The 57,671-nt window shown below is 37.7% G+C and carries 51 protein-coding genes (2 of these 51 cut by a window edge); 12 read left to right on the forward strand and 39 right to left on the reverse strand.

Annotated elements, in window-relative coordinates:
• Positions 1 to 321 carry the 3' portion of an endonuclease V gene (locus AC5P2S_RS10840; RefSeq protein ID WP_494554833.1) on the forward strand. It extends 183 nt beyond the left edge of the window, so 321 of the gene's 504 nt are visible here — the last part of the coding sequence; its start codon lies off the left edge, out of view; the stop codon is at positions 319 to 321.
• A gap of 31 nt (positions 322 to 352) precedes the next feature.
• Here the strand turns inward: AC5P2S_RS10840 and AC5P2S_RS10845 are convergent, their stop codons facing one another.
• The 14 genes from AC5P2S_RS10845 to AC5P2S_RS10910 all read right to left on the reverse strand — a co-directional run bounded on the left by AC5P2S_RS10845 (position 353) and on the right by AC5P2S_RS10910 (position 17,194).
• Positions 353 to 1,516, reverse strand: a complete 1,164-nt coding sequence (locus tag AC5P2S_RS10845) for a proline dehydrogenase family protein (protein WP_283418130.1) — start codon at positions 1,514 to 1,516, stop codon at positions 353 to 355.
• Positions 1,517 to 1,826: 310 nt separating this feature from the next.
• Positions 1,827 to 3,344, reverse strand: a complete 1,518-nt coding sequence (gene purH, locus AC5P2S_RS10850) for a bifunctional phosphoribosylaminoimidazolecarboxamide formyltransferase/IMP cyclohydrolase (protein ID WP_494554834.1) — start codon at positions 3,342 to 3,344, stop codon at positions 1,827 to 1,829.
• Between the two features lie 207 nt (positions 3,345 to 3,551).
• A complete protein-coding gene (gene purN / locus AC5P2S_RS10855) occupies positions 3,552 to 4,115 on the reverse strand; it encodes a phosphoribosylglycinamide formyltransferase (RefSeq protein WP_494554835.1) in 564 nt (187 codons plus the stop codon).
• A gap of 80 nt (positions 4,116 to 4,195) precedes the next feature.
• Positions 4,196 to 5,185, reverse strand: coding sequence for a phosphoribosylformylglycinamidine cyclo-ligase (purM, locus tag AC5P2S_RS10860; RefSeq protein WP_494557022.1), 990 nt, complete (start codon positions 5,183 to 5,185; stop codon positions 4,196 to 4,198).
• Between the two features lie 283 nt (positions 5,186 to 5,468).
• A complete protein-coding gene (locus AC5P2S_RS10865; RefSeq protein WP_494554836.1) occupies positions 5,469 to 6,005 on the reverse strand; it encodes an NADPH-dependent FMN reductase in 537 nt (178 codons plus the stop codon).
• A 63-nt stretch (positions 6,006 to 6,068) separates the two neighbouring features.
• The gene (locus AC5P2S_RS10870) at positions 6,069 to 7,313 is read right to left on the reverse strand and encodes a M20 family metallo-hydrolase (RefSeq protein ID WP_494554837.1); all 1,245 of its coding nucleotides are present in this window, start codon (positions 7,311 to 7,313) and stop codon (positions 6,069 to 6,071) included.
• A 9-nt stretch (positions 7,314 to 7,322) separates the two neighbouring features.
• On the reverse strand, positions 7,323 to 7,721 hold the full coding sequence (locus AC5P2S_RS10875; protein WP_494554838.1) for a hypothetical protein: 399 nt from the start codon (positions 7,719 to 7,721) through the stop codon (positions 7,323 to 7,325).
• Between the two features lie 15 nt (positions 7,722 to 7,736).
• A complete protein-coding gene (gene preA, locus AC5P2S_RS10880; protein ID WP_283418124.1) occupies positions 7,737 to 9,005 on the reverse strand; it encodes an NAD-dependent dihydropyrimidine dehydrogenase subunit PreA in 1,269 nt (422 codons plus the stop codon).
• A 33-nt stretch (positions 9,006 to 9,038) separates the two neighbouring features.
• Positions 9,039 to 10,376: an NAD(P)-dependent oxidoreductase gene (locus AC5P2S_RS10885; RefSeq protein ID WP_494554839.1), complete on the reverse strand. Its 1,338-nt coding sequence runs from the start codon at positions 10,374 to 10,376 to the stop codon at positions 9,039 to 9,041.
• Positions 10,377 to 10,537: 161 nt separating this feature from the next.
• Positions 10,538 to 11,404, reverse strand: a complete 867-nt coding sequence (locus AC5P2S_RS10890) for a nitrilase-related carbon-nitrogen hydrolase (protein ID WP_494554840.1) — start codon at positions 11,402 to 11,404, stop codon at positions 10,538 to 10,540.
• 33 nt (positions 11,405 to 11,437) lie between these two features.
• Entirely contained in the window at positions 11,438 to 12,820 is a 1,383-nt protein-coding gene (gene hydA, locus AC5P2S_RS10895) for a dihydropyrimidinase (RefSeq protein WP_494554841.1), read from the reverse strand.
• A gap of 32 nt (positions 12,821 to 12,852) precedes the next feature.
• Positions 12,853 to 14,325 (reverse strand): NCS1 family nucleobase:cation symporter-1, encoded by a 1,473-nt coding sequence (locus tag AC5P2S_RS10900; protein WP_494554842.1) that lies wholly within the window; start codon positions 14,323 to 14,325, stop codon positions 12,853 to 12,855.
• Positions 14,326 to 14,342: 17 nt separating this feature from the next.
• Positions 14,343 to 15,695, reverse strand: coding sequence for an aminotransferase class III-fold pyridoxal phosphate-dependent enzyme (locus tag AC5P2S_RS10905; RefSeq protein WP_494554843.1), 1,353 nt, complete (start codon positions 15,693 to 15,695; stop codon positions 14,343 to 14,345).
• Between the two features lie 35 nt (positions 15,696 to 15,730).
• Entirely contained in the window at positions 15,731 to 17,194 is a 1,464-nt protein-coding gene (locus AC5P2S_RS10910) for a CoA-acylating methylmalonate-semialdehyde dehydrogenase (RefSeq protein ID WP_494554844.1), read from the reverse strand.
• 140 nt (positions 17,195 to 17,334) lie between these two features.
• On the opposite strand from AC5P2S_RS10910, the gene AC5P2S_RS10915 reads away from it, so the two are divergent.
• The gene (locus AC5P2S_RS10915) at positions 17,335 to 17,799 is read left to right on the forward strand and encodes an Lrp/AsnC family transcriptional regulator (RefSeq protein ID WP_283418117.1); all 465 of its coding nucleotides are present in this window, start codon (positions 17,335 to 17,337) and stop codon (positions 17,797 to 17,799) included.
• Positions 17,800 to 17,889: 90 nt separating this feature from the next.
• Here AC5P2S_RS10915 and AC5P2S_RS10920 read toward each other — a convergent pair whose 3' ends face one another.
• Complete coding sequence (locus tag AC5P2S_RS10920) at positions 17,890 to 18,522, reverse strand: DUF4142 domain-containing protein (protein ID WP_494554845.1); 633 nt, start codon at positions 18,520 to 18,522, stop codon at positions 17,890 to 17,892.
• Between the two features lie 485 nt (positions 18,523 to 19,007).
• On the opposite strand from AC5P2S_RS10920, the gene AC5P2S_RS10925 reads away from it, so the two are divergent.
• Positions 19,008 to 19,379 (forward strand): hypothetical protein, encoded by a 372-nt coding sequence (locus tag AC5P2S_RS10925; protein WP_494554846.1) that lies wholly within the window; start codon positions 19,008 to 19,010, stop codon positions 19,377 to 19,379.
• Between the two features lie 80 nt (positions 19,380 to 19,459).
• On the opposite strand, the gene AC5P2S_RS10930 is transcribed toward AC5P2S_RS10925, so the two are convergent.
• The 22 genes from AC5P2S_RS10930 to AC5P2S_RS11035 form a co-directional block, all read right to left on the reverse strand.
• The gene (locus tag AC5P2S_RS10930; RefSeq protein ID WP_494554847.1) at positions 19,460 to 20,008 is read right to left on the reverse strand and encodes a type 1 glutamine amidotransferase domain-containing protein; all 549 of its coding nucleotides are present in this window, start codon (positions 20,006 to 20,008) and stop codon (positions 19,460 to 19,462) included.
• A 304-nt stretch (positions 20,009 to 20,312) separates the two neighbouring features.
• Positions 20,313 to 20,465: a hypothetical protein gene (locus AC5P2S_RS10935; RefSeq protein ID WP_494554848.1), complete on the reverse strand. Its 153-nt coding sequence runs from the start codon at positions 20,463 to 20,465 to the stop codon at positions 20,313 to 20,315.
• Between the two features lie 177 nt (positions 20,466 to 20,642).
• Positions 20,643 to 21,284, reverse strand: a complete 642-nt coding sequence (locus AC5P2S_RS10940; RefSeq protein ID WP_494554849.1) for a DUF6266 family protein — start codon at positions 21,282 to 21,284, stop codon at positions 20,643 to 20,645.
• Between the two features lie 469 nt (positions 21,285 to 21,753).
• The gene (locus AC5P2S_RS10945; RefSeq protein WP_494554850.1) at positions 21,754 to 22,014 is read right to left on the reverse strand and encodes a helix-turn-helix domain-containing protein; all 261 of its coding nucleotides are present in this window, start codon (positions 22,012 to 22,014) and stop codon (positions 21,754 to 21,756) included.
• A gap of 91 nt (positions 22,015 to 22,105) precedes the next feature.
• Complete coding sequence (locus AC5P2S_RS10950) at positions 22,106 to 23,062, reverse strand: transporter (protein ID WP_494554851.1); 957 nt, start codon at positions 23,060 to 23,062, stop codon at positions 22,106 to 22,108.
• A gap of 257 nt (positions 23,063 to 23,319) precedes the next feature.
• Positions 23,320 to 24,402: a cytochrome-c peroxidase gene (locus AC5P2S_RS10955; RefSeq protein ID WP_494557023.1), complete on the reverse strand. Its 1,083-nt coding sequence runs from the start codon at positions 24,400 to 24,402 to the stop codon at positions 23,320 to 23,322.
• Positions 24,386 to 25,207 (reverse strand): MbnP family protein, encoded by an 822-nt coding sequence (locus tag AC5P2S_RS10960; protein WP_494554852.1) that lies wholly within the window; start codon positions 25,205 to 25,207, stop codon positions 24,386 to 24,388. Before AC5P2S_RS10960 ends, AC5P2S_RS10955 begins: the two co-directional genes overlap by 17 nt.
• A 311-nt stretch (positions 25,208 to 25,518) precedes the next feature.
• Complete coding sequence (locus AC5P2S_RS10965; RefSeq protein WP_494554853.1) at positions 25,519 to 25,875, reverse strand: hypothetical protein; 357 nt, start codon at positions 25,873 to 25,875, stop codon at positions 25,519 to 25,521.
• A 66-nt stretch (positions 25,876 to 25,941) separates the two neighbouring features.
• Entirely contained in the window at positions 25,942 to 26,610 is a 669-nt protein-coding gene (locus AC5P2S_RS10970; RefSeq protein WP_283418007.1) for a superoxide dismutase, read from the reverse strand.
• Between the two features lie 114 nt (positions 26,611 to 26,724).
• Positions 26,725 to 27,408, reverse strand: coding sequence for an SCO family protein (locus AC5P2S_RS10975; protein WP_494554854.1), 684 nt, complete (start codon positions 27,406 to 27,408; stop codon positions 26,725 to 26,727).
• Complete coding sequence (locus AC5P2S_RS10980) at positions 27,405 to 27,674, reverse strand: YHS domain-containing protein (RefSeq protein ID WP_283418005.1); 270 nt, start codon at positions 27,672 to 27,674, stop codon at positions 27,405 to 27,407. The genes AC5P2S_RS10975 and AC5P2S_RS10980 overlap by 4 nt, the downstream gene beginning before the upstream one ends.
• Positions 27,675 to 27,928: 254 nt before the next feature.
• Positions 27,929 to 28,294: a hypothetical protein gene (locus AC5P2S_RS10985; protein ID WP_283418004.1), complete on the reverse strand. Its 366-nt coding sequence runs from the start codon at positions 28,292 to 28,294 to the stop codon at positions 27,929 to 27,931.
• 122 nt (positions 28,295 to 28,416) lie between these two features.
• Positions 28,417 to 30,171 (reverse strand): endonuclease, encoded by a 1,755-nt coding sequence (locus AC5P2S_RS10990; RefSeq protein ID WP_494554855.1) that lies wholly within the window; start codon positions 30,169 to 30,171, stop codon positions 28,417 to 28,419.
• A gap of 19 nt (positions 30,172 to 30,190) precedes the next feature.
• Positions 30,191 to 30,724, reverse strand: a complete 534-nt coding sequence (locus AC5P2S_RS10995) for a tRNA methyl transferase PRC-barrel domain-containing protein (protein WP_494554856.1) — start codon at positions 30,722 to 30,724, stop codon at positions 30,191 to 30,193.
• 225 nt (positions 30,725 to 30,949) lie between these two features.
• Positions 30,950 to 32,563, reverse strand: coding sequence for a RagB/SusD family nutrient uptake outer membrane protein (locus AC5P2S_RS11000; protein WP_494554857.1), 1,614 nt, complete (start codon positions 32,561 to 32,563; stop codon positions 30,950 to 30,952).
• Positions 32,564 to 32,570: 7 nt separating this feature from the next.
• Positions 32,571 to 34,409 (reverse strand): TonB-dependent receptor domain-containing protein, encoded by a 1,839-nt coding sequence (locus tag AC5P2S_RS11005; RefSeq protein ID WP_494557024.1) that lies wholly within the window; start codon positions 34,407 to 34,409, stop codon positions 32,571 to 32,573.
• Positions 34,393 to 35,565 (reverse strand): TonB-dependent receptor plug domain-containing protein, encoded by a 1,173-nt coding sequence (locus AC5P2S_RS11010; RefSeq protein ID WP_494554858.1) that lies wholly within the window; start codon positions 35,563 to 35,565, stop codon positions 34,393 to 34,395. Before AC5P2S_RS11010 ends, AC5P2S_RS11005 begins: the two co-directional genes overlap by 17 nt.
• Before the next feature lie 79 nt (positions 35,566 to 35,644).
• Positions 35,645 to 36,472: a FecR family protein gene (locus AC5P2S_RS11015; protein WP_494554859.1), complete on the reverse strand. Its 828-nt coding sequence runs from the start codon at positions 36,470 to 36,472 to the stop codon at positions 35,645 to 35,647.
• A gap of 81 nt (positions 36,473 to 36,553) precedes the next feature.
• Positions 36,554 to 37,816, reverse strand: coding sequence for a histidine-type phosphatase (locus tag AC5P2S_RS11020; RefSeq protein WP_494554860.1), 1,263 nt, complete (start codon positions 37,814 to 37,816; stop codon positions 36,554 to 36,556).
• 74 nt (positions 37,817 to 37,890) lie between these two features.
• On the reverse strand, positions 37,891 to 38,406 hold the full coding sequence (locus AC5P2S_RS11025) for an RNA polymerase sigma factor (protein WP_283417997.1): 516 nt from the start codon (positions 38,404 to 38,406) through the stop codon (positions 37,891 to 37,893).
• 157 nt (positions 38,407 to 38,563) lie between these two features.
• Positions 38,564 to 39,241, reverse strand: coding sequence for a response regulator transcription factor (locus tag AC5P2S_RS11030; RefSeq protein ID WP_494554861.1), 678 nt, complete (start codon positions 39,239 to 39,241; stop codon positions 38,564 to 38,566).
• A complete protein-coding gene (locus AC5P2S_RS11035) occupies positions 39,231 to 40,535 on the reverse strand; it encodes a sensor histidine kinase (protein ID WP_494554862.1) in 1,305 nt (434 codons plus the stop codon). The genes AC5P2S_RS11030 and AC5P2S_RS11035 overlap by 11 nt, the downstream gene beginning before the upstream one ends.
• Before the next feature lie 288 nt (positions 40,536 to 40,823).
• On the opposite strand from AC5P2S_RS11035, the gene AC5P2S_RS11040 reads away from it, so the two are divergent.
• The 6 genes from AC5P2S_RS11040 (at position 40,824) to AC5P2S_RS11065 (ending at position 50,108) form a co-directional block, all read left to right on the forward strand.
• Positions 40,824 to 43,175: an outer membrane beta-barrel family protein gene (locus AC5P2S_RS11040; RefSeq protein WP_494554863.1), complete on the forward strand. Its 2,352-nt coding sequence runs from the start codon at positions 40,824 to 40,826 to the stop codon at positions 43,173 to 43,175.
• Between the two features lie 232 nt (positions 43,176 to 43,407).
• Positions 43,408 to 43,689, forward strand: coding sequence for a cation:proton antiporter domain-containing protein (locus AC5P2S_RS11045; RefSeq protein WP_494557025.1), 282 nt, complete (start codon positions 43,408 to 43,410; stop codon positions 43,687 to 43,689).
• A 230-nt stretch (positions 43,690 to 43,919) separates the two neighbouring features.
• Positions 43,920 to 45,542, forward strand: coding sequence for a helix-turn-helix domain-containing protein (locus tag AC5P2S_RS11050; RefSeq protein WP_494554864.1), 1,623 nt, complete (start codon positions 43,920 to 43,922; stop codon positions 45,540 to 45,542).
• Positions 45,543 to 46,055: 513 nt separating this feature from the next.
• A complete protein-coding gene (locus AC5P2S_RS11055) occupies positions 46,056 to 48,950 on the forward strand; it encodes a phage tail-like protein (protein WP_494554865.1) in 2,895 nt (964 codons plus the stop codon).
• 29 nt (positions 48,951 to 48,979) lie between these two features.
• The gene (locus tag AC5P2S_RS11060) at positions 48,980 to 49,561 is read left to right on the forward strand and encodes a phage tail-like protein (RefSeq protein ID WP_494554866.1); all 582 of its coding nucleotides are present in this window, start codon (positions 48,980 to 48,982) and stop codon (positions 49,559 to 49,561) included.
• 145 nt (positions 49,562 to 49,706) lie between these two features.
• Positions 49,707 to 50,108, forward strand: coding sequence for a hypothetical protein (locus tag AC5P2S_RS11065; RefSeq protein ID WP_494554867.1), 402 nt, complete (start codon positions 49,707 to 49,709; stop codon positions 50,106 to 50,108).
• A 222-nt stretch (positions 50,109 to 50,330) separates the two neighbouring features.
• Here AC5P2S_RS11065 and AC5P2S_RS11070 read toward each other — a convergent pair whose 3' ends face one another.
• Entirely contained in the window at positions 50,331 to 52,646 is a 2,316-nt protein-coding gene (locus AC5P2S_RS11070) for a TonB-dependent receptor domain-containing protein (protein ID WP_494554868.1), read from the reverse strand.
• Between the two features lie 192 nt (positions 52,647 to 52,838).
• Between AC5P2S_RS11070 and AC5P2S_RS11075 the strand changes: the two genes are divergently transcribed.
• On the forward strand, positions 52,839 to 54,527 hold the full coding sequence (locus AC5P2S_RS11075) for a helix-turn-helix domain-containing protein (protein ID WP_494554869.1): 1,689 nt from the start codon (positions 52,839 to 52,841) through the stop codon (positions 54,525 to 54,527).
• A 10-nt stretch (positions 54,528 to 54,537) separates the two neighbouring features.
• Here AC5P2S_RS11075 and AC5P2S_RS11080 read toward each other — a convergent pair whose 3' ends face one another.
• Positions 54,538 to 56,880 carry a TonB-dependent receptor domain-containing protein gene (locus tag AC5P2S_RS11080; protein WP_494554870.1) on the reverse strand — a complete coding sequence of 781 codons (2,343 nt, stop codon included), beginning with the start codon at positions 56,878 to 56,880 and terminating at the stop codon, positions 54,538 to 54,540.
• 148 nt (positions 56,881 to 57,028) lie between these two features.
• Here AC5P2S_RS11080 and AC5P2S_RS11085 point away from each other — a divergent pair, with 148 nt between their 5' ends.
• Positions 57,029 to 57,616 (forward strand): Crp/Fnr family transcriptional regulator, encoded by a 588-nt coding sequence (locus tag AC5P2S_RS11085; protein WP_494554871.1) that lies wholly within the window; start codon positions 57,029 to 57,031, stop codon positions 57,614 to 57,616.
• A 54-nt stretch (positions 57,617 to 57,670) separates the two neighbouring features.
• Position 57,671, forward strand: partial view of an MBL fold metallo-hydrolase gene (locus AC5P2S_RS11090; RefSeq protein ID WP_494554872.1) — a 1-nt sliver only. 683 nt of this gene lie beyond the right edge of the window; just 1 of its 684 coding nucleotides falls inside the window; its start codon straddles the right edge of the window (only 1 of its three bases is visible, at position 57,671); the stop codon falls past the right edge of the window.

Here is a 57,671-nt window from a genome sequence, read left to right on the forward strand (position 1 = left end):
AAGATAGAATTAGAAAAGATTACTGCAATTATTATTGACGGTTTTGTATTTTTAAATGATGAGAATAAGTTTGGTCTTGGTGCATATCTTTACGAAAAACTTGATAAAAAAATTCCAATCATAGGTGTTGCCAAAAAAGACTTTGCAACAATTGACGAAAATAGAATAGAATTGTTTCGGGGAAAAAGCAAAAATCCTTTATTTATAACTTCGGTCGGAATTGACTTAGTTCAAGCTTCTGAAAAAATCAAAGAAATGAGTGGTGAACATAGAATCCCAACATTATTAAAAGAACTTGATAGATTAACTAGAGAAAATTAAAAAATCCGCTGTGAGGCGGATTTTCTAATTTCTATTTTCTTCTCTTCAATTCTTTTTGTATCAATCCTAATTCCCTTCCGGTTTGTCCGGCAACAGAGGTATTTTCCTGCGCACGTCTTGTAAGATAAGGAACAACATCTTTTACAGGTCCATATGGAAGATACTTAGCAACATTATAATGTTTGTCGGCAAGATAATAAGTAATATTATCACTCATTCCATAAAGCTGCCCGAAATAAATATGCGGATTATCGTGTTCCAACCCTTTAGTTTTCATTTTATCCATCACCAGCTCAGTTGACTTCTCATTATGCGTCCCGAAAAATGCTGAAACTTTATCCAGATGCGCCATTACAAAATCGATTCCGGCATTGTAATTATCATCAGTTGCCTGTTTGGTTGGCTGGATCGGATCCGGATAATTTTGCTCTTCGGCTCTTTTTCTTTCCTTCTCCATATATGCACCGCGAACAATCTTATAACCAATGAAATAACCTTTTTCTCTGGCTCTTTCCAGATGAGCGTTCATATATTCCAGACGACCGGTTCTGTACATTTGGATTGTGTTCCAGACAATGGCTTTTTCCTTATTGTATTTCTCCATCATTTCTTCGCAAAGTTGATCAGCCGCATCCTGCATCCAGGTTTCTTCCGCATCTACCATTACTTTTTTATCGCTTTCGAAACAAAGTTGACAAACTTCATCAAAACGCTGAACTACTCTATTCCATTCTTCTTTCTGGCTTGTTGTTAATTCTTTCCCTTTTCCAACTTCTTCATAAATATCAATTCTCCCAAAAGCTGTTGGCTTGAAAACAATAAACGGAATCGCTGGATTTCCTACAGAAAATCTGACAATATCTTTAATCTCTTTACAAACCGCATCAAAAACCTCTTCCTCTTCTTTACCTTCAATCGAATAATCGAAGATACTTCCAACGCCACGTTTGAACATCTGCTTCACAACCTTCATACTTTCTTCACGGGTTTCGCCACCGCAAAACTGTTCGAATAAAGTCTGCTTCACAATCCCATCCACAAACGGAAAATTGTTCTTAACGGTAAAATTGAGAAGAGAAACACCAATATTGGTCAATGCAGGCTGTTCAATCGCTTTGAACATCCAGTAGGCTTTTTTGAGCTGAGCATCCGTTTTATCAGCAAATGCGAGCTTTGTATCATTGAAAATACTCATATCCAGAATTTGGTCTCAAATGTAAATATTATTTCGATTTTTGAATGACTTTTGAAGCTAAATTTTATCAGAAATATAAAATTAATTAAACAAAAAATCGATACTTCATCATAATCAGAAATCCACCGAATGAATGATAATTTTTACAGTTGATTTTATTAATTATCAAACAAACCCTTTCAGAGTTTGAAACTCTGAAAGGGTTTAAATTTATATTTCAAGACTTCGACTACGCTCAACCCGACACTCACATAGAATAAAAAACTTTGTGTTTGTGTTAAAATCTTTGTGATTTTGTGGTTAAGCTTAATCAATGCAAAAAATGTCTCATTCCCGTGAACAACATCGGAATCTTGTGCTCATTCGCTGCTTCGATAGAATCATTGTCTTTCATACTTCCACCCGGCTGAATAATCGCTTTGATACCTTCCTGAGCACAGAAATCCACTACATCTCTGAACGGGAAAAACGCATCCGAAGCCAGAACCAATTCGCCATCGAATTTCTTTTTTGCTCTTTCAATGGCCTGTTGTGTTGCCCAGATTCTGTTCGCCTGTCCTCCGCCAATTCCGATTGCCTGAACACCGTTTGAGACCACAATTGCATTGGATTTCACATATTTAACAACTCTTTGAGAGAATAACAAAGCTTTTCTCTGCTCTTCTGTTGGAGCCGTTTGTGTCATTAATTTGATATCGTCTGAAAATTGATCATCAGCATTCTGAACAAGCATTCCGCCATCGATTTTTACCCAAACCTGTTTATCGGTAACTGAATTTTTGATTTTGATGATTCTAAGGTTTTTCTTTTTTCTAAGAATTTCCAAAGCTTCATCATCAAAGTCAGTCGCCATTACAATCTCAAGGAAGGTTTTGTTTAATTCCTCTGCTGTTGCAGCGTCTACTTTATAATTCATTCCAATGATGCCACCAAAAATAGAAATCGGGTCACATTCAAAAGTTTTTGTGTAAGTTTCCAAAGCTGAAGTTCCAACCGCAACACCGCAAGGCGTAGAATGTTTAACGGCACAACAAGCCATTTCTTCTTTGAACTCGTTGACGACTTTCCAGCACAAATCCATATCACGAAGATTATTGAAAGACAATTCTTTACCGCCCAAAATCTCAAAATCTCTCATTGCACCATTTTCGAAAGTCGAAGTATAATAAGCTGCAGACTGATGAGGATTTTCACCATATCTAAGGTCAGAAACCTTTTTGTAAGAAGCATTCAAATAAGTAGGATATTCTTCATCCAAAAGCATACTGGAAATCGCTGCATCATAAGCAGAGGTCAGGTTGAATACTTTTCCGGCCAGTTTTTTTCTGGTTTCGATGGCTGAATCACCGTTTTCTGACATTTCATTTTGAACAATTTTGTAGTCATTAACATCTGTCAAAACTGTTACTGAATTGAAATTCTTAGCCGCAGAACGCAACATAGAAGGTCCGCCAATATCGATGAATTCTACTTTTTCGTCAAGAGAAATATTCTTATTAACGTTTTCAAAAAACGGATAAAGATTTACAATAACCATATCAATCAGTCCAATTTCGTACTCCTGAACTGTTTTCATATGCTCCTCGTTGGAACGAACCGCCAACAATCCGCCGTGAACTTTTGGATGAAGCGTTTTCACTCTTCCGTCCAGCATCTCTGGAAAATCGGTCACTTCATCAATCTGGATTGGATTAAGTCCAGCGTCTTTCAAATGTTTGAAAGTACCGCCTGTGGAAATCAGTTCGTAATTGTTAGCTTCCAAAAATCTGGCAAAATCTACCAAACCGCTTTTATCAGAAACACTGATCAATGCTCTTTTTTTACTCATTCTTTCTTTCAATTTTACTTTTTACAGCTTTATTCAAACTGTGATTTACCGGTTCTTTCACCTCCGGATTTCTATTATTAGATTGCTCCAACGGAGCTGTTAGTTTCGTTTTTAAAAATTAAAGTTAATTTGAATTAAAATTCATAAACTACTATATCAAAATATTTTATGAATCAAAATATAATTTTTACTTTAACTTAATAAAGTCTATTTATTAAGAACCAAATCAATGGCTATTGGGAAAATATCATATTCAATCTGATGAACTTTTTGAGCTAATGTTTCAGCTGTATCATGCTCATCAATATCAAATTTTCCCTGCAGAATAACTTTGCCTTCATCGATTCCCGAAGTCACAAAATGAACAGTTGCACCACTTTCTTTTTCGCCAGCTTCAATCACAGCATTGTGAACATGATGGCCCCACATTCCTTTTCCACCAAATTTGGGCAACAACGCCGGATGAATATTAATAATCTTTCCGCTCCATTTTTCGCAGAATTCTGGTTTTAAAATCGATAGAAAACCTGCCAGAACAATCAAATCTGTATTTTCGGGAATTGCTTTTTCTAAATTCTCAGAAAAGTCCTTTCCTCGCTTGATTAATTGATTCGGAATGTTATGTTTTTCTGCTCTTTCCAATCCGAAACATTCTCTGTCAGCAATGACTTGATTGATTTTCGCATTCCGGATTTTACCATTGTCAATGCAGTCAATAATTCTTTGCAAATTAGTTCCTGAACCTGAAATTAAAATAGTTATATTCTTCATAATCTAACCACAAAGACACAAAAGGATTCACAAGGTTCGCAAATTTGAGCTCTTTGTGCAAAGGCTTTGTGACTTTGTGTTTAATACAATTTAATTTTCTCAGAATCTTCTGTTATTTCCCCAATTTCGTAAGCATCTTCCAAAAGGTCAAGAATTTTTTCAGAATGTTCGGCATCGGTTACCAAAACCATACCTACACCCATATTGAACGTCCCGTGCATTTCTTTTCTGTCGATGTTTCCTCGTTTTTCCAGTTCTAACATCACTGTTGGAACTTTAATTTTAGATTCATCAATACTTGCGCAAAGCCCTTCCGGAATGATTCTCGGAACATTCTCGTATAATCCGCCTCCTGTGATATGTGCAATCCCGTAAAGTGGCGCTTCTTCTAAAACTTTGTGAATGTCTTTGTAATATAATCGTGTAGGAACAAGTAATGTCTCATACAAAGGTTTCCCTTCGAATTCTTCTTCGAAATCGGAGAAAATCTTTCTTACCAAAGAAAATCCGTTGGAATGAAATCCAGAACTTGGAATCGCAATGATTTTGTTACCTTTTCTGATTTTGGAACCATCTATAATCTGATCCTTTTCAACAATACCTACGCAAAATCCAGCCACATCGTAATCGCCCGGCTGATACATCCCCGGCATTTCAGCAGTTTCTCCGCCAATCAAAGCACAATTGTTATCCTTGCATGCATTGACCATCCCCAAAACAATTTCTGCTGCAATGTCAGAATCCAGCTTTCCGCAAGCCAGATAATCCAGAAAAAACAATGGTTTTGCGCCATGGCAAAGGATATCATTCGCACACATTGCGAAACAGTCGATACCGATAGAGTCGTACTTTTTAGAATCAAGAGCGACCTTTAGTTTGGTTCCAACACCGTCTGTTCCGGAAACCAGAACCGGATTCTTGTAACCTGCGATTTCGTAAAACGCACCAAAGCTTCCAAGATTGTTAAGAACATTTTTGTTATGGGTTTCAGCAACGGCAGATTTGATTTTATCAACAGTCTTGTAACCTTCTTCTTTATCTACACCGGCTGATTTATAGGTATTGCTCATTTTTACTTTCAGAATTGTGATTCTTTCGATTCTTTCAGGTTTTGACACCCGAAAGAATCTTGGAATTCATTAGATTTATTTCAAACTTACTTTTTCAATTTTGGACAATAAAAAAGCCGACAATCTTAGAGATTATCGGCCGTTATTCTTGTTGACAAGTTCAGAGGCGCTTGTGTAATTCTTTTGACAAGAATTAGGTTGCGGCTGGAAATGAACTTGTATGATTTTCATTTTCTTTCTTTGATGACAAAGTTAAGCAATCTTAACATTAATATCCAAAATCTTATCCAAAAAAGTTTTTAACAGCAGATAATTTCTCCTGAAATTCAGCATACTTTTCTTCATCTATAATACCTTTTTCAGAATCAAACGTCTCTTTAAACTTAGGAAGATAGAAGCTTTGAAGGATATTAGCGCCACTGGATTTAGATCTTTGCTCGAAAGCAGCCACCACGTGTCTTCCACCGCCAGGACCTGTTGCTGTTGCCAAAAGAAATACCGGTTTTTCTCCAAAATGTTTTCTGTCTTTGATTCTGGAAACCCAGTCGAATACATTTTTAAAAGCAACTGTATAAGAGCTGTTATGTTCTGCTAAAGCGATAATCAACAAATCGGATGAATCTATTTTCTCTGCAAATCTCAATGCCAAAGTCGGGATTCCATCGTGCTTTTCCCTGTCCACGCTAAACATTGGCATCTCGTAATCGTTCAAGTCCAGAACTTCTACTTCTGCACCTGTGAATTGTTTTGCTGCGTATTCTGCTAATTGCTTATTAATGGATTCTCGGGAATTACTTCCGGCAAATGCTACTATTTTCATTATATTCAAAATTAAAGTCCCAAATTTAGGGACTTTAGAAATTAAAAAGATTGATACAGGATATTATTTTTCGATTTTTAAAATATCCAGAATAGTTCCGTACAAAACTTCTGCTCCTAAAGCCAAATCTTCTGGCGAAGAATACTCCAATGGATTGTGACTAATGCCATCTTTGCAGCGGACAAAAATCATCCCGTAATCGCAGGCATAAGAAATTGCCATTGCGTCGTGAAAAGGACCGCTCATTAGTTCCGGTGTATCTTGTAAGCCGATTTTTTCACAATTATTCCGGATGATATCTTTAATCCAATCCGCACAATATCGCGGTTCTGATTTCCAGTCTTCGGATATTTCATAAGATAATCCATGTTTTTTGGAAATCTCATCAATTTTATCTAATAATTGTTTTTCGTAATGGTTTCTTCTTTCCAGATCGATGTCTCTCAAATCCAACGTAAATTCTACTTCTTCGGGAATAATATTTCTGGAAGCAGGAAAAACCTTGATTGTTCCGCATGTTCCAACTGTCGGATTTCCCGGGACTTGATTGGCAATTTCGTTAAGGGCAATAATGATTTCCGATGCGCCAACCAAAGCATCTTTTCTCATTGGCATCGGAACAGAACCGGCGTGACCAGCCATTCCTTTCAGTTTTACGGTCAGCCAAATCGGACCGGAAATACCCGAAACCACAGCAATCGGTTTTTCCTGAATATCCAAAACAGGACCTTGCTCAATGTGAAGTTCAAGGTAGCAATAGATGCTTCCAGCTCTATATTCCGATTCTTTGAATTTTGTTATGTCACAGCCAAATTCTTTCAGAGCCTGTTCTCTTGTGATTCCATTGGCGTCTGTTCTCTGTAATTCGCCTTCTTCAAGTCTTCCTAGAATTCCTCGCGAGCCGAACAAACCTTTGTTAAAGCGCCAGCCTTCTTCATCTGCAAAAGAAATGATTTCTAAAGTTCTTTCGGATTTCAATCCTTTCTCTTGCATTGTAATAGCCGCTTCAATCGCACAAAGAACGCCGGCAACACCGTCATATCTTCCGCCATAAGGCTGAGAATCGAGATGTGAACCAACCATCAGAACCGGCAAATCAGGATTAGTTCCTTCTAACCTTCCGATGAGATTCCCAAAGTTGTCAATTCTGGTTGTCATTCCAGCAAATTTCATCCACGATGAAGCGAGTTCAAATGCTTTTTTTTCGTCAGGAGAATGCGCAGGTCTATTAGTTCCTGTTTCACCGATTTTCCCGATTTTGGACATTTCGGTGAAGAAGTTTTCGAGGCGTAAATGATTAATATTCATAAATAAATTCTAAATTAATGATATTAAATTTAAAGCATCCGTCATATTTAGAGTATTATAATCAGCCTTAATCATTGTAGTTGATTTGTAGTAAATATTATTTGGGAATGTGCTTATTAGCTTTATAGGATTCTTAAATTTATTATTACAAGCACATACAAAAGTGTCTATACCTAAAGAATTATATTTATTAATCTTCTCAATAGTAGCTTTAGAATAATCTCCCATAGAGAAAAGAGCAACTTTTCTTCCTAATGGAAAATTTAATATATCTTCAAAATCCCTCTTACCAAAAGCTGTTTTACCTGTACTGGTAACTCCTGCTATTTTTAATAATTCATCATATAAAATATTAAAAGTATGGGTTTTTCCAACGCTATTATCTCCAAATAGTGCAATTATATTCATCTTAATAAATCCTAATTAATGATCATTCAGCGGCAAACCCTGTTCCTGGAACTGAACCCAGTTGAGATAGTCCGGAGCAACACGTTTTTCTTCCATTGTAATGCAGTTGTCTACCGGGCAAACCAGCTTACAAAGGTTGCAGCCAACACATTCCGGTTCGTTGATGGTGTAAGTATTGTAAGGCATTCCGTCACCTTTGAAAATGGCCTGATGTGATGTGTCTTCGCAGGCAATGTGACATAATCCGCAATGGATACATTTGTCCTGATTGATATTAGCAACAATGTGAAAATTGAGGTCAAGTTTTTCCCATTCGGTCATTGTAGGAACTGATTTGCCTACGAAATCTGTGATTTTTTCAAAACCTTTTTCGTCCATCCAGTTATTGAGACCCTCGCATAAATCTTCCACAATTCTGAATCCATATTTCATCGCAGCTGTACACACCTGAACGGAAGTAGAACCCAACAACATAAATTCTACCGCATCCTGCCAGGTTGAAACACCGCCGATTCCTGAAATCGGAACTTGGGAAGTAACAGGATCTTTCGAAATGGTTGTCAGCATTTTAAGTGCAATCGGTTTAACTGCCGGTCCGCAATAGCCACCAAAAACAGATTGTCCGCCAACATTCGGATTCGGAACAAACGTATCCAAATCGATTCCTGTAACAGATTGGATGGTATTGATCAAAGATAATGCATTGGTTCCGGCATTGACTGCCGCTCTTCCTGTCGGAACCACGGAATGAACATTAGGCGTCAGTTTTGTAATGACCGGCAATGTGGCGACCTCCATTACCCATTCCACAATCATTCCTGCAATTTCCGGGTCTTGCCCGACAGCTGCACCCATTCCGCGCTCGGTCATCCCGTGAGGACAACCAAAATTGAGCTCGAAGCCGTGAGCGCCTGTCTGTTCACAGCGTTTTACCATTTCGTGCCACGCTTCTCTTGTGTTATCTGCCATTAACGAAATAATCATCGCTCTGTCCGGAAATTCCCTTACCACTTCTTCGATTTCCCTGAGATTGATATCCAAAGGTCTGTCAGAAATTAACTCAATATTATTAAAACCTGCAACACGCTGTCCATTGAAATTGATTGCAGAATAACGGGAAGAAACGTTCTTTACCTGGGAACCCAATGTTTTCCAAACAACGCCGCCCCAGCCTGCTTCAAACGCACGCATTACATTTACTTTTTTATCTGTTGGCGGTGCTGAAGCCAGCCAAAAAGGATTAGGAGATTTTATACCTAAAAAGTCACAAGAAATATCAGCCATTGATTTAATTTTAAATTTTAAATTGTGAATTAATTAATTCATCATGTATTCTAAAATGGAACGTGCTGCCAATTTTCCATCCTGAGCAGCGTTCACAACTTCTTTTCCGCCATTGATGCAGTCTCCGCCAGCAAAGACACCTTTCCAGTTGGTTTCATAAGCGGAATTAACGGAAACTTTCCCATAAGAATTCTGTAATTCGTAACTGGAAATTAATCCTTCGAATGGTGTTTGCCCGGCTGCCTTGATGATCATATCGCATTCGATCTCAAAGGTTTCGCCGGTTTCCACAGGACTTCTCCTTCCGGAAGCATCAGCATCACCTAATTTCATCCTGCTGCAAACCAAAGATTTTACATTTCCGTTATCAGCATAAACTTCTTTCGGTGCTGCAAGATATTCCATATTACAACCGTCCAGTTTGGCAATATCTAATTCTACATCGGTGCAAGGTTTTTCGTTTTCGGTTCTTCTGTAAACAATCGTCACATCTTTTGCACCCAATCTTTTTGCCTGAGTTGCCGCATCTATCGCTGTCATTCCCAAACCAATCACAACAACTTTATCACCAACAGGGACAGTTGAAAAATCATTGGTTCTAAGATTATAGATATAAGAAATCGCATCTTCAACTCCTTCAGAATCTTCGCCGGAAATATCTAGTCTTCTCGCAACTCCGACACCGATACCAAGGAAGACTGCATCAAAATTGTCCTGCAATTCTTTCAAATGAATATCCTTTCCTAATTCCTGGTTGTATCTGATATCGATTCCGCCAATGGATGTGATATATTTCACTTCGTCTTCGCAGAATTCCGGTGTCACTTTGTAGGCTGCGATTCCGTAAGTCATAAGACCACCGCCTTTTGATTCTTTCTCGAAAATGGTAACATCAACACCTTCCTTCGCCAAATAGAAAGCACAAGCCAATCCTGCAGGACCAGCTCCTACAACCGCTACTTTTTTTCCAAGAGAAGGTCTTCTCTCGAACAATTGCCAGTTGTTATACATTGCTTTTTCAGTAGAATATCTCTGTAGACGTGCTATCTGAATCGGTTCTTCGTGAAGAAGGTTATAAACACAAGAGCCTTCACATAATTTCTCCACAGGACAAACTTTGGAACAGCTTGCGCCCATAATATTATCTGTAAAAATGGTACGAGCCGAGCCTTTCACATTATCTGTCGCTATCTGCTTTATAAACTTCGGAATGTTAATATGCGTCGGACACATCTTTATACAAGGTGCGTCATAGCACATTATGCAACGATTGGCCTCTATTATAGCTCCTTCGCGATTATCAAACGGTGGGTGAATGTCTGCAAAATTTTCCTGATATTGTTCAGTAGTTAAGCGTCTGTTTGCTATCATAATTTTCTTAGTTGTCAGTTGTTGTTTTTTTAATAACTAATGTTTAATTGATTGTCAAATCGTTATTTTATCTACAAAGTGCAGCCCGGCTTGAACGGACTCTTCGAGAGCCTCAGAGTGACAAAGCGGGAGTGGAAGGCGGATATAGCTGCCATAAAAATTTATAATCGAGTTAAGTCATCGTAAGTCTCTGGTCGTCTGTCTCTGTAAAACTGCCATTTGGAGCGCACCTGGTCTATCAGATCCAAATCAAATTCGGCAATGAGAAGCTCATCATTATCTTCGGATGCTGTTGCAAAGATTTCACCTAAAGGATTGACAAAATAAGAAGTTCCGTAGAATTTCCCGAGGTTCCAGGGTTTTTCTGTCCCAACACGGTTGATGCAGCCCATAAAATAACCATTGGCTACAGCGTGAGCCGGCTGCTCCAGCTTCCAAAGGTATTGAGACTGTCCGACTGTTGTTGCAGAAGGATTGTAAACGATTTCTGCTCCGTTGACTCCCAAAGCTCTTGCTCCTTCCGGAAAATGTCTGTCGTAACAGATATAAACCCCGACTTTAGCATATCTTGTCTGGAAAACAGGATAGCCCATATTTCCGGGTTTGAAGAAGTATTTTTCCCAGAATCCACCCGTTTGCGGAATGTGATTTTTGCGATATTTCCCGAGATATTTCCCGTCTGCATCTATGACAGCCGCTGTGTTGTAAAGAATTCCAGCACCATCTTTTTCATAAACCGGAACGATGATGACCATTTGGTATTTTCTGGCATATTCCGACATCAAATCCGTTGTAGGACCGGGAACCGTTTCTGCCGACTCATACCATTTCGAATCCTGACCAGGACAAAAATAAGGTGTGTTGAAAATCTCCTGAAAGCATAAAATCTGTACGCCTTTTTCACCAGCTTCCTCGATATAAGGCAGATGTTTTTCCAACATGGCCTGTTTTATTTCTTCAATGGTTCCTTCGCCTTCTGTTTTTGCCAGAGACATCTGGATTAATCCTGATTTTATGATTCGAGACATAGTTTTCAGTTATAAGTTATGAATTATTAGTTTTTATATTTTGTCTGAAACTTTGCTTCTTTTAATGAATTGACCATAGCCTTTTGGAATAAGGCATTCATTATTATCAATAGCAACTTTTCCACGCAGTAAGACTGTTTTTACTTTCCCGGTCACTTCCCAGCCTTCGTAACCGCTGTAATCCACATTCATATGATGGGTTTTTGCAGAAATCGTATGCTTTTCATTCGGGTCGAAAATGACTAAATCAGCATCAGAGCCAATAGAAATTGTTCCTTTTTTAGGATACATCCCGAAAATCTTTGCAGGATTGGTACAAGCTACTTCCACGAATTTACTTAATGTGATTCTACCTTTATCGACACCTTCAGAATACAAAAGCTCCATCCGGTTTTCTACGGCCGGATGACCATTTGGGATTTTGGAAAAATCATCAATTCCCATTAGTTTCTGTTCCCAAAAAAACGGACAATGGTCTGTTGCCACGACATTGACCAATCCTTGGTTAATTCCTGCCCAAAGCGTTTCCTGGTCTTTTTTCTCTCGTAATGGTGGCGACATTACCCATTTTGCACCTTCAAAATCCTGCTCATACAAACTTGCATCAAGAATCAAATACTGGATACAGGTTTCCACAAAAACGTGCTGATTTCTTCTGGTTGCATTTCTCACTGCATTAAGAGCACCTTCACAGGTCAGATGAACAATATAGCCGGGACAACCTGTGAAATTCGTCATATCTACAAAACGTTCACTGGCTTCTGCTTCGGTTACTTCCGGTTGTGACAAATAATGGTAAATCGGTGCCCGATTCCCTTCATTTCTATTTTTCTGAACCAGATAATCAATCATATCACCATTGGTTGCATGAACATTGATAAGTCCGCCGTGTTGTTTTACTTCTTCCATCAAGCCAACCATCTGACGATCATCAACCATCAATGCACCTTTGTAAGCCATAAACGTTTTGAAAGAAGTAATACCTTCCTCTTCAATCATTTCACGGATTTCCGGTTTTGTATTCTCATTATAATCGGTAACAGCCATATGAAAACTGTAATCGCCAACAGCATTTCCGTCGCTTCTTCCCTTCCATTCTTCCAAAGCAGAACGAAGTGATTTTCCCTGAGTCTGCAAAATAAAATCGATAACCATAGTCGTTCCGCCAAATAACGCAGCACGGGTTCCGGTTTCATAAGAATCGCTGGAAAAAGTTCCCATAAACGGCATATCCAGATGAACATGCGGGTCTATTCCTCCAGGAAAAATCAATTTTCCGGAAGCTTCAATGACTTTATCCGCTTCATAATTCAAATTCTTTCCGATGGCCGAAATCGTTTCACCTTCGATAAAAATATCGCCAATGAAATTTTCTGAAGCTGTGGCTATATTTCCGTTTTTGATTAAAATACTCATACGTGATTATAAAAATGATGAATGATAAATTATTAATGATGCTTTTTTGGTTCTTTAATTTTGTTTTTCATTAAGATAAAATAAACCAATCCGCTGATGAAGAATCCGACAAACCAACCATAGTGATAAAGGTTTGTCAGCCATTCCGGAACCAAATCTGCAGAAATTAATTTAACAGTAACTAAAAATCCAGGAATATTAGGGAGAATTCCAAGAATCAGTGCCATAATGGCTTTGGAATTGAATCCGTTTTTGTAAGAATAAGTTTTTCCTTCCTGATATAATTCTTCAAGAATCAACTTTTGCTTTCGGACAAAAAAGTAGTCTGAAATCATAATGCCACCAATCGGTCCAAGCAAACTTGAGTAACCGACCAGCCAGGTAAAAATATACCCGGAAGGATCTGCAATCAGCTTCCAGGGACATATTAATATCCCAATAATACCCGTGATATAACCACCCGTTCTGAAAGTAATTTTAGTTGGATTGAGATTGGCAAAATCATTGGCAGGACTTACAATATTCGCCGCAATATTAGTTGCTAAAGTAGAAATGGCGATTGCTAACATCGCTAAAGTCACCAGGATTTTATTTTCAAATTTTCCTGCAAGAATTACCGGATCCCAAATTGTGGTTCCATATATAATCGTAGTCGCAGAAGTCACTACCACGCCAATGAATGAGAAAACTGCCATAGACGGAGGCAAACCAATCATTTGTCCATTGATTTGAGCCTTCTGGGAAGTGGCATACCTTGTAAAATCCGGGATATTCAATGATAATGTTGCCCAGAATCCAACCATTCCCGTCAGAGCAGGGAAAAAAAACTTCCAGAATTCTGAAGATGTTTGAAACTTAGAGGGTTGATCTAGTATTCTGCCCAGACCATCTGTTGAGTATATTGCCCAAAATAAAAGAGCAAAAGCTGCAGCCGGAAGGAATACTGCTTTAAAAACTAATAATTTACGAATGCTGTCTACTCCAAAATAAACCACAATCATATTGATTGCCAGAAAAATCAGAAAGCAGACCATTTCCAAGGCTGGAGGGAAAAATCCCGTGACCATTGGCTCCGAAAATGAAGGCATCCAGACTCTCAAAATCTGATAAAATGAAACCCCACCAATCCACGTCTGAATCCCAAACCATCCACATGCGACAATTGCTCTTAGTAATGCAGGAATATTAGCGCCCGCAGTTCCAAAACTGGCTCTTGCAAATACCGGAAAAGGAATTCCATATTTTGTCCCAGCGTGACCGTTAAGAATCATCGGAATCAACACAATAAGATTTCCTAAAAATATAGTCATTACCGATTGCCACCAGTTCATCCCACCTTCTATCAGAGAACTTGCCAGCATATAGGTTGGGATACACATTGACATACTGATCCATAATGAGGCATAATTCCATGTTCCCCAGGTTCTTTTATTTGGAGAAACAGGAGCCAAATCTTCATTATAAAGTTTTGGATCAAAAACACGATCAGTATTGATATCCGGCATTATTTAATAAAATAGTGTTAGTATGTAGCTTCGTCAGCAATCTTAAGAGCTTCTGAAATAATTGCCAGCCCTTTGTCGATTTCTTCTTTTGTAATAATCAATGGTGGCGCAATAAAAATATAGCCCCATCTTACGAAAGTATACATTCCCAGTTCTTTGATTTTAGCAGCAACCTTATTCATTACCATCATTTCATCCGGTTTTGCATTGAAAGGCGCCATTGGTTCTTTGGTTTCCCTGTTTTTCACCAGCTCAAGACAGCCAAGCAGTCCTGTATTCCTAAAATCACCGATTGAAGGATGAATCTTTTTCATTTCTTCAATTCGGAACTCCAGATATTTTCCCATTTCTGCGGCTCTTTCGATAAGATGATCTTCTTCATATATCCTGATCACTTCCATAGCGGCAGCACACGAAACAGCGTGAGCGGAATAGGTCAGCCCTAATGGCAGTACTGCGTCATCATATTTAGAGGCGATCTTTTCTGAAACCATTACACATCCCAATGGAAGATAGCCGCAAGTAAGACCTTTGGCCATAACAATCATATCCGGAATAATATCATGATTCTGAAATCCGAACCATTTCCCGGTTCTTCCGAAACCTGACATTACTTCATCCATGATCAATAATATACCATGCTTATTACAGATTTCTCTCACTTTTTTCAGATAACCTTTGGGATACTGCAAGCAGCCAGAAGTTCCGGATTCGCCTTCCAGAAGAATAGCAGCAATAGTTCCGGGACCTTCATATTCAATTTGCCTTTCCAATGAAGCAACTGCATCTTTCAGGAGGTTGTCTTCACCGTATTCGTAACGATAAGCATAAGGCAAATCGAAGTGAACAAAGTTGGGCGCTTGCTGGGTATCTACAGGGATTTTCCTAGGGTCCCCACCTGCCGAAATGGCACCAATCGTAGCGCCATGATAAGACTGATATCTTGTAAAGATCTTATGTCTGCCTGTATAAAGTCTAGCTAATTTAATAGCATTTTCGTTAGATGTTGCTCCACAAACCGTGAAGAAAGCACGGTTCAGATCGCCTGGACAAATTTCTGCAAGCTTCTTACCCAAGTCGCCTCGGACCTTTGAAACACAGCTTGGCGAAATGAAGGCTACCTGCTGCATCTGTTTTACAACAGCATTTGTCACACGCTGGTCTCCGTAACCGATATTGGAATTCATGAGACCGGAAGAAAAATCAATGATTTTTTGCCCGCTGTAATCATAAAGATATACACCTTCTGCTCTTTCTACCGCAAACGGGTCGATTCCTTTCTGTTTGGACCATGACATTATCGTGTAATCGAGCGCATTGTCAATAACTTCCTGTCTATTGACTTTATTTTCTAATGTTTCTGACATCATTGATTTGAAATTTGAAATTCATAATTTGCAATACTTTAGCTCATCCAGTTGATTCCGGCTTCGGGATTCCATTTAGTAGTCATCTTTTTCAGCTTGGTCCAGAACTCGATAGAACTTTTTCCGGTGATATCTCCCACCCCGAATCTGGATTCGTTCCAGCCTCCGAAGGAAAAAGGCTCTCTCGGTACGGGCACACCGATATTAACACCAATCATGCCGGCCGAAGCATTTTCCATCACATATCTGGCTAATCCGCCGCTTTGTGTAAAAACGGAAGCTGCGTTACCATAAGGATTGGCATTTTCAATTTTCAAAGCATCTTCGAGACTCCGGCTTCTGATAATGGAGATAACCGGCCCGAAGATCTCTTCTTTTGCCACAGACATTTCCGGTGTCACAAAATCTATAATTGTAGGACCGACATAATAGCCGTTTTCCTTACCCTCAACTTTATAATTTCTTCCATCCAAAAGTATTTTTGCCCCATCTTTCTCAGCCTGGGTGATATAATTTTCTATTCTTTCCTTAGCAGCTTTTGAAATCACGGAACCAAGGTTTTTCCCGGGAATCACATTTTTAGCTTCCTGCACCATTTTTTCAATAATATGATCTGTCTGCCCAACAGCCACCATTGCCGAAGCTGCCATACATCTTTGTCCTGCGCAACCCGACATTGATGCTGTCACATTAGCAGCAGTCATTTCGGGATTCGCATCCGGTAAAACCAACAGATGATTTTTCGCACCCCCCAGCGCCAGGCATCTTTTAAGATTAGATGTAGCTCTTTGATAGACAATCTTGGCAACTTTTGTGGATCCTACAAATGATACTGCTTCTATATCAGGATGATCACAGATAGCTTCCACAATCTCCTTTTCACCATGTACGATATTGAATACACCATCCGGAAGACCTGCCTGCTTCAGAAGCTCTGCAATTTTCAGAGCACTCAAAGGAACTAATTCTGATGTTTTCAGGATCATCGTATTGCCGAGTGTTATTGCATTTGGGATTGTCCAATTAGGCACCATTGAAGGAAAATTAAACGGTACAATAGAGGCAACAACACCTAAAGCTGCATGTTCTGTTCTGCATTCTACCCCTTTGCTTACTTCCAGAATCTCACCCTGGATCAACTGAGGAAGTGACACAGCAAACTCAGTCAGCTCAATGCTTTTTTCTATCTCGGCCCTGGCTTCGTCCAGGGTTTTCCCGTTTTCTTCCTGAATCAACGCTGATAACTCGTTGATGTTCTCTTCCAGAAGTCTCTTGTATCTGAAAAAAACCTGAACCCTATCCTTTATTGGAGTTTTTGACCATGTTTTAAAAGCTTCTTTTGCTGCCGAAACTGCTTTATCCAAATCGTCTTTTGAAGATACAGCCACTTCCGCAATCACTTCACCGGTTAGCGGAGATTCCACATTCATCCAGCGATCTGTAATGGTTCCAACAAAGACTCCATTAATACAATTATTAACTTTTCCGTATTTATTTGACATTTTTATTAATGATTTTATAAAGATTTTAACGAAAGCTAATCTAAAAAACAATTTTCAATAATATGCAATTTTTACAATAATTTATAATCATTCTAAAAAATTTGCAAAAATTTGATACTTTTGTGTAAAATTTATTCTAAATGGAAAATAAGCTGGACGAAATTGATTTTCTAATTCTCAAAGAACTCCAAAAAGACGGCCGTGCATCATTTACAGAAATAGCCGATAAACTCAAAGTTTCTATCAGTAATGTTAGAAGCCGCGTGACCAAACTTATCGAGGAAAAGACCATCCAGATCGTTGGAAGAATCAATCCTCAGAATGTCGGTTTCAATGCTTACGCGAATATTGCAGTCTCGGTGCGTCCTGCCAACCTGATCCCAAGTGTGATAGATACTCTTCTGAAAATGCCGGAAGTCAGCTTCCTGGCCAATACAGCCGGAGAATTTGATATCGAAGTCGATATTATGAGTAAAAATAATGAACAGCTTCACCAGCTGGTCAATCAGAAAATTGCTAAAATAGAAGGCGTATTTCAGACTAAAACTACGCTCTACATGAAAGTGCACAAATATGCCCAACCCGATCTGGATCTGGTGAAATAAAGGGGTAACCTTTTATTTTCTGAAAATATGCAAAAAAAATTGAGCAGTAATTGCTCAATTTTTCAACATAACTTTATTATTTAGCATCTATTATTTGACTGCCGATTTGGCTTTTTCTGATTCCATCAGGTGATGTTCCAGAGTCGGAACGGTTTTGCCGGCAAATGCTTTTAAAGAAGCCTCTGATCCTTTGGACGCTTCTTCTTTGAACTCCGCAATATCTTTTTTATGATCACTAACCATAAGATCTGTATAGGCACGGTCAAAGTCTGCACCTTTTTTAGCCTTCAGATCATCATATTTTTTCTGCTTATCTGCATCCAGGCCTGTTGGCAATGTATAACCCACAGCTGACGCCCATTGTTTGAGCTCATCATTCGCTTTGCTGTGATCCTTAACCATCATTGCTCCAAGAGATTTCACAGCCGCATTGGAAGCATTGGTGGAAGCCAGATGCCCCATTTGCACTTCCATTATTCCACCTCTTGCAGCAGCATCAGCAAACTTTTTATCCTGCGTACTCAGATTAGTACCGGTAGTTTTCCCTGTTCCGGCAGATGTGGAATCTGCAGGCATCACTGTACTGTCGGTGTTCATTGCAGCAGAATCATTAGGTGTTGTTATAGCCGTGCTGTCACCGGCTGTATCCATTGTCGTCGTTTCACTTTTTTTGCAGGCTACCAATGCCGTTACAACCAGAAGACTTAAGATTGAATTTTTCATAATAATATTATTTAGTGTGTGATGCTCATTAAATTAACAATTTGTCTGCCAAACAATTACGCCATCTAAATAAAAAAGAGAGAAACAATCTGAGCTGCTTCTCTCCATGAGTAAAATATAATTAATATATGGATTGCCAGAAAAGAGGACATTGCTGCCCTCCTTATCAAAAAATCTAATACACTATGAACTAGATTTTCTTGAAATTTTCACATCAAAGTATTTGCCAAAATTGGAGGCTTTTAAATCGAAATTTTATATCAAGTCCAATTGATATTGTTTATAATCAACATGATATGAAGTATTAATTACATTTAATAAAAAATTAGCATCATAACTATAAATACGAAGACTCATTGCCGAATTGTTTGTATCAAACATTAATAAACAGATAAATGATAATTCGAATTCATTTATGGTCTTAAAATTGATATTGAATTTTATATACCACTATTAATTTGATATTAACTTAACACTTTTTCACAATGATATTCGATAAAAACTTTTTGAAAATGCCGGGAGACGACGGCTTTTTTATTTACCAGGGAGAACAGGATAACAGCAATTTTGTGAATCCTTATAACGATAATCCTTATATGATCAGCTCCCTTCAGAAACTTAAAAAACGAATGACCTGCAGAAAAAAACAATCCATTGTCAATCAATGCCTGGATGAATATAAAGATCATATGGTGGAAAATCCCCAACTCAATCACGTTTTCGAAACAGAAGACATACGGCAGCCAAAAGCGTCTTTTGCCGAATATGCCAAATCCTCTTATCAAAAAGTGCTGAAAGACCTGGAGAATATCCAGAAACTCATTGATCAGCTGAGCATCAATGAAGTGCGTCTGTAAGCCCAAATCAATGAATGCTTGTCAATAGATATAAAAATCCCCGGAACATTTGCTCCGGGGATTTTATATAATATTCTGTTCTAGAGATTCTGATCTTCGTGCTTTCCTTCTTTGATCTCTTCTACCATTTTCGCATTGAAAGCCGGTAAATCTTCCGGTGTACGACTGGTTACCAATCCATTGTCCACCACTACTTCACTGTCTTCCCATACTGCTCCAGCATTTTTAAGATCGGTACTGATGGAATTGACAGAGGTCATTTTCCTGCCTTTGACCGCATCCGCATTGATAAGGATTTGCGGACCGTGACAGATCGCTGCGACCGGCTTATGCTGTGTGAAAAAATCCTGAACGAAGGACAGCGCTTTTTCATTGGTTCTCAACTGATCGGGGTTGATAACACCGCCTGGCAAAACCAGAGCTTCGTAATCAGAGGCCGATACGCTATCCAGGGTTTTGTCCACTTCATATTCCTGTCCCCAATCTTTCTCTGCCCAGGCTTTGATTGTTCCCGGTTTTGGACTGACGATATGTGCTGTCCAGCCTTGCTGTTCCAGATGTTCTTTTGGGGATTTCAATTCACTTTCTTCGAAGCCATCTGTTGCGAGTATTGCAATTTTCTTTGACATAACATTTATTTTTTGGTGATTAATATATCACATCAAAGAAAATATAATGCCGAGCGGGATTTATGAATTATAAACTTTGTTAAAGGTGCAACTTTTAATTCTTGAATGGAAATCCATGTATTAAGATAACCAACACATCTGGAACACCTGTTATGGTTCTCAGCATTTTAGACAGCCTGTTTTATATTTTCTTTTGCTCTGGCTATCTGCAATACTATTTCAAAAATCAATTTCTATATCCTATTCTATATAAAAACAGTATTAAATATCAATACTGTTTTTATTTACCAACTTGTTTGGAACATTACCCAGAAACTAAGTATTGTCCATCGATCGTAACCGCCAGACCGGAAAGAAAATCCTGTGTCCCGGATTCCAGATTCTTTTGCCAGGAAATCTTCTGCGAAAAGAGTACAGCAGAACCCAGCACCAATAGTGTGGTAGAAATCTTTTTCATAATTTGAGTTTTTATAGTTACTAATCAAATCAGTTGCAATATTATCAACTGATAACGTCAAAACATGACGCTTTATAATTTTTCCGGTAAAAATAATATATTTTCCTGAAATTAAATTATCCTTAATAAAAAAAGACATTCTATAAAAAATCCACTCTTGCGAGTGGATCTCCTGCATCAGTTCACCAGATATTGACCGAGGTAGAAACTTGTGGAAGCACCCGTCTGCTTTTCATTATTCAGAAAGGCATAGACTTCCATTGTCTTACCCAGGCAATACGCAGGAAGCGTGACGTCCGCCATCAGGTCGGAACGCATCACGATACCCTCATAGATCTCCCAGTTCTTCAGCTCTTCGCAGTAGCACACCAGGCTGACCTGATCTGCCGGTGCGGCATTGCCCTGCGTGCTGTTATCTTCCCATTCCAGATGCAGCACACCGCCCGGCTGAGTGGTGAGCACTGCATTCTGGAAGCTGGTGAGTTCGCCACGGGTAATCAGTACTTTGTTGTAGATCAGCTCCGGCAGACCAGCCACCACCTGTATCGCCTCACTAATTGTATAGGACACCGCCAGGTTCACCCTGGATTTTACCCCGCTCTCCGACCCGAAATACAACGACTGGATTGACTTAACAGGTTGCAAAAAGCTGATCGCCAACTTAAATTTCATCTGCTGCTCAAGCTGCTTTTCCGTGGGGTTGCGTTTTGAAATTTTAGGACGGCTGCGGATGATGTCCAGACCACGCCAGTTAGCGCCTACTACTGTTCCTACTTTACCGGAGAATCCGCCAAGGATTCCTTTGTTTAATGTTGCCATATCAAAGATTTTTAAAATTTGTAACACGAAGGTATTGCAGAAAACAACAGCCTGTACACCCCTGAACGGTTTTGACCGGTTCTGACTGGTTTTGACCGGTCATATGTTGTATTCCTTCGAGAATTGTTCGGAAATCCTTCGGGTATTCTTCGGAAAAACATCCTTTTTCCAAACAAATACCGAAGAAAGGTGGGAGAATACCGGGAAGATCTGACCAGATTTCCGGTAATTAAGATGATGAACATATTAAGATCCTTCGGCTCCGCTCAGGATGACACGGTTGTAATCAAAGTGAGAGTTAAATATTATTCTCGCAGAGATGGCGGATTGGGCTGATTTTGTAAAGATCCTTCGACCCTACTCAGGATGACAGTGAATTGAACTCCATAGTCAATATCCTGGATCACAATACAAAAACCCATACTATATAAATGGCATGGGTTATTAATTCAAAAAATAAAGCCTTGTTTTATTTCAGCAAATTTTCTATGGACTGGCGGGAATAATAGTATTTGCCGCCCAGCTTAATAAACTTGATTTTCCCGTTTCGCCTTAAACGGTAAATAGAACTGTCGCTCAGGTTATACATCTGCTTGAGATCGGCACTATCCAGAAGGTCTTTGCGAACGGTTTTGAGTGCTAAATTATCAATACGGCTGATCAATTCCTTTAACAATACATGGAATAAATAGTCATAGGACTCTTCTGAAGGAAAATTGGTTTTCATCATTGTAGTTTTTGTGATTTCCCCCTAGAACGACCATGCTATTCAATTTATTTTGCCAAACGTATAAAATTTTATGATTTAAATTACCAAATGATCACAATCCAAAATTCAGAAATAAGCTTAACCTGGATTTGGCTTCGATATTGCTACCCGCTAATCGGTTATAAGCCGGCAACATCAGCTCACTGCCGAGACTGAACTTTTTATAAGACACCTCGAATCCCAACTTGCCGTACAAAGCGCTGCCGGCAGTTCCGGGCATCACCTCACTAAACTGCCTGTTCCAGTCATAGACTTCCCCTTGCAAACCCAGCTTGCCGGAAAAGATGCTCTTCTCGTTACGCCACAACCTGTAAAATCCTGTTGCAGAATAATTCCACTGGTTGCCGAAACGGTAATGTTTTTTATTTTCTGTTTTGAGGGTATAATCGGTATTCAACATCAATGCAAAGAAGTTTTTCCGGAATGTGTAGCTCAATGCCACCTGGTAATCCCAGCTTCCCGTCCCCAGCTGAAAACTCGGATTAACGCCTGTGATCCCTTTCTCATCAAATTTTCCCAAAGGAATTTTAATCCCTAAACCACCATTCAGCTGGTGGTATTCGCTTTTGGACCTGAGGATTTCGTAGATGCCCATTAGGCTGGCATCCCCTATTCCATTGATCTTAATATCACCCTGCAGGGTTTTCTTCTCATGAAACTGAAACGGAATGCTACCATAAATACTTAATTTCTGAGTTACCGGAATCTTGCCCCAAAGCTGAATGGTGTTAAAATACTGGTCCTGTGTCAAATCCTGCGTGAACAGGTTTTCTTTGGCTTTGTAATGCTGTGCAAAATATTTGATACCGATGAACTGAGGATTCAGCAGGGATTCGAAGCCGGATGAGCCATTGCCGGCAGCACAACCACAGGCGTCGCAGAAAAATTCTTCGTAGCTGGATAGATGCTGTATTTGGTTTTGGTATTGTGGAATGTAAAGGCTGTCCCGGTTGGCTTTTATTTGCTGAGACAGGATGATTAGTATTAGGGATAGGATTGATTTTTTCATTGTTGATTTTTATTTAACCACAAAAGGCACAAAAGTTTTGGTTTTGAACACAAAGGGCATTAGGTTTTTGTTTCAAATGCTGTTGGTAGTCTCACAAAGGCGCTTCACTTTGATGAGATTTATATTTATTTCTCGCAGATTTTTAGGATTTTGCAGATTATTAAATCCGCTTGATCTGTAAAATCTGCGAGTTAATTATTATTGGACATTGCTTCACTTCGTTCGCAATGACAATAGCAGTTTCGTATTAATAGCTACTATTCTGCAAATTGCTTGTTAGTAATAAATTGTTGGTCGCTGAGGGTTTTTAGGAAAGCGATGATGTACTGTTTTTCCAGCGTTGTCATTGGGATACCGATACGTCCGTTTTGTTTCAGAATCGGGTCCAGATTGGCCTGATTCTCAACATTATCCGAATAGAAATTGAGCACAGCATCCAAAGAATAGAAACGTCCGTCGTGCATATAAGGTGCAGTGTATTCTACATTTCGGAGGCTTGGCACACGGAATTTCATATTGTCGTTCCAGTCCAATGTCACACGGTATCTGCCACGGTCGTCATATTGTGCATTATAATACATCCCGGTATTCCGGTAACTTTCATCAGTAAACAAATCTCCTGAATGACAACTTGCACATTTGGTTTGAAATAATGCCAAACCTTGCTTTTCTTCATTGGTAAATGCCGCTGTTCCTTTCTTCATTTTGTCGTATTTGGAATCGGCGGAAATCATTGTGCCCATAAACTGAGACAGGGCTTTCAAAACTCTTTCTCCTGTGATATTGTCATCGCCATAAGCTGCTTTGAATAGCCTTTTGTAACTGGCATCCTGACTTAGTTTTGAAACGACTTCGGGCAGAGAACTGTCCATTTCAAAATCAGTCGTTATCGGCACCAGAGAACGTTCATCCAGATTATGACTCACGCCATCCCATGTATAATTTTTGAGAAATGCCATATTCTGAATCGGTGGTGCATTGCGAATGCCCAATTTATCATCAATCCCGTGACTCACAGGATGTCCGTGATGTGTAAAAGCATACTCCTGAATATGACAGAATCCACAAGAAATGGTATTGTTACGGGACAGTTTGCCTTCATAAAATAACTTCTTACCCAAAGCAACGCCATTAACGGTTACAGGGTTTTTATCTGTGTCAAATAACAGTGCCGGAAAATTAGCCGGAATCTCCAGATTGTAAGCTTTGTCTTCTTCAAAAGCTTCGCCTTCGTATTCGTACGTACATGACATTAACATTATAGAAAATGCAATGAAAATCCAAAGAGAACGCACCTGCTCCCTTTGGAATGGTAGAATTGGATTAATCATTGTGAACATGGTCAACTCTGAACATATTAATAAGGTTGTTGCTGACATCCGCCAGATGCTGGCTGCTGCCCATCGCCATATTGTTACTGGTATCTAAAGTCAGTGTTTTTTTCCCGCTCAGATATTGGTTAAAGTCTGCAAGGATGTGGATAGAAGGTGTAATATCCTTATTCACTCTGGCTGTAGTCGGTAAATCCAAAACAACTTCCCTATAAAGATCTGCAGTTCCGTTTGCTGTGGTGTCGCCCATATTACCGCAATGGTTCATAAACTCGGTATCAGTTGTTGATGTTCCATACTTTCCTTCAAGTTTTGTGAAGATATAACCAGCAGCCCAAGACCAAGCCATTCCTTCTTGTTTGGCTTTATCCCAAAACAAACCTTGTCCATCCTGACCAATAAGATAAGCTGTGGGACTGATGCCTAAGCCTAATTTGATTTTCTTGTAATTACCTTTTGGGATCTCGGTAAGGTTGATATAAACTATTCCGCCTTTGGCTTCTTCCTGGTTGATGATGAAAGCACCTTTGTCCGGATTATTATAATTGTATTTGAATTCCGCTCCGTTTTCATCGACGAGTGAGATGTTGCTGATTATGTATTTAAGCGTTGAAAACTGGTGTTTCTGTCCATTGACTGAGGTTTGTGTAGTCTGATTGAGCACGATATCACCGAGATTGTTGAAACCATTCTCGAACTTGACCTGAAGATTACCAGTTGTGTTGTCCTGAACATCGTCATCGTCGCTGTTACTGCATGATGAAAATGTTAGAATTGTGATGAATAATAATGATAAGAGTTTATAGATTTTCATTTGTTTGGATGTTGTATTGTTATTTTTTTAAACGCAAAGGCACAAAGGTTTTTTTGAGCAATTCTATGTTTTTAAGGCACAAAGATTTGACTTCGTCAAATGCTCATAACTTTTGCTATCTTTTAAATTACTAAAAGACTATTTTTTTGAAATGTAAGTTTCGTGCTATGCTGCGATAGGGATAGCAGCGGTTACCCCACAGGGCAGCGGCGGAGCGAAGCGGAGCCGTTGACCGAGGAGTATGAGCGGATAGCCCGACCCGAGTGGCTGCTTTAGCGTCGGAGAGGGAATCGTCCTAATGACTATATTATCTAAACAATTGGAGGTCTGAAAATGTGTTTCAGATACAGATAAGAATAATCTGTGGTGTGTTTGAAAGTAAGGCTGGTAAAGAATCTTTGCCCTACTGTTTTGACTGCAGCAATCTCAATCGGAATATAACAGTCGATGATTTTCTGTGTCGGATTTTTGGATTTGGAATCTTCTGAGCTGTTTTTGGCGAACTCTTTTCCGAGGTAACACTTGCCGTTGCAATGCAGCTCCGACTTTTTCTTGTTGATACACAAAACGTCTGAAATATAATCATAGTTAACCGCATACTCTACCAATGGCAACACCGGTTTGAGCACCAGATAAAAAACGAGTAAGAGATTAAAGATGAGTTTCAAGAATTTGTTTTGAGGATTTTAAAAAGCACAGGCTAGCTGTGCTTTTTTTTTGATATATTGAGGCTGTTATTTAATAGCTTCCTCGTATCTTCTGCTGATCTCTTTCCAGTTGGTAACGTTCCAAAGTGCAGCTAAGTAATCTGCTCTTTTGTTCTGATATTTAAGATAATAAGCGTGCTCCCAAACATCAATTCCGAAGATAGGCGTTCCTTTCACCTCCGCAAGGTCCATCAAAGGATTGTCTTGGTTAGCTGTAGAAGTCACCGCCAATTTTTTGTCAGCCGTTACTACCAACCAGGCCCAACCTGAACCGAAACGATCAGCACCAGCTTTGCTCAGCTTCTCCTTCAAAGCATCCAAACTCCCGAAAGAATCGTTGATTGCTTTTGCCAATTTTGCAGAAGGCTGAGTATTTTTCTCAGGCGTTAACACAGTCCAGAACAACTCATGGTTATAGTGTCCGCCGGCGTTGTTTCTAACCGCAGGGCTTTCTTTTGAAATGTGGGAAAGAATCTTTTCCAAACTCTCTTTTTCCAATGGTGTTCCGGCAATGGCTTTGTTAAGATTGGAAACATAAGCTGCCGCGTGTTTGGTATAATGGATCTCCATGGTCTGCGCATCTACAGAACCTTCCAAAGCATTGTAAGCATAAGGAAGAGGCGTTTGCTTGAATTGTGCCGTTACAAACTGTGCTGCTAATAGGAATGCAGCAGCTGAAATTTTTAATACTTTCATATTATACGATTTATTGTTAATGTTAATTATTTAACACAAAGTGCACAAAGATTCTCTTTTTCAACTAACTGTTTAAGGATCATAAAGGCGCTTCGCGCATAAAGGTTTTAAATTTTATTTTAATAATTTTCTGATATCTTCTATCAATTTTTCCCTATCCGGATGATATTTCCCTCTCAGACTGGTTTTAGTTCCAGCTTCATCTTCATAATTCAGTCCAGAATAATAAAGAACCGGCATATTGTTCTCATCAAACCGGCAACGGAGGTTTCCTTCTTTATCTACCAATGCAATCATCCCGCTATGATTGAGGCTTTCTGAATCATCTTCCTTGTCACCTACATAGATATCGAACATATCCGCTAATTTACCGATATAATCCCGGTCTCCTGATAGAAAATGCCAATTGGGCGACTTGGCTCCAATCATTTTAGCGTGATTTTTCAGAACTTCCGGCGTATCATTGGTTGGGTCTATACTGATCGAGATAATTCCAAAATCCGGATTGTTGATCTGCTCATCGATGTATTTCATATTGGAATTCATCACGGGACAAATCGTGGGGCAACGGCTGTAAAAGAACTCTACGAGATAAACTTTTCCCAGCATATCTTTATTAGTAATTTTCCTGGAATTCTGGTCTGTGAGCGCAAATTCCGGAACTTTCATTATCGTGTAAAGACTTTTTTTGAAATAGCTCATCCCAATTCCTATCACCAAAAATAGTACCGCAAAAACTATAATCGGCAGAATCAGTTTACTTTTCTGGAAAGCCTTCTGTTTCTTTTTGTTTGTCATTTCAGAGCATATTTAGCTGGACTTTTCCTGAATTCTTTTTTGCAATGGTCGCTGCAGAATCCATAAGTTTTGCCTTTATAAACAATAGTATCTTTTAGGAATTCTGCTGTTTTCATTTGACAGATCGGATCATCGGCATTCACGACCTTTACACCTTTGAGGTCGGTTTTGGGTTTCATTTTGGAAACCTGTTTTACTTTTGGTGTTTCCTGCGCACAAGACAGTACAGATACCGAAAGTAATATCATTGATATATTGAATTTCATTTTTTTGAAGTTGATTTAATTGTATTGTTAAAGCTTTTGAACACAAAGCGCACAAAGATTTTTTACTTTATGCTTATTTAGGCTCACAAAGTCGCTTCGCTTAAAAAAGTTTGAGCTATTATTCTAACGCAAAGGCAGCTTTGTTCAGCTAATATTGGTTTGTTAAACACAAAGGCACAAAGATTATTTTTTAATAATAAATGTTTTTAAGGCACAAAGAGGAGCTTCGCTTAATTGGAATGATTCTTTTATTACTAAATCAACGGTGGATGGAATATCCTTGAGTTTAATGAGAAATTGTAGAATGAACTTAAATAAAAGTTCTGTTTTTGAATGTCCGAATTGAAATTGAACTCATTAAGAACAGTGAAAACATTTCCGACTGTGAATAATTCTGAGAATACAGAAAGCTTCAGCTGGTCTTGCTTTGCAGAGTTCTGAGAGGATTTGGAAAGTTCTTTGGCTAAATAGCATTTCCCATTACAGTTCATTTCCTTTTTTGCTCTGTTCTCACAAAGATTTTTGGTGATGTAATTGTAATTCACGGTATAATCTATCAATGGCATTACCGGTCGCAATGCGATTGTGAAGATAATGAATATGGAAATGAATGCTTTCAATACAACAAAAATAAAGTATTAGTCCCATATACCAAATGATATTTGACAGTAGATTTCAAAAGTTTACTGAAAATAAAAAAGGCCAGAAGAAACTCCTGACCTTTTTTATGATTTGAATTAGGTTAATCCACAATTACTTTCGTACTGCTGGATTTTGTTTTCACAAAATAAACACCTTTAGAAAGCTTTTTCAAGCTGATTTTTTCGTTGTTGTTAACGTTATTGATTGTTTGAATCAATTCTCCGCTGGCACTGTAAATCTGAACTGTTTCATTTTTAGAGATTCCGGCGATGAACAATTCACCGTTTTTAACAGGATTTGGATACACTGTTAATTTTTGATTTTTAGAAGCTGATTCTTCAACTGCCATTTTAGTGTAGCAAGTCCAAGACAAGTTATCAAAAGAAACTCTATTGTTTGTGATATCATCTACCAGCTCAATAATTACATTGCCTTCTACATTGATATCATTGATCGTATAAGTCTTAGCCGTTTTGGAATAAGGAATCTGACCTTTTACCTCTCCATTAACCTTCAATGTATAATTACCGTCTGAATCACTAAAAGGCAGATAAGTTTTAACCGTTAATGAACCGATACCTCCGGAAATTGTAGATGATTTCAATGAACCTTTTCTCAAACAGATGGCTCTGTTATTGTCTCCGTCGATATAGATCTGCTTATCTGTTCTTGCATTGGTTGCAGTCCAAACAATATTCTGGTTAGACCATTCTCTGTCCAGATAAGAAGAATTGGTTGCCGGCATACTTTCGAAATCTTCAGTTCCGCAAGTTGTTCCTGTACCAGGTGTGCTTGTATTGTCGGTAGTTCCTTGTACAGTTGCACTTTTTCCGGATTTGTTTCCAGCCGCATCTTTCGCCACAACATAGAATGAATAGGTTGTAGCAGGCGCAAGTCCTGTTACTATTCCACTGTTGGTATTAACGCTGGTTTTTAACACATCATCAACATAAATATCATATCCGCTTACAGCAACATTATCTGTAGAAGCCGTCCAGGATAAAGAAATGCTTGAAGATGTTTTTCCGGAAACCAAAACATTCACAGGTGTAGTTGGTGCTTCGGAATCAACTGTTGTTCCTCCGTTGAACGTATCCGGCCAAGTGTTCTGAGCAGCAGGGCCACCCCATATTACTGTTGCCAAATAAGGATTATCAATAAATGGGTTTCTATTGTGCTGAACCCCATAAACCACATTATTTCTTTGTCTTTCGAAATCGGAAACAGGATCTTCGACATTCCATTTCAAAAGAATATCCGGAAAGTCTGAAGAATAAGTTGCAGGATTCATTGTGATGTTCAATGGCAAACATCTTGTGTTGTATCTTACATACATATACATCAGGATCCTCGCGACATCTCCTTTCCACTCATTACCAGGAAACCAACCTCCACGACTTGTTTTATAAGCAGTTGCCCCGGTTCCGTCATCAAATAACAAACTCCCTCTTGTACTGTTCAAAGTATTGTCTGCAGGACGCAGGTGGTGACCATCTGAACCCGGACCGGAAGTCCCCAAATTAGGTGTCCCTTTTGATTTTGCATACACATGCTCTCTGTTCCAGCTGCCACTATAAGGACGGCTTCTCTGGTGAGTTCCGGAACTTTGTGATCCGTAAATCAATAAGATATTGGATGGATTTTCCGGGTCCGCATCACTTGTTTTGAATAGAGATGCCAATCCTTCAGAGTAAGCAATAGTCTCTGTATGGGTTGTTGTAATTAATGTTGCAAGATCAGCTTTTAAGTCATTTTTTGTCTTGCTAAAGTTAACTCCCGAATAATACGACGGAGCTGACTGTGCAAAGGCAAAGAAAGATAAAATACTTGCAAAAAAGGAAACCTTTAATTTCATAAGTAAATATTTAATTATTTTAATAACTCTTTATAATTCTATCGTGATAAATGATATCGAATGGATGTTCCTCAATAGTTACTGAGATTTTGTTTTCAAACTCCAGAAAAAAGCTTTTATCAAATCCATAAAGTTTAGTCTGAATTTTATTTTCATTAATCTGAGTCGAAACTTCTACATCAATCCCATTTTCTAATTCTTCTTTAGAAAAATTAATATCACTTAATTCTAAATTTTCTCCAAGACGAATAACACTCGTCAAAAGTCCCGGATGCGAATCTCCTGCTCCCACAAAAAGCCTGTTCTCTTTCTCATCAATCCAGATGACATACAAAGGCTCTTTTTTTCCACCTACATTGATTCCTTTTCTTTGTCCAATCCTGAAATTTTCTACACCTTGGTGTTCACCGACCAAAAAACCGTCAAACAAAGAATACTCTATTTTCCGAGATTTCCAGATGAGTTCATCTTTTTTTGAATGAAATACCGGCAATTCTCTGCTATAGATTAGAGCGCTTGCAGGGATTTCTACTATCTGTCCTTTTTTGGTCATAAAATCTTCGATGTAAATCTTTTTGTATCAGGAAGGGCGCGCAATTTAATTATTTTAAATTAAATACAACTATTTTTCAAAAAAATTATCAATTTATCTGAAAATAATTGTTTTAATTATAATGGTAATATTTTATCTTAATCAAGTAAAAACTTCCCATCAATTTAGATAGGAAGTTCTTTAAAAGAAAATAATATAAACTTGATTTGTGAGAATCAATTCTTGTTAGTAGCCAGCATTCTGGCTCAGGTTCGGGTTTGCTGTAATGTCTGCAGATGGCAATGGATATATATTGAATTTGGAATCCACGGCTTTTCCAGCCTGGACATTTCCTTTCCAGCTCCAGAGATAATCGCCTGTAGTAAATCTGTTGAAACGGATAAGATCCGTTCTTCTCAATAATTCCCATGACAGCTCTCTTGATCTTTCATCCAAGATGAAATTAAGGCTCAGGTCAGAAAGAGTGATTGCTCCATTTCCATTATTATAAGCTCTGTTTCTAATAACATTAATATAATTGAGCGCTTCGGAGGATTTTCCCAGTCTCAGATAAGCTTCCGAAGCGTTCAGATAAGCCTCAGCAAGGCGGAACATAGGGAAATCTGTGTCTACATAAGCAGCGTCAGAACCTGCTACTCCATTCTTAGTAACATTTCTCCATTTAGTAAAAGCATAACCATCCTGAAAGGTTCCGGGAAGCGCAGCAATATCCTTCTTATGTCCAATGTTGAAGAACAAAGCCCTGCTGTCACCTTTTGCAAATGCATTGGGATCTGTAGTTGTAAAACCCTGATCCGTCGTTTGAAATTTGTTGACAAACTCCGGACGGACACGAATATTCCCCCAGCCTCCTGAGATTCCCATATTCAGGTAAGTGAGCATTGTTCCTCCGGTCTGAGCTAAGACAAAGAATGTTGTACCGCCATAGGTTTTAGCTTTTATACCATCCATATTCAGAGACCAGATGATCTCAGAAGATGTATGATTATCTGCCAGAAAATTATAAAGATATTTTGATGCCAGACTGTAATGGCTACCAATCACTTTTTCGGCATACTCTGCTGCCTTATCCCATTGTGGAGCATTGGTATAAATCTGGGCATTAAGGTATAATCTTGATAATAAAAAATTTGCTGCCGTTTTATCAACTCTTCCATATTCATTGGTTTCCGGGAGAGCGGTTTCAATATCTTTTAATTCGGCTTCTACATAAGCATAAAGATCACTTCTTGAGATCTGTCTGGGCAAAAACTGCGGATCTAATTTATCGGAATCTGTGACGAAAGGGACCTTACCAAAGGTGTCCAGTAAAACCCAATAAGAATAAGCTCTGAGGAAGCGCGCTTCTGCCCTGAAATTAGCAACCTGTTGCTTGAAACCTGGATCCGTATGTCCTCTTTCCTGAAGTTTGGCATCAGTAGTCTGTCTCAAAAACTCGTTAGTATAACCGATGATCTGGTATAATCTTGCATAATAACCATTTAAAATAGCGGTGTTAGAATCCCAGGTGTTGGTAGCCATCTGTCTCAATCCGTTGGTCTGCGAACCCATTATCGCCTCATCTGTCGACAGTACCTGGACATAAAATGCCAAACGGATGAATGAACTGTAACCTTCATCAAAATTACCAAGATCAGGATCACCAGTTGGCCCTTGCTGACCGCTAAGGCATAATGCTGCATAACATTTTGCCAAAACACCTTTGTAATTGTCCGGATTGGAATATACCTGTTCCGTGGTAACTATATTGGGATTGATTGGAGCTGTATCCAAATCATTGATACATGAACCTGCCGTAAAAAGCAAAAATATAAAAGGAATGATATATAAACGTTTCATCGTAAAATTATTTAAAGTTAACATTAAGCCCGAAAAGGATTGAACGTGGTCTGGAATAGATATTATTATCAATACCCAAATAAACTTCCGGATCAAGACCACTGTATCCTGTAATAACAAAAGCATTCTGTAATGAGAGGTTAATCCCGATATCAAACTTATCACTGATATTTTTGAAGTTATGTCCTAATGTGATATTATCCATACGAAAAAATGAAGCATTCTCTAGGAAAAAATCAGAATAGAGCTGCAGATTCTCAAAGCCTTCATTGGCTGTATAGCTCAGGATATTGGTATATGTTCCGTTTGTAGGCAAAGTTCTGGACTTATAATCCTTTGATTTGACATTATTATAGACATAGTTTCCGAAATTGGCATGTGCGTTAAATCCGAGATACCAGTTTTTATAGCTCACTTTGGAAGACAATCCCAGATAAGCCCTGGGCATCGGATTTTTACTTTTCACCAATCCTCCGTCTTTATATTTTCCTTCTATCGGTTTCCCGTTCTCGTTATACTCCTGCTGATAGAGGTAAAAAGTATACGGCGCATAACCTACTGAATGAATCTGTATCGTCCCAGCCGTAGAGCCGGAAACGTTTCCTATATTAACACCATAATTTGGGCTATTTACTAATGTAAGTTGTGTGATCTCTGATTTGCTGAATGTAAGATTTGCGTCCAGATTCCATTGCCAGCTTTCGCTTTTAACCGGGATTGTGTTCAGTGTTAGCTCTACCCCTTTATTTTCCATAGATCCGATATTGGTATAGATCATATTGGTAAGGTTGGATCCTGCAGCAACGGAAATCTTATTCAGTAGATCATCAGTCGTCCTTTTATACACTTCTACCGATCCCGAGATCCGGTTATTCAAAATACCGAAATCCAGACCTATGTTATATGTGGATGTAGTTTCCCATTTCAGATTAGGATCGTATCCGTTCGGTCTTATTGTAGTGTAGTAACTGTCTCCGAACTGATACATTGCATTGGGTTGGCTAAAAGTATAGGTCTGCATCCATTCATAATCTCCACCTATATCCTGCTGTCCAGTCTTCCCATAGCTCAATCTCAACTTCAGATCAGAGAAAAAGCCGTTCTCCTTCAAGAAATTCTCCTCATTGATCTTCCAAGCAAAAGCTGCGGAAGGAAATAAGCCCCAGTGATTCTCTTTAGAAAATTTTGAAGAACCATCACTTCTTAAGGTAGCAGTGAAAAGGTATTTGTCCTTAAAAGTATAATTTAACCGACCATAGAATGATAAAAGATAGTACTCCGATTTTTCATCAGCAATATTCTGATATATCTTGTTCCCCACTAGATTAGTCTGCTTGTTATTATAGCTTTTCCAGAACCATTGCCAGGAATAACCTCCCATCACATCTAGCTTATGATCACCAAGCGTTTTGGTATAATTGGCGTAAGCATCCAGCTGTAGGTTCTTTTTTTCATTAACATATTTACCGGTCATTCCCTGTCCGTCGTTCCCTACAGAAACCCAGGTAAGAGGTGCGTTATCCGGAATGAATAGATCGCCTTTACTTTTCAGAATATCGAACCCAGTATTAAGATTCAGCTTCAGATCTTCAAATCCGTGAATTTTATAATCCAATTGGATATTCCCAATATGACGAAATATCTTTGATTCATCATTTCTTAGATTGAGAACTGAAACAGGGTTTGCTCCGGCCTGGGTTATCGGCTTTCCGGCAGCATCCGTCCAGATAAAGTAGCCTAAGCCATAAGGTTTGGAATTATCATAAACCGGACGCGTTGGATCAAAAGAAGCTGCTCCGCTTGCAGGATTGGAAATAAAATCATTATTCTCAATGCTCGGGCTTATAGTTTAGGTTCACGTTTAGATGCTTGTCAAAAAATGAAGGATTAAGATTCAGGCTCAGATTCATTCTTTCATATGCATTTTTTCTGATAATCCCTTCCTGATTCGTATATCCCAAAGATAATCGGTACGGAACATCCGCCACTGCTCCCGTCATACTGAAATTCTGGTCATTACTAACAGCAGTTCGATAAATCTCTTTTTGCCAATCAGTATTATACGTGCCTAATCCATTAATTACAGCTGTGTTACCGGCATATGTTCTTTTCATAAAATCTCTGTATTCATCTGCATTAAGAACATCTAATGTTGCCGGATTCCAGTCTATTTTGGTGTTTGAAGAATATTGGTAACGAGTTTTTTTGCTTCCTTTTTTTGTTGTAATAATGATAACACCGTTAGAAGCTCTGGAACCATAGATCGCTGTTGAAGATGCATCTTTCAGTACGGTATAAGTTTCGATGTCATTTGGATTTATCATCCCGAGAATATTGCTTGAACCTGATGTTGAGGAATTGTCGATAGCAATTCCGTCAATTACAATCAGAGGATCATTACTTGCAGACAAAGAAGAGCCTCCCCGGATCCTAATGGCAGAACCTGCACCAGGTGCACCCCCGGGAGAAATAATATTAACTCCTGCCGCCTTTCCTCTCAACGCATCCTGAGCAGTTACCGGATTACCGTCATTTTCCTCATCTATTTTTACCGTGGTTAGCGAACCTGTCGCATCGGATTTTTTAACTTTACCATAACCAATAATCACAACCTCATCAATCTTTTTCTCCTGCACCGAAATAGTATCTTTGGGAATGGGAAAATTTTCTGACTGGGAAATCAATTTAACACTGGTTTTTCTAAGAACAACCGTATTATTTTTTATTTCATATTCTATCGGATAGAATTTTTTGAGATATCTAAGCGATGATTCCAAAGAAGAATAATTAATAGCATTTTCATCAACCTTAATATCTTTGAAGTCTGTGCTAGAATAGAGAAACGGAATCTTGGAAGATTTGCTGAGCTTATCAAAAACTTTGATAATGGACACCCGATTCTCTTTTTTCATAGCAACCGGCGGTGTTTGCCCGGCTTGTCCGTAAGCGACTGGAAGACCTGTGGCAACCAATAAGATTACAGACATTACTGTTTTTTTCATAAATTTGGGGATTAATTTGATTATACTTTAGCGAGTCGAATCATTTATTGCATCGATAACCGTCATTATCGGTGCTTTTTTATTTTAATTGTATTTGATTGTCAGATTTTTTTTCAGCTTTAAGATTGAATGGATAACAGATGGCGAACAAGACCTCATTCATATCGCCCGAGAATGAACCTTTGATTTTCTTTCTAGCATATTCCTGAGGATAATCGATTTTAACATTATAAACCACTTCCAACTCGTTGATGATATTTTCAAAATTTTCATCCTCGAAAGAGAAATTTCTTTTCACATTTGCAACAAGATAAATCTGAGGCTTTTCTTCCATATTCTTGTTCCACGACTCGTTAGGAAGCAAATAAGTGATTTTACCTTGATGATTAACTTTTACTTTCCCTTCAAAAAGTTCCACTTTTTCTTTTCCGCTTGTTTGGTCAAGGAAAAATTTAGTTCCTAAAACCTGTACTGTAAAATCTTTTGCATTGATTTTAAAAGGTCTTGTCTTATCTTTTGCAATATCGAAAGTTGCTTTTCCAGTAAATGTGATTTTTCTGTCTGTTTTGCCGAAATCCTTTGCCAGTTCAAGTGTACTGTGAGGTTCTAAGACAATATTACTTCCATCGGGAAGACTAATCTTTTTCGTAAAATCCACACTGGAATAAAATTGAGACTGAGCTTTCTCCACAGAAGCCGGCGAAGAAGGTGTATAAAAAAGAATACCAAATCCTGTGATTACCGCAGCTGCAGCAACCCAATATAATTTTTTGAACTTGTTGCCGGATTTTATCTTACTCTGAATTCCCGCTTGGATTCGTGCATCTGTCTCCGAATCCATTCTCTGGTTTTCTTCATAGGTTTTTTCCCAGTTCTTTTTAAAATTTTCGTCGTCTATGTTGTTCATATTCAGTATTACGCAGGATTTCTAAATCGTCAACCTTTTTATTTAAATTTTTTTAAATTAATATTAATTAAAAATTCGATATTAATTTGACTTGGTTATTCTTTCCAAATAGGCTTTCACATCATTCCATTGGTAATAAGGAAAACTCTTGGTTTCAACAGGGACGCTGACCTCATTTTCATTCAATAGAAATTTCACCAAAACATTACTTTTCTTATTCTTATAAAAAATCATCTGAAGATTGGCAGCCATTGGTGCAGCCTGAAAAGTATTCCAAACTTTATAGACTTCTCTTGGATTGATTTCTTCTTTATCCATTCCTTCAACTCTCATAAAAGCTAATAATGGTGCAATATTTCCATCGTGACCAAATCTAAGTGATGCACCACTTTTATTGTTTTTAATATAATCGTCTGCTTCTTCCAGAATATTTTTAACTAATGGAATTGCATTATCTTTTACCAATCCTTTGCTCAAAGGAGATGCAGCATCATTCACATAAAATTGATAATTGATGGCCTGATAAATATTGAACAATTCATCTTTCGTGAACAAATCGTAAAAAGAAATGTCCGTCTCCAGATTCTGCATATCGCTGGCAATCCAGTAGAAAGATTCCACTACTTTATCAGGATTCACGTTTTTGTAAACATAGTCTTCATTATTGAAGAGATTTTTGATAAAACGTTCTGAGCGTAATGCATCTTGCTTGAGTTTCCGTTTTTCTTCCTGCCAGAAGTTATCTGGGCTTTTGAAATCGATAGATTCTTTGGTATGATGATTCAGATATTTCATATACTTATCGGAAGATTCGATGCTAATATTTAGCTTTGGGTTGTTCGCTGTTAATTCGTTTGTAAAATACGCCATACTGATGATGCATCTTGGAACAACCGTTGATTTGGCTGTCACAATCGCATTATTTCCAAAAGCCTGCGGATTGTTCTTGAACATTCTTTGAGAAATCTGTTTATGCTGCAATCCTCCTAATTCCGTCAAATCGCCGTTATGACCCTCAGCAATTTTCCAGATTTTCTCCAATCGTTGTAACGCTGATTTTCCGTTTTCTGTCAAGGCATTATTCTCATTAGCTTTTTTCAGAATGTCCATCACACCGGAAAAATCTTTATCATTGATGAGCCATCTTGAGCCGTGTCTTCCGTAATGACTGATGTAAAATGGCTGATATCCGGACGGAACAGCAGTCAGTTTTTTTGTCGGAGTTGGATAAGCGTAGTAAACACCGCCGGTTTGATTTAAATTTGAGAGGATTTCTTCTTTGGTAGTTTGTCCCTGATAAAAAAAGGAAACTGCAATTAGCAGAATTGAAAATGATTTCTTCATTATAAACTTATTTTAGTTTCAGATTGATTTCTGTCTTATAATTTAATTACGCAGACCCATTGAAATCGTCAACCCTAAAAAAGCTTTTTAATGAAAATCAGTAGCAGAAAAAAGAGATTAATATTTGTTTTTAGAATATGAAGCACCTTATTAACGTGCTTGGCCACAGCATTTTTGGAAATACTGTTTTCTTTTGCAATTTCGGAATAGCTCAGTCCGTCAATTTTATGTTTGAGAAAAAAAGATTTACTTTTTTCGGGAATCAGCTGGAGTATTTTTTCAACCTGTTCAGAATAGGATTTGAATTCGTCCTCGTCATATTCTTCCTTTACAATACTAAGATGAGATTGCTCTTTGAAATCTGAGAAAGACAATTTATTTTTTCTATAGAAATTAGCAATTTCCTGTTTCGCAGTCTTGAAAACAACAGCTTCCTTATTCTTATCCAAAGCATCTTTGTACTTCCACAGATGAACAAAAATATCCTGCACGATATCCTCAATATCATCCTGTCCGTGAACATATTTTTTCACGAAAAAGAAGACCTGATGTTTATAGTCAGAATATAATTTTTCAAATTGAGATTGCACTTAGGAAATATATTTTTAAGGTCTAATATATACGAAGCTTTCAAATATATCAAAAAAAGGAAACCTGCAAAATAAAATTTAATTCACTATATATCAACCATTTAAAACCAACAACAAATAACGATACTTTCCCAATACGCTTATCTAAAACCGACACTTATTCCGGAAACTCTATTTTGAAACCAATCCCGCGAACAGAATCGAACTTGATTCTATCATCCTTTTGGAAATATTTACGTAACCTTGTCATAAAGACATCCAGACTTCTTCCCAGAAAATAATCATTTTCTCCCCAAAGTGTTTCAAGGATTTCTTTACGATTAATAATTTTCTGATTGTTTTTGGAAAGTAAAAGCAACAACTCAGATTCTTTCTCCGTCAACTGAATGGTTTCATTCTGGAAAAGCAACTGAAACTGCGAAGGAATGAATGAATAATTTCCCAATTTAATTATTGCTTTTGTAGAATTCTGTTGTCTTTTGAGTATATTTTTGATTCTTAATATCAGCTCTTCCGGTTCGCAAGGTTTTGTAATATAATCGTCCGCACCAAGCTTCAAACCTAAAATTCTGTCGATACTTTGACCTTTCGCCGTCAAAAACAAAAATGGAATATTAGAAGTTTTTCTGATTTCCTTAGACAATTCGAAACCGTCGATCACAGGCAACATTACGTCGAGAATTGCTAATTGATATTGGTCAATCTGCTTTTTGTTTTTAAGAATTTCTTCAGGATTCGGGATCCAATTCACATCGAAATCAGAAAATTCCAAATACTGTTTCAGAACCATTCCCAAGTCCTGGTCGTCTTCAACTAATAAAATTTTAGGCTTCATTGGGAATTGTAATTTTAAATGAAACACCTTTCTTTTTTGGATTCACATCAATATCGCCTTTGTATTTGTCAACGATTGTCTTAACCAGAAAAAGTCCGACTCCAAGACCATTGACGTGAAGATTTTCGTCTCTCGTAATGCGGTAATATTTATCAAAAATGTTTTGCTTCTCTTCTTTCGGAATTCCGATGCCGTCATCAGAAACTTCCATTCCAATTGCGTTGTTCATTTTGATCAAAATCTCGATTTCCTTTGCGCCATATTTTGATGAATTATCGATGAGATTATCCATAACTTGCTTGAAATCGTTTTGATATAAAGATTTGTTCTCAATAAAATCCAATTTAATTTTGAAATCGATGTTATGAAAAGACTTCTGTATTTCCGAAAAATAACGTTCCATCTCGTTTTTATTCATTAAAACATCATCAGAATCATTGTTATGAATGGACGAAACAATATTCTCGAGGCGTTTGATCTGACGTTCGAGCAGAGCTTTGGTTTCAGAATCGGAAGATTGAGCAACTGAAAATTTCAGAGTTGTAATTGGTGTATTCAATTCGTGAGCGATAGAATCGATAGTTGTGTGAAGCTGTGAGATTTTCTTTTCCTGGCGATTCAGGTTTTTGATACTGTTTCGGAATAAGATTACAATTAGAATAACAATCAATAAACTAATGATAATCAAAGGAATAATTTTCTTTAAAACTAAAAATTTGACATTCAGAAGTTGAAAAGTCGATTTAGATTTAACTAAATAATAATCTTTCTCATCCAAATTCAAATCCGTATTTTCCCTGGATTGACGACTGGACCATTTACCTTCATTAATGGTCAAAGGCTTTGACATTTTTTTTACAGTTTGGTACAAAACAAGTGAACGATTCTTTGGCAAAAGCTCTTTTTTCTGAACCTCATCCAGAATCGAATAGATCTCGCTTTTCATTGCGATCTCAAAACCAGAATCTCCTATATTGTCTTTAAGCGTTTTCTCAAGTTTTTGATTGTACAGCTTTTCCGAGCTATAAATCCTTTCCGGATGTGTAATTTTTTCTTTTTGTATCGTAATACCTTTTTTTAGTCTTTCAAAATCGCCAACCAGTTTTTCTTCATTCGTCTCGGTCTCGTATTTTTCCATTGTCTCCAGTGTTTTATCCGCAATCATCCTAGCCTGTCTGTTGAGCTCTTTTTCCTCAAGACGGTAAGAATTGTAGATATAATAACCCTGCAAAACAACCAAGATAACAAGGCTGAACGTGAACAAAATAATTGTGATGTTTTTCTTCCGATTCATATTGATTCTTCTAAAACCATAAAGAATAATTTAAACGCAAAGTCCGCAAAGTTTTTTGAATCTTATTGAAAATATTTTTAAGATTCGCAAAGGCGCTTCGCTCAGCAAAAATTAATCTTGAAATATTCAAATTCGTGTTCTTGGTGAAAATCTTTGTGCCTTCGTGTTTAACTTTTTGAACATCAAAAATACAATCAAATTTCTTTCAAAAAAGACATTAACCTTCCATTAACCGTTCATTAACAAAACTTTCCTGTGTTTCGTCTCAATTTTGTCAAAATTATTGAAATGAAAATTTATAATGTAGTTTTACTTTTACTTCCAATGTTTATCTGGAGTCAGAATATCAAAGGCCACATCGAGAATGAAAATCAGGAACCTATCTCTGAATCAAGCATTGAAATTAATGAAAACAAATCGATATTCTATTCCGATAAAGACGGGAATTTCAGTCTTGAAGGTATTTCGAAATTTCCTTTCTCAATTGTCATCAAAAAACCAGATTATCAGGATTATGAAATTACTCTTGAAAACAATGAGTTTCTGAACATCATTCTCAAAAAAGACACTATAAAATCCATTGAAAGCGTCACAATAAAAGCCAACAAACCTTTACTGAAAAGGAAAATTGATCGACTGGAATTTAATATAGATAAAACACCGCTTCAAAATCTGAATGCCTGGGACATCTTGAAAAGTACACCCAATATTTTAGTGAAAAATGAAGAATTAAGTGTCAGAGGAAACTCTCAAATTATTGTAACCATTAATGATAAAAAAACTTTGATGACGCAGGAACAACTCAAACAATTTCTTGAAAACACGGATGGAAATAATGTTTCATCGGTTGAAGTCATCACCAATCCGCCTGCGAAATACGAAGCGCAAGGTAGCGCCATTATCAATATCAAAATGAAGCAAAATGTTTTATCAGGTTACAAAGGAAGAATCTCGACAAGATATACTCAGGCAACTTATGCCAAGGGATTAATCGGGACTTCGCAATCTTACAATACTGATAAATGGCAACTGACGGGGAATTACAATTTTGTAAGCGGAGATTATGTCCGAAAAAACTTTGATGTTGTGGTTTTTGACAAGGACAAAACCCGTTGGGAAAGCGATATGGTAAGAAAAACACACGCTCACGAACAGCACGTCTACAACTTCTCAGGACAATATAATTTGGATAGTTTATCGACTGTACAATTTGGTTTTGATGGTTACAATGCGCCAAACAACAATGGTCATTACAATGTTCCGACGAATATTTACAATACGGAAAATAATCAGTTGCAATCGTATTACTTAACATCCAACAAGAAAAAGCAATATGATAACAGTTTTAATTCTTATCTGGTTTATGATAAAAAATTCGGGAACAACAACCTGACTTGGACAAATAACTCCAGTATGAAACGATTCAAGGAAAATCAGGATGTAGAAACATTATTGAATTTCCAAGGACAGCCGGAAAGTAAAAACAGGTTTGCCAACAACAGCATTCAGGATATTTCGCTTTATGCGACGCAATTGGATTACCGATTTTCGAATGATAAATTCACGTTGGAAACCGGATTGAAATACAGTTTTGTTAAGAATAAAAATGACCTTAATTTCTTTGACGGAACCAGCGGAACTTTGATTCAGGATTTAACAAAAAGCAACCTATTTAATTATAAAGAGAATATTTTTGCTGGTTATATTTCCTTGGAATACAAATGGAAAAAATGGGAAATGAAAGCCGGTTTGCGCTCAGAAACAACCCTTATCAAAACCAATTCTGATAATCCGGTTGTGGAAAATAAGACGACCAGAACCGGACTCTTCCCTACTTTTTACCTGATGTATAACCTGAAAGAAGACCAGCAATTAGGATTCTCGTACGGAAAACGTATCGACAGACCAAACTACGATTTCCTGAATCCTTCCAAATCTTATTACAATCTGTATTCTTACTTCCAAGGTGATGCGAATCTGAAATCAACCATCATTCATAATCTGAGTCTGACTTACACGGTGAAAGACTGGAATTTTGAAGCTTATTACAGCTATATCAAAGACCCTTCTATGGAAATTTCTATCCAGAATCCGCAGACTTTTGAAACGGTTTACAATTACACCAATATCGACCACGGACAAAACCTGGGAGCGAATTTTTCCAAAAACTTTTCTATAAAACCTTACTGGAAACTGAATCTTTTTGCAATGGGCGAATATCAGGAGAATTATTTTATGGGAACTGATAAGATTTTGTATAAAAATGACGTCTTCTTTTATAATGCGAATATTTCTACGCAAATCACGTTGGACAAAGCAAAAACCTGGGATCTCAATGTTTCCTATGTTTATAATTCGAAGACAATCCAGGGTTCGTTTGACATCAGTTCCTCTCAGAACACCAATGTCATCATTAACAAGAAAATGTTTGATAAAAGATTAGAAGCAGGCTTGATTTTCAATGATATTTTCAGAACGAATAAGAATACGATCTCGACGAGATATGCAGACCAGAATCAATATTTCAAGGATTATCGCGACACACAATATTTTATGATTAATCTGAAATATAATTTCGGAAATCAGAAAGTGAAAGATGCGAAAGCCGGACGCAAAACGGATGAGCAGAATAGGTTATAGTATTTTATTAACAAATCAAAAAAAAACCATATAAACGGTTTCTTATCTGAAAATAATTAAATTATCATTTATATTAAAAAATTGCTGAGGAAATTCAATATTGCAGCAGCTACATTCTGATGTACAGAAAATCTTTTTACAGAGGATTCATCTGCATAATATGTTTTTTTCATTATTTTTTATTTCGTCAATGGCTTCATTTAGAAATATATAATGTCCGGTCTTTTTATCGATCTTAATCAGTCTGGCAAGCAATAGTGTGATGTCGGCTATCATTTTCCGATTGCTAAAATATAACTGGAAGGACAGTTGGTATGGCGGTGCCTTACTATCTCAAACAGGAGAATTTGGCATATTGGCATTATCTGTTGCTTATAAAACAGGGATTATTGAATACAGCTTATACAAGACAGGACTTGGAATCACCTGCCTGTCTCTGTTATTCTCCACCATCTGGATCGCCATCCTGAAAGGTATTATTGAAAAAAGATCATTAATTAGTCAGAAAAATTAAGCCTTTATATAATTAGAAATGTGTCTTGTCAATCTTTTTACTATCGTATAATATGTAAATCAACTAAAAATATATTTTTTTAATTAAAACACTGAAAAACAAAATTATACAACAATATTTTTAAGAGCCATTTTCCTGATTTTGATTCAAAACAAAAGACAGAATACGTGCCTGGTCATAATTGTTAAAAATATATTATGTTAACTTTGAAAGTTCAACAACAATACATGATGACTATAAAATTAAAATGTTGGAAGATTATTGTTTTCCGTTTGGTATTTCTTTTTACTAATTTTCTTATCAACAGTTTAAACGGCCAAAATGCAGAAGCATACAATCAGATCTACACAAGAACCTATCTTGAAATTTCTCAAAAAGATTTTCCGAAAGCTTTAAAAATTGCTGACTCTCTATATAATATTTCTGAAAACCCTCGCTATAAGGCTAAAAGTCTGATGCTTTCAGCTTCACTACTTCAACAATCCGGTGAATTTAAAGATGCTATTGATTACGCTTTAAAAGCAGAAAAAATACTTGAAGACACCGATGACAATGTGTGGAAAGCAAAAATATCCGGTTTCCTTGCTACTCAGTACCGTCATCTGAAGCTCTTTGACCAGTCTAAAAAATATATTGAAGAAACGTCAGAAACCATCAAAAAGATAGATGATCCCAGACTTGTGAATCAGACCAACGGTTTTCTGATGCAGGAAAAAGCTTACTATGAAAACGAACATAAAAATTACAGACAATCCATCAAATATATTAATGACGCTTCGAGCTATTTTAAATTAAGCGGACAGGACAATCCGTTTCTCTCAGCTAATAATGAACAGCTTTTAGGTTTGAATTACTATTATCTGAAAGATTATTCTAAGGCTATGGATTACTATGAGCAAGCTTTGGACAAGCTGAATCATATGTCAGACAACTTTCTTAAAGCACTCGTATTGAATGGAATGGCGCAGATATATATTGCTCAAAAAAATCCTGAAAAAGCAAAACCTTTGATAGACCAGGCACAAAAAATGGCTGAAGAATCTCCATATCTCAGTCTAAAAAATGAAATATATGAAAGCTCCCAGCAATATTATGCTTTAACCAAAGATATTGAAAAACTGAACCAGGCTAAGAAAAAACAGGATTCTGTCTCGGAAAAGATAAGCAATAAAGCTTCAGCTTATATCAACGACTCTTACACCAGACTAAAGAAAGATAACGAATTGAACAAGAAACAATCGGGGTGGAAAAATGTCATCATTATGTCTGTACTTTTGATACTAATTATCATTATTGTCTATTTTGTAATTTATAGAAAACGACAGAAAGAAAAATTTGCTAAAATCCAGCAGATTCTAGAAGAAATCGAACAAACCAAACCGGCATCTCTTCCGGAAACCGAGATTACACAAAATTTAGTAGATGAAGATGTATCGGAACCTAATATTGTAAATTATGACACCGAGCCTGAGTCACAGGCGCTGATGACTCCTGCTACTGAGAAAAAAATCCTCGGTAAATTGGATAAGTTTGAACAGACAACATTATTTACAAGAAATAATGTATCACTTCCATATGTAGCTGCTTACTGCAGTACGAATACTAAGTATCTTTCGTATGTTGTCAACACTTATAAAAAGAAGGATTTTAAGAATTATATCAATGAGCTACGGGTCAGACATATTATTTATAAATTGAAAAATGACAGCCAGTATCACAAATATAAAATTTCAAGTCTGGCTGAAGAAGCCGGTTTTTCATCTCAGAGTAAGTTTGCAGTTGCATTCAGAAAAGTTACAACTGTATCACCGTCTGAATTTCTTGAACACCTAAGATCCCAGCATCTTAATTAAACGATAGATTTTTCAGGAAACAGATATGTATTATGTTTTATAAATCGTAATCCATTTGTGATAAATTTCAGTTATTGTATTCAATTAATTCAATGCTGAAGCCGAATTACAGCTGTTTAATGACTTCATAATACCATTCTTGGAAGATAAATAATTATTCAAGCTTATATCATCCTTTTTATTTTCGCTAAATAACAGACTATTAAATTATTAAATCTTTATTAATAAATCTTTATCCTGATTCATTTTCCCGAATATGACCCGTCATTTTATTGCACACCCGCTTTTATAGCTGCTATTTTGCACCAGATTTTTTGACTTGCTGGAAACAGAATACAAATGATGGAAAAAAATCTAAAATGCTTTTCCCGACAATCTATCGGGAAAGTATTTTTTACATCAGCACATGAGAACAAGAATCAATATGCTTTTATAGCTGTTAATAACTAACAACACAAGATGACACGGAAAATTTTAAACTTTCTCAACAGAGGAAGGTTCATATACGCTGCTATGATCCTTCTTAATTGCAATCTTTTTTATGCTGAAGGCTCAAAAGATCTCTACCCCAGCGGTGTATCCGGAGGACGAGCTTTTTTATACAGCAATTCATATACAGCTGGTGGCACAACAATGGCTTCATGGCCATTCAAATCCGCAGGAACCCATTATGCATACGTTAAAGCGGGCGAAGTTATTCATGCGGCATCAAGTGCCCAAGGTAGCGGAAACGGCAGGATTATATTAACTGCGCCTGATGGCACCGTTTATACTTCTCCTAATAATACAACAGGACAGATTGGTAGCAGAACTGCAGAATTGGCAGGCCCCAGACTCCTGGCACAGGCAGCGGGATCTAACCGCTACTCCACTTTTAACAGAACAGCTTCAGCTAATCAGGCTGGTATCTGGAAAATCGAATTTACGCCGACTGGTGATGTAAATTCCTCCGCTACACCTTCCGTGACAAGTGTTGCTGCGGATGCTGCGTGGACACAGTCTGCAAATTCTGAACTAATAGCAGCTTGGGATGTCTCTGTGGAGTCATCGGGCTCGTGGATAGCTGGCAGAGTCTATTCCAATGTAATGAATCTTCATATCAGTAATGCCCAAAGTGGATTTTACGGACAGGTTTATGCTTTAACAAAAGATGGCTATATCTATAGAGTCAATAATAATGGCAATAACGGTGTTGGTTTTACATTTTTTGTGAATAATAGAGGTTTTATTTCTAATAATACTTCAACTTATAAAAGTATGGATTTTTCAAGCGGAATTTCCTCTTATGTACAAAGTCCTCTTAATGCCGATACTTCTACAGATATAACCCATAAAATATTCTACAGCCAGCCGGCATCCGATATGCCGGCGACAGCAACCGGCAGTGTACCCGGAAATGCCACTTGGCTTAAAACCACCGTAGTTGAGCCAACAGTGTTTAATGTTAGTCTCGTCGGTGCAGAAACAACACCGGGACAGGTCAGCAGCGTCAAAGGCGGCTATGTCAGGTTTAATGCTGCTGTACAGGGCTCATATACAATAACGATAGAAAGTGCCTCTACGCCGGCAACATTTGCAACAAGGACGCTTTCAGGAATTGCCACTGCAGGTAACAATAATGTATTCTGGGATGGAAAAGACGGTAATGGAAATAATCTTCCGCAAGGCAATCAGCCGATAAGACTCAAAGTACAACTGCGTGGTGCAGAAGTCCACTTCCCGTTTATTGATATGGAAATTAATCCTAACGGTATGGTACTTGAGCTTTTAAACGGTACCGATACTACTAATGAACGCTACCGCGTATACTGGGATGACAGTGATATTACAAGAACGACAACCAATAATCAAGGAAAAGGCTCTACTCCCGCCAATGCTAGTGTAAGTGGCTCATTAAGTGGACCAACAGGAACCGGAGGTCACATGTGGGGACAGCAAACCAATAATACCAGTCCTCTATCATCCGCAAATCTTGGAAATGGTTTTGGAAATGAAAAATCTATTGATACCTGGTCCTATATCAAAGGTCCAATTGCACAGTCTGAAACATCTGTCATTGTCAAAACAGCAGACCTGCAGGTTACGGCGGTAACCGCAGATAAAACAACTCTTGCTATTGCAGACCAGATTACCTACACAGTAAAAGTTAAAAATAATGGTCCCAGTGATGTCGAAAATGCACCTTTCACTTTTATAGTTCCTTCAGGATTTGATCCGCAATCTTTTACTTTTAGCGGTAATAATTGTGGTGGTGAGGCGGTAGCTGTTACATACAACGCTACAACACATACCTATTCCTCACAGCTTAATCTTCCAAATGGCTGTGAAATTACTTATACTTTTACAATGCTTGTAAGCAGTGCTGCAACACCAGGCCCTGTACAGGTTCAGGCTGCTATTCTAAGACCGAACGATGTAACGGATCCTGACGCTACTAATACAACACCGGGAGTCCCTCCTACCAGTGCGCAATATGAATGTGCCAATAACGGACTTGGTGGTGTTTGCAATAATATTGTTAATCATAACACGGTAACTTTCACACCTGGTGAAATTTGTACAGAACCTGTCAATGGTAACACATTTCAATGGAGCATTGCCGATTCATCAGGTCCATATGTTACCCAAAACATAACACAGCCTGCTTCCAATTACGGTTTTGTTTTTGACATTTATGAACTGGATAACTCATTCAACCTAAATATCAACGGTACATTAATAGCAGCCCAAGAACTTCAGTTCCAGTCGTCAGGTACATCAGGTATTAATGTCAGATTTGCAGACGGCTCTCAATATGAAATCAATACAACTCATAATGGATCAGCTGCTGATATATGGCAAATGCGAGGCAATGCAGCTAATCCGCTGATTCGTATCTCTATCAGCCCGGCGGGAGTTATTTCATTGTACGGCAGTAAGGCTTCATATGGTCCTCTTCAGCCGCTGGTGCTGACCAATGGCAATACATTGAACGCTATTACCTGGAATCATACAGGAACCAATAATATTACTGTGACACAAAATGTTGTTGGGCTTACTATCATGGACGGATATGGGTACGGACTTAACATTACTCCTTGTGCCTGCTATCGGCCTGCTATACTCACAGGTAACGGCCCGGATACCAAGATGGGGATCACACTTTTAAAAAGGGCTGGTGGCGATACAGCCGGGAACTGGCCGATGGCAAGAAAATCAGGGCATATTGCCTTAGAATCGAATAGCAAAGGTTTTGTGATTACCCGGTTGTCTACTGTTGAAATCCAGGGACAAACCAGCCCAACAGTCATTACACCAAAAATTACAAACCCTCAGGAAGGCATGATGGTTTATGATACTACAGCTAAATGTCTAAAAATCTATCATGACGGTATCTGGAGTTGCTTTAACAAACAAGCATGTCCATAGTGATGTTGTTAATTAAAAATAATTTAATAATGAAACTTTTATTTTCAATAATCGCCCTATCTCTATATTCCACAGCATTTTCACAAGTGATTATCGGCAATGCAGTAGGAACGGTGCCTGCCGGACAAAAAACTTCCGTTCTGCTGGAGTTCGCAGCAGGCCAAAATAAAGGTATTGTGCTGCCTTATTTACGAACACTTCCATCTGGGATTGGCCTTACAGAAGGCACCATTATTCTGGACGCCAGAGATGCAACCAAAGCAAAAATAAAATATTATAATGGCGTCACAGATATGCAATCTTCTGATGGATGGTTCGATCTCAGCAATGGTAATGCAGCTGACATCTCAACTGTAATAGCCACACAGCCTACTTCTGCGACTGTTACGGAAGATCTGGCAGCAAAAGTAATTATTGGCGCAGACAGTACTTCTGCAGATGGCGTTTTGGTTTTGGAATCAGACAGCAAAGCAATGGTTCTTCCTATGGTAAATAGTACTGATGACATTCCTGATCCCGCTCCGGGCATGATGGTTTATATCAACAAAGAAGGCGCAAAAAGGCTGGCCGTTTATAATGGTAGTATGTGGACATTCTGGAAAGCGCCTTAAGAAAGATAAATAATAAATAAAATATGGCTGGGCAGTGTTTTTTTAGAAGGTTAGAAATCTTATAATTTGTGTTTTTTCTGTCCAGCCTTTAATAAAGATGAAAGTCAGCAACAAAAAAAGTATTGAGAAATTAGGACTATTTTTAATGTTCATGCTAATACTGGATCTTACGCTTATCGGTATGCAATGGTTAATAGTCAGGCAACCAGACCAATTCATAATAACATTACTAATATTATTCATTGCATTGGTCATTTATATGACTAAGCTTAAGTACACTGAATTTGAAAATTCTGGGTTTGTTATATCGATAAAGAAAAAGCATCTATTGAATGGGAGTGGCTTTGTATTTCCTTTACTGGAATTTCCTTCAGAAATCATTAAAGACTGCAAACTCAAATCTCAAGTGATTTACCTTAAGGTTCTTAATTCTACAAACTCCAAAAAGAAAGTTCAGGTATTCAGAATAAGTTTAGCAGGATTTGATCCTAATGAACAAAAAGAAATATTGAATCAGATTCTCAATGACAAATCTAAACTTTATTAAGGTAATGGAACAAAAACCGGATCAAAATAACCCTGAACTGAATGTTAAAAGTATTCTATCAGATTATTACATAGCTCAAATCAAACCACTCCCGAAATAGTAAATAAGAAAATTCTAATCAAGCATTAATTGCACTTAGATAAATTTAAAACCAGACGTTTTAGCCATCTGGTTTTTTATTAGATTAATTAATTGAATTTATTAAAATGGAGATCTTGATATTTATAACCGGTCAGCACTTTCATTGACTGTCTTTTCTTTGTAATTGGATTTACCGATATTGCCTAGGTTGTATTTTAAAGTCAAAGATACTGTAGGTGTATTACCATAAAAAATACCTGTAGAAGCTATTTTTTTATAAGTCAATTTTTGAATGTAGTCCATTTGTTTGAAAATATCGTTATACCTTGCAGTAATATCAAGTCGGCCAAAACTCGCATTCAATCCCAGGTTTACCAGACACATTGCATTGTAATCAAAAATACCCTGCGTGCGTTTGGCGATGTATGAAGCATCAAGTAAAAAGCTGATATTTTTCCTGAAGCTATAACTGTTGTTGGTTGAGAAATAAATGTAAGGCGTGACTTTTCCGGAGATCGCCATAGCATCTTCGATCTTGTCAATATTAAGGCTAAGATTGTTCTGAGAAGTCCACTTTTTATAGACCAGTTCATAGTCTACACCCAGATTACCTCCAACTGCCCTGTCGAAATTAACAATTGTAAATGTTGATATATTCTTTTCTTCGTCAAATACCAACGTGTACCCCATAGGATTTTTATCTTCATAAAGAGAAGCGGTTAATGACCATTTTTTCAATTTGGCATTCAGTGCCAGTGTATTGGAGTATGATGGTAGCAAGAATGGATTTCCTCTGTACTCGATGTAAGGGCTTCCGTACAATCCTCCTGACGAAAGATTACCATAACTAGGTCTTGTAATACTTCTCCGATAATCCAGGCTATAGTTAAAATTCTCATTAGGCTCAAAACTCAGCTGAGCGGACGGAAACCAATCAGTATAGTCTCGCATTATGTTATCCGCCTCTGTAAATTTATTTTTTCCCTTGGCAATGGTATTTTCCATTCTGACACCACCCTTCAGAGCAAATTTTTTCAAAATGATATCCAGATTAACATAAGTTGCCGTATTCGATTCTTGAAAGTGATATTCCAAATGTCCCAACTCCTGGGTATTGGCAAACCGGGTGGTATTATCTGTCAATGTTTCGGCGCTGTTATAGCTGCCTCCAAGTTCCAGTTTCAACAGATCTGAAAACTTCTTCTCTATATCCATTCGTCCGGAATAGACATTCCCTGAATAGAGCTGATGCCGAAACTGTCTGAATTCAAAACCTGAAAAATCCCTGTTATCATAAAAATCGTATTTGACATTGTCGCTCTCTCTTTTATACTGGAAACCTGTGAAAATACTGGCATTTAATTTTGGAAGATTTTTATTGAAATTAAACATCGCATTGATCGTTGTTCGATTCCTGTCCTGCCTGTTCATCGTCTGTACATTGGAACGTATCATATCCTCGGTATAATTTGTAATCGTATTATTATCGCCTTTATCCGGTCGCATATTGCTGTTGAGAGCCATAGAAATATAATCTCCGTCATTGTCTAATTCCTGATAGAAATTGGCTCCAAAGATCAACTGTGGACGCTTGGTGATGGATTTTATCACATAGTCTGAGGTAATTGCTTTTGTATCGACCTTATAATCAAAGCCGTTACTCTCCCAATGATTGATCTGGTTATAGGAAGCATTTAGTTTCCATTCAGATTTATTTTTCTTTGCCTGGTAATTGGCTGAGAGATAATTGCTGTATTTCTTTTGGAACATCGCTGTTTCTGTCAAAGTTAATTTCTGGCCGTCTTTTTTGCTTTTTTTAAGGTTGATCTTTATAACAGCTTTGCCTTCAGCTTCATATTTGATCGATGGATTTCGGATCAGTTCTACTGACTTGATATCATCTACGGAAAGCGAACTTACGACGGAAAAATCAACTCTCTGATTATCGATATATAATAAGGGAACGCCTTTGCCAACAAATGAGAGACCTTCACCATTGGAATCAATTCTTACAAAAGGAAGCCTGGATAACAGATCTGTAGAATTTGCCACTTTGCTCAGGGCTGAATTGGTAATATCGATGTTTAGATTGCCATTCTGAACTTTTACATTATTTCTGTTTTTAATGATCTTCAGTTCTTCCAGCTCAGTCACATCAGAATTGAAAATGATTTTGGTCCTGTAATCTGAGTTTAAAGTAAAGATCGGCTCATTCTGTATCCTGGAATGGCTAATGATCTGGATGTAATAACTATTGACATCAACATCTTTGAATTCAAATGTACCGTATTGCGAAACAGTGGTCTTGACCAAATGATTTTGATTATCGAATAAATTAACTTCAGACAACTCAAGTCTTTGATTTTTCTGATCCACGATCTCACCTGAAATGCTGAAACGGGTCTGAGCAGTAATACCAATCGAAAACAGGCAAAGAAGCATAATAATGCTTTTCATACTAACAATAATTTTTGCCAAAAATAGCTTCCGGTATCAAATCACCGAAACATTTGACGTCCCAATTGATGAATTAAGACCACTCTAAGGTCCTGATCTTTCAATTTGTAGAATAGCTGCCAGTCGTATTTCATCTATCATCTGAACTTCCTTGGAAAAATAGTTTATTTTTGTATGTAATAACTTTTAGAGATGAAATTATTCAACAAGTTTCTAATTTTCTTTTCTTTTCTGGTGCTCGGTTTGGTTTGGGAAAAAGCTGTTCCGGAAAAGGATTATACTGCTTTGAGACAACAATACATTTCTTTGCAGGAAAATGACGCTGCAGCTTTTGACAATGGTCTGGATGCTTTTATTGCTAAAGCCATAAAAGAAAAAAATTACGAAAAGATGGCTCAGGGATATGATGATGCTATCTTTTTCATCTCTGACAGAAATCAAAAATTGAATTATGCCAATGAAGCCATTAAGAATGCATTAATTTCCAAAAACAAGGATACGATCGGCAGTGCTTATCTCAGGAAAGGTGTTATTTATTATAATCATTTCAGACAATTCAAAAAAGCACTAAACGAATATTTGCTGGCTTACAGATATTTAGAAAGTTCAAATAATAAAGTCTTGACTCATCAAAATCTCTATCATATCGCTGAGATGAAAGCTTATCTGGGTTATAATGAAGAAGCTCTGCTTCTATTCAAAAAATGTCTGGCTTTCTTTGGTAATGATCATAAGAAGTCGGAATCTTACTCAAAAGATTATCTGAATAGCCTGCACCAGATCATAGTATGCTTTCAGAAACTGGATCAATTCCAAAAAGCCGATACCTATCTCACAAAAGCACAATATATAGAAAAAGATGCGGGCAACACATTACAAAAAAGTTTATTTTATAAGTCCAAAGGCATATCAGAGCTGCATCGGGGTAATTATCAATCAGCAGGAAATTATTTTGAAAAAGCACTTCCGGTATTAATTTCGCACAACGATTTCATCAATATTTCTATCATCCATTTTTATCAAGGTCTTCTGTTTGATAAAGAAAATCAAAAGCATCTGGCTTTAGAATCTTTCAAAAAAGTAGATTCTATTTTCAACAGACATCAATTTGTTCTGCCCGAAGTCCGACCAGCCTTCGAATATCTTTTGAAAAACGAACAGAGCAAAATGGATGTGAAAAACGAATTATATTATACAAGGCAACTCCTAAAAGTGGACGGAAATTTAAATGAAAATTTCCAATATCTATCCGGTAAAATTCACAAAGAATATGATAGACATTCGCTCGAAGTACAGCAGCAACTGTTAAGAGATCAGGAGACAAGGACTTTGTACATACTGCTTTTTGTGGCTATATTATTGGTATTTTCCGTGATATTCGGGGTTTATAAATTACTGGAGCATCGCCGTTCCAGACGGGAGTATTTTACATTAAAAAATCAGTTGCAACAGATGGAAAATGAACTGAATGCTATAAAGGATATTGCTTCTGAACCACTTGAAAAACCAAAGCTCCAAATACCCAAAGATATTACAGAGCAGATCTTACTGAAATTAGAGATATTCGAAAAAGAACAAGGCTTTTTACAAAAAGGCCTGACACAGCAGAAACTGGCTTCTCAGCTACAAACTAACGTTAATTATCTCTCACAGGTGATCAACGAATACAAAGGCTCTAATTTCAATAAGTATCTTGGCACGTTGAGAATTGGTTATATCACAGAACAGTTGCATAAAAACAGTGTATTTAGAAAATACAGTGTAGAGACCTTAGCTCATGAATGTGGTATTGCTTCCAGACAAAACTTTTCTGATCTTTTCTTTGATATCAACGGCATAAGACCTACAGATTTTATCCGTGATCTCAAAACAACAATTTAACAAATAAATCTTAGTTCGCCCTATTCTTTTCATCAAATGTCATCTGTCGCCCTACTGTTTTTATCTTTCGGTTTCCAAAATTATACGTGAGTGAGACAGACAGGTTTCTGCCATCGTAATAGTTATCAAAATAATGGGTGGAATCTACATAATAGATCTCGCCATGACTCTTGCCCTGCCTGAAAATATCAGAAACATAGATATTCATCAGAAGATCTTTGTTCATCAAGTTTAATTTCAACCCAGCCGTAAAATTACCGACAAAATAGGAATAGGTATTCCCAATGCTGGAAGGCACACGGAACCAATAATTCATCAGGAGTTGTACGCTTTTATCTTTGGTCAATGAAAAATTGTTTCTGATATCAAAACTGCTGCTATTACCTTTTCGGGATTCGGCATCAGTGGCAAAAACCTGTGTTTTCATATAAGACAGATCTGCGGAGTAGCTGGCTTCCCAAAAATTAAAGAAAGTATCTGAATAATTCAGAGAAATGCCTGTACTGTTTTTGTTGAAGAAGTTGTAAAAATTACTCGTCTTATTCTCACCTTCCAGAATAACCAGCTGGGCAAAGGCATTCAGTTCCCGCTGGAAGTAAGTGGAAACAGAAAATCTTCCTTTATATAGGTATGACAATTCAAAATTATGATTGACTGATGGGTTCAGAGCAGGATTTCCTGAATAGTAGGAATTGATGTTCGTGTACCATCGAAAAGGATTAAGTGCGCGGAATCCCGGCCTGTTGATACGCTTGGAATAATTAATATTGAAAGTATTATTGTCATTGGCTTTATAAGTCAGGTAAGCTGTAGGAAAAAACTTGCCATAGGAATTTTCCGAACTCTGACCTGATGAAACAGAGTTTCCGGTGATGGTGGAATATTCATACCTTAGCCCGGCTTTTACAGTCCATTTTTCGCCGAGTTGTCGTTCCATTCCTACATAGGCAGCATAATTTTTTTCATTATAATTGAAAAGATCGCTCTTTAGGGGATCAGTCACATAATCCTGGCCGATAAAATTTTGGTATTGCAGATCTGAATTGTTATCAAAATTGGTAAATTTAATTCCGGCTTCTGTCTTTGCAAATTCAAATGGCAGCGTAAGATCGGCCTGACCGGAATAGATCTTATAATCCAATTCAGACGGTGTTCTTACGACATAGGAATTAGCAGAATTATCCTGAGTGGTAAAATCGATATTGCTACTCGGTGTGTTAGAGAAATAGTTACCTGTTATGCTGAGCTTATTGCTCCGTTTCCCAAACTTAATATCATAATAGGCACTTACCGTGGCTTGCCTGTTGTCATTGCGGTGCTCTGCATAAGTAGATAAGGTATTTGTGTAGTTTTGATTCTGGAAATAATCCGAAGTGTTCATGATATCCATTCCTGATTTTCCGGATCCGTAGTCAATTACAAATCCAAGGCCGGACTTACTATTGATCTCATAATCTGAACTGAAGTTGAGGCCTGTACCTTTCCAGAAATCTCTTCTGTCATCAGCACTTTTCAGACCATCTGAGCCAACAATTCTGTAATTTTCATAAGAATGCTTCTGGCTGTCATATTGCCTTAGTTTTAATGAAGACCTTAATTTTTCATTCTGATAATTTACAGTTACAGAGTTCGAATTGCCCGTATAAGTGGTCTGAAACAGACTTGTGGTGAGACTTCCATTCCACCCCAGATTTTGATTTTTCTTCAGTACGATATTGATGAGACCGCTATTTCCCTGCGCCTCATATTTAGCCGGCGGTGCTGTGATAACTTCTATTTTTTCAATATTTTCCGATCGAAGACTTCTGAGATAGTTGATAAGTTCAGACCCGGAAAGGTTCAGCATACGTTCATTGACCATAACCGCCACACCGCTTTTCCCGACCATTGTTATCCCCGCATTTTCATCTACTTTGATCTGTGGTGTCGTATCTAATGCCTGTACACCGTCCATACCTTGTGATGCTGCGGAATTAGACAAATTAAAGATCAGACGGTCCGCCTTTCTCTCGATCAGCTTTTTCCTGGCTGTTACGGTTACACCTTCAATTTGCTTCTCGTTCACTTCTGGAATCAATAAGTCATAAGCTGTATTACCATTAACCTTTACTTCTGCCTTATAGAGTGTATTTCCGTCATATATGCATTCAATAGTATAGATTCCGTTTTCAACAAGTTTTAAATCGAAATGACCTTTTTCATCCGAGATTGTTGATTGTTTGTACTGATCTTTTCTGGCAATGATCTCTGCAGAAGAGATGGTGCTTTTTGATTTTTTGACTGTTCCGTTGATACTTTGCGATAAAGCAAATAAAGGCATCAGCAGTAAAACTGACGATGTTGTTTTCAGCATGGTTGTCATTTGAAGTTGTTCTATAATGACAATCTTAATCTGTATTTTATTACATTGCAGTCTTAATGTATAATAATTCTTAGATTTGAATCTTGGATTTGGTGTCTAACATTATACGGTTAGACGAAATAAAGATGAAAATTGCAAAATGACTAACGTACTTGAAAATTATTTATCCTCAACAGGAGTATTATCAGCCGACGAAATCAAATTTTCTTCGCAATTCTTCCAACTGGTCCGCTTAAAAAAGGGTGATTTTTTTATTCGCGAAGATGAGTTCTGCCGTCATATTGGATTTATTGCCAGTGGCGCTGTGAAAGCATATGCAACTGACAAGGATGGAAAGGAAAATATAACCTGCTTCAAGTTTGAGAATGAATTTATGACTTCGTTTCCGGAATTTGTAGCGCAGGAAAAATCAAAAAGGAATATAAGAGCAATAGAAGATAGCATAATCTACAGGATAAGCTACCCGGATTATCAGTTTCTGCTTGGTAAGGTTACCGCTTGGCACGGAGTTATAAAATCGGTAATGGAAAAAGAGTATAACCAAAAAGAACGTTATTTGCTGAATTACAACAATAAGTCAGTTGTAGATAAGTATCTTCATGTTCTGTCCAACGAATCAATGCTCATCAAGCGCACATCAACACAGGATCTGGCATCATATCTGGGCGTTACACAACGATCGCTTACACGCGCAAAAGGACAAATACATCTAACGAAAGCATTATAGGACAAATGTCCTAGTACAGCCATAAGCAGCAATGTAGATTTGCACAAAAAATCTA

This window comes from Epilithonimonas sp. 33E, assembly GCF_059372615.1.

Bases quoted from the DNA above. Each gene is read 5' to 3' on its own strand.
- AC5P2S_RS10845 (WP_283418130.1), bottom strand. From the start codon at position 1,516: ATGAGTATTTTCAATGATACAAAGCTCGCATTTGCTGATAAAACGGAT.
- purH (WP_494554834.1), bottom strand. From the start codon at position 3,344: ATGAGTAAAAAAAGAGCATTGATCAGTGTTTCTGATAAAAGCGGTTTG.
- purN (WP_494554835.1), bottom strand. From the start codon at position 4,115: ATGAAGAATATAACTATTTTAATTTCAGGTTCAGGAACTAATTTGCAA.
- purM (WP_494557022.1), bottom strand. From the start codon at position 5,185: ATGAGCAATACCTATAAATCAGCCGGTGTAGATAAAGAAGAAGGTTAC.
- AC5P2S_RS10865 (WP_494554836.1), bottom strand. From the start codon at position 6,005: ATGAAAATAGTAGCATTTGCCGGAAGTAATTCCCGAGAATCCATTAAT.
- AC5P2S_RS10870 (WP_494554837.1), bottom strand. From the start codon at position 7,313: ATGAATATTAATCATTTACGCCTCGAAAACTTCTTCACCGAAATGTCC.
- AC5P2S_RS10875 (WP_494554838.1), bottom strand. From the start codon at position 7,721: ATGAATATAATTGCACTATTTGGAGATAATAGCGTTGGAAAAACCCAT.
- preA (WP_283418124.1), bottom strand. From the start codon at position 9,005: ATGGCTGATATTTCTTGTGACTTTTTAGGTATAAAATCTCCTAATCCT.
- AC5P2S_RS10885 (WP_494554839.1), bottom strand. From the start codon at position 10,376: ATGATAGCAAACAGACGCTTAACTACTGAACAATATCAGGAAAATTTT.
- AC5P2S_RS10890 (WP_494554840.1), bottom strand. From the start codon at position 11,404: ATGTCTCGAATCATAAAATCAGGATTAATCCAGATGTCTCTGGCAAAA.
- hydA (WP_494554841.1), bottom strand. From the start codon at position 12,820: ATGAGTATTTTAATCAAAAACGGAAATATAGCCACAGCTTCAGAAAAT.
- AC5P2S_RS10900 (WP_494554842.1), bottom strand. From the start codon at position 14,325: ATGCCGGATATCAATACTGATCGTGTTTTTGATCCAAAACTTTATAAT.
- AC5P2S_RS10905 (WP_494554843.1), bottom strand. From the start codon at position 15,695: ATGATGTCAGAAACATTAGAAAATAAAGTCAATAGACAGGAAGTTATT.
- AC5P2S_RS10910 (WP_494554844.1), bottom strand. From the start codon at position 17,194: ATGTCAAATAAATACGGAAAAGTTAATAATTGTATTAATGGAGTCTTT.
- AC5P2S_RS10915 (WP_283418117.1), top strand. From the start codon at position 17,335: ATGGAAAATAAGCTGGACGAAATTGATTTTCTAATTCTCAAAGAACTC.
- AC5P2S_RS10920 (WP_494554845.1), bottom strand. From the start codon at position 18,522: ATGAAAAATTCAATCTTAAGTCTTCTGGTTGTAACGGCATTGGTAGCC.
- AC5P2S_RS10925 (WP_494554846.1), top strand. From the start codon at position 19,008: ATGATATTCGATAAAAACTTTTTGAAAATGCCGGGAGACGACGGCTTT.
- AC5P2S_RS10930 (WP_494554847.1), bottom strand. From the start codon at position 20,008: ATGTCAAAGAAAATTGCAATACTCGCAACAGATGGCTTCGAAGAAAGT.
- AC5P2S_RS10935 (WP_494554848.1), bottom strand. From the start codon at position 20,465: ATGAAAAAGATTTCTACCACACTATTGGTGCTGGGTTCTGCTGTACTC.
- AC5P2S_RS10940 (WP_494554849.1), bottom strand. From the start codon at position 21,284: ATGGCAACATTAAACAAAGGAATCCTTGGCGGATTCTCCGGTAAAGTA.
- AC5P2S_RS10945 (WP_494554850.1), bottom strand. From the start codon at position 22,014: ATGATGAAAACCAATTTTCCTTCAGAAGAGTCCTATGACTATTTATTC.
- AC5P2S_RS10950 (WP_494554851.1), bottom strand. From the start codon at position 23,062: ATGAAAAAATCAATCCTATCCCTAATACTAATCATCCTGTCTCAGCAA.
- AC5P2S_RS10955 (WP_494557023.1), bottom strand. From the start codon at position 24,402: ATGTTCACAATGATTAATCCAATTCTACCATTCCAAAGGGAGCAGGTG.
- AC5P2S_RS10960 (WP_494554852.1), bottom strand. From the start codon at position 25,207: ATGAAAATCTATAAACTCTTATCATTATTATTCATCACAATTCTAACA.
- AC5P2S_RS10970 (WP_283418007.1), bottom strand. From the start codon at position 26,610: ATGAAAGTATTAAAAATTTCAGCTGCTGCATTCCTATTAGCAGCACAG.
- AC5P2S_RS10975 (WP_494554854.1), bottom strand. From the start codon at position 27,408: ATGACAAACAAAAAGAAACAGAAGGCTTTCCAGAAAAGTAAACTGATT.
- AC5P2S_RS10980 (WP_283418005.1), bottom strand. From the start codon at position 27,674: ATGAAATTCAATATATCAATGATATTACTTTCGGTATCTGTACTGTCT.
- AC5P2S_RS10990 (WP_494554855.1), bottom strand. From the start codon at position 30,171: ATGAAATTAAAGGTTTCCTTTTTTGCAAGTATTTTATCTTTCTTTGCC.
- AC5P2S_RS10995 (WP_494554856.1), bottom strand. From the start codon at position 30,724: ATGACCAAAAAAGGACAGATAGTAGAAATCCCTGCAAGCGCTCTAATC.
- AC5P2S_RS11000 (WP_494554857.1), bottom strand. From the start codon at position 32,563: ATGAAACGTTTATATATCATTCCTTTTATATTTTTGCTTTTTACGGCA.
- AC5P2S_RS11010 (WP_494554858.1), bottom strand. From the start codon at position 35,565: ATGAAAAAAACAGTAATGTCTGTAATCTTATTGGTTGCCACAGGTCTT.
- AC5P2S_RS11015 (WP_494554859.1), bottom strand. From the start codon at position 36,472: ATGAACAACATAGACGACGAAAATTTTAAAAAGAACTGGGAAAAAACC.
- AC5P2S_RS11020 (WP_494554860.1), bottom strand. From the start codon at position 37,816: ATGAAGAAATCATTTTCAATTCTGCTAATTGCAGTTTCCTTTTTTTAT.
- AC5P2S_RS11030 (WP_494554861.1), bottom strand. From the start codon at position 39,241: ATGAAGCCTAAAATTTTATTAGTTGAAGACGACCAGGACTTGGGAATG.
- AC5P2S_RS11035 (WP_494554862.1), bottom strand. From the start codon at position 40,535: ATGAATCGGAAGAAAAACATCACAATTATTTTGTTCACGTTCAGCCTT.
- AC5P2S_RS11040 (WP_494554863.1), top strand. From the start codon at position 40,824: ATGAAAATTTATAATGTAGTTTTACTTTTACTTCCAATGTTTATCTGG.
- AC5P2S_RS11050 (WP_494554864.1), top strand. From the start codon at position 43,920: ATGACTATAAAATTAAAATGTTGGAAGATTATTGTTTTCCGTTTGGTA.
- AC5P2S_RS11055 (WP_494554865.1), top strand. From the start codon at position 46,056: ATGATCCTTCTTAATTGCAATCTTTTTTATGCTGAAGGCTCAAAAGAT.
- AC5P2S_RS11060 (WP_494554866.1), top strand. From the start codon at position 48,980: ATGAAACTTTTATTTTCAATAATCGCCCTATCTCTATATTCCACAGCA.
- AC5P2S_RS11065 (WP_494554867.1), top strand. From the start codon at position 49,707: ATGTTCATGCTAATACTGGATCTTACGCTTATCGGTATGCAATGGTTA.
- AC5P2S_RS11070 (WP_494554868.1), bottom strand. From the start codon at position 52,646: ATGAAAAGCATTATTATGCTTCTTTGCCTGTTTTCGATTGGTATTACT.
- AC5P2S_RS11075 (WP_494554869.1), top strand. From the start codon at position 52,839: ATGAAATTATTCAACAAGTTTCTAATTTTCTTTTCTTTTCTGGTGCTC.
- AC5P2S_RS11080 (WP_494554870.1), bottom strand. From the start codon at position 56,880: ATGCTGAAAACAACATCGTCAGTTTTACTGCTGATGCCTTTATTTGCT.
- AC5P2S_RS11085 (WP_494554871.1), top strand. From the start codon at position 57,029: ATGACTAACGTACTTGAAAATTATTTATCCTCAACAGGAGTATTATCA.